Genomic DNA, 56,227 nt, shown 5'->3' on the forward strand with positions numbered 1-56,227 from the left:
AAGGATCGCGGCTGACGTCCTTCCTGGACGTGCCGGCGCCCCCTTGCATCCGTTCGAACTGCTCGGGCTTGGAAAAATCCGACGTCGGCCTGGTGATGGCGGTGACGCGCGCCTGATCCTTCGGATTAAGGTCGGTGCGCGTGGTGGCGAGGCCTACGGGCTGAAGGTCGCCGGCAGTCGCGGAAGACGTGAAGGCCACCACGAGGATGACGCAGCGCCCGCGCGCCGATCCGCTTGGCGTTTTGTGTCGAGGCGGCGAGCCATTGGCCCGCCGCAAGCGGCGCACGAATTCTAGCAGGCGCCGCATTCCCGCATGTCCTTAGTCCGCCTCGTCCGCCGATGCGGCGTTGAGCTGGCCGTATTTTTCCTCGCCGATCGAAGCAAGGAGGTCGAGCTGCGTCTCGAGGAAGTCGATGTGACCTTCCTCGTCGGACAGCAATTCCTCAAACAGCTTCATCGACACGTAATCGCCCGCTTCCTCGCAGATCTCACGCGAGCGCTTGTAGGCGGTACGCGCGTCGTATTCGCCGGCAAGGTCGGATTCGAGCACTTCCTTGACGTTCTGCCCGATGCGCAACGGCGCCACGGACTGCAGGTTCGGATGGCCTTCGAGGAAGATGATGCGGGCCACGAGCCGGTCGGCATGGTGCATCTCCTCGATCGATTCCGCCCGCTCCTTCTTTGCCAGTTTGGCGTATCCCCAGTCCTCCAGCAGACGGAAATGCACCCAATACTGGTTGACGGCCCCCAGCTCCAGAAAAAGAGCCTCGTTAAGCCGCTCGATGATCTGCGGTTCGCCTTTCATGGATCCTGCTCCCATATTGGACGCGCAGGCCTCTGACGCGGTCCAGGTGTGAAACGATGTCTACGCCAGTCGCCTCCGAGCGGGCGTGGTAATTTTCGGTGACCCGAATGATCGTTTCGACCACATTTGGGAAGCAGCCGCAACAGCGGCCGCGCTTCTGCATGGTGTGATAGACCTTCGCCGGCACGATCAGTTGCCAGGGATCCTGATCCAGCAGCCCGATGATCGTCTGCTCGATTTCCCTCTCGGTGATGATGTTGCAATGGCATATCAGCATTTGGCGGCTCGGATGGCTGACGGCGCCTCCCGCGCCGTGTGGCTTGATTTCTTACCATGGCCTATTTCGAAGCCGGTCGTCAGGCTTCGGATCAGGCCATGGCCCGTCGGCGGTTACTTGAACACCTTGTCCGGCGCGTCGAGACTGTCGGAACCCTCGAATGCTATGGCATTGAGCTTCAGGGTGCCGACGGCGCGTTCGATCGACTTGGTCTGGTCGATCAGCGCGTCGATCGCCGCCTGTACGGTGGCGTTGCCTTCCGTGTTGCCCTCGGCGATCTGCTGGTCATAGGCCTCGCCGGCCAGTGCCCGCGCCTTGATCGCCTCCATCTTGGCGACCGTGAAATCGAGCTTGTCCGACAGTTCCTTGTCGATTGCCGGATCGGCCGCCTTCACCATATCGGCCACCGAAGGTCCCGAAACGACGGTACCGTCGAGCCTGGTATAGCTGGCGTGGTAGGCGGCGCGAATGCCTATGGCATCATAAAGATGGGAGTTGTAGGTGTTGTCGGAGAAGCAGTCCTGCTCCTCCTCCGGGTCATGCAAGAGCAGCCCAAGCTTCATGCGTTCGCCGGCGAGTTCACCATAGGACAGCGAGCCCATGCCGGTGAAGATGATCGAGATGGCGGTGTTCGGCTCGCCATCGACGAGATTCTTGCGCGCCGCGCCGTCTTCCTTCCAGTCGTTGACCATCTTCTGCAGGTCGGAAACCAGAAGGTCGCTCGCTGACTTCAGATATTGCGCGCGGCGATCGCAATTGCCGCCAGTGCAGTTCTTGAGGTCATAGTCGGTGTACGGGCGCTCGCCGGCCCCCGGGCCGGTGCCGTGCAGGTCCTGGCCCCAGAGCAGGAACTCGATGGCGTGATAGCCGGTGGCGACATTGGCCTCGATGCCGCCGGCTTGCTGCAGCGTGCCGGAGAGGAATTCCGGCGTCAGGTTCGTGGCATCGACCTTCTTGCCGTTGATCTCGATCTCCTTGTTGGCGATCACATTGGCCGTATAGAGCGAATTCGCGTCCGATTCCGTGCCATAGCTCTTGGCGACGTAGTCGATCAGCCCTTCGTCGAGCGGCCAGGAATTCACCTCGCCTTCCCAATCGTCGACGATCTTGTTGCCGAACCGGTAGACTTCGGTCTGCTGGTAGGGAACGCGCGCTGCCTTCCAGGCGTCACGGGCGGCGTTGAGGGTTTCCACCGATGGTTTGGCAAGCAGGGCGTCGACCGCCTTGTCGAGCGCCTGCGCGGTGGTCAGCGAATCCTCGTATTTGGCGAGCCCGATATCGGCATAGGTCTTGATGATCGCCTTCGCGTCGGTTTCGGCCTTGGCCGGCAGCACGAACACAGCCGCCGTCAGCAGGGCGGTGGCGCCGATCGCGGCGAGCCTGCTGCCATACCGTGCCGATATCATCGCTCTCATGACTGTCATCTCCTCAGGAATTCACTGAAATGTGGGCGCGGCAACAGGCGGCCTGCACAAGTCGGGCAGGGCAACGCCATCCGGCAAAAAAATGGCCACGACAAGACGTGGTCTGCGGAAGAAAGACACCGAAATGCCTCCAATCGAAAGGGTTCAAGGCCCAGACATCAAAGGGATGCGCTATTGCGCGAGCCTCCATAAAGCTTCGACGTTGGTGGAAGTCAATGAAAATCGACAGGAAAAGCCAATTGAAACAATAGTTTAGAATTATTCTAAACTACGACAGTCAACTTTATGCCCGGGTCTTGCCGATGAACGGTGCGATTGACAGCCGCCATTCCGGGTGCGACCCGCAAAAGCTCTCTTGCGGCGGTGCCAGACAATTGCCACTTGGCGGGACATCCTAGAATTGAACCGGGATTGGAATGCGATGAAGAACGGTGTGGTCATTGTCGGCGCGGGTCATGCGGGCGTGCAAGCGGCCGCGAGTCTGCGCGAGGAGGGCTATGACGGACCGGTTATCCTCGTCAGTGACGAGAACGAATTGCCATATCACAAGCCGCCGCTGTCGAAGACCTTCATCAAGGACGCCGAGGCCAAGCCGCAGCCGCTGCGCGGCGAGGCGTTCTACACCGGCAGCGCCATTGACTACCGGCCCGGCGTCAGGATCGAGCGTATCGACGCTCCCCGTCGTAGCCTGGACGTTGCCGGTGGTGGCGCGCTTGCCTTCGATCACCTGATCCTGGCGACCGGCTCGCGCCCGCGCACCCTGCCGCTGGCGGGTTCAGAGCTTTCCGGCGTGCTGTCGCTACGCTCGCTGGCTGATGCGCGGCTGATCCGCGAGTTGAGTGCGCAGAGCGACGATGTCGTTATCCTCGGCGGCGGTTTCATCGGTCTGGAGATCGCCGCCACGCTGCGTGCGGCCGGCCGCACGGTGACGGTGGTCGAAGCGGTCGACCGGCTGCTCGGCCGCGCCGTGGCGCCGGTCGTGGCGAGCCATGTCCGCCAAAGGCTGGAAGCGATCGGTGTGCGCATCCTTACCGGCACCTCGATTGCAAGGCTCGAAGGCGAAAACGGCCATGTCTCGGCAGCGATCACCTCAACCGGTGAAAGGCTGCCAGCACGCATGGTCATCATCGGCATCGGCGCCGTGCCGAATGTCGAGCTGGCACAGGAAGCCGGCCTCGCTGTCGCCAACGGCGTCCGCGTCGATCACCAGATGCGCAGTTCGGCGCCAGAAATCCTCGCCATTGGCGACGCCACCTCTTACCGGCACTGGTTCACAGGCGGCGACGTGCGGCTGGAATCGGTGCAGAACGCCACCGACCAGGCGCGGCTCGCCGCCCGCACCATTACCGGCCATGCGGACGTCTATTCGGCTGTGCCGTGGTTCTGGTCCGACATCGGCGACATGAAGCTGCAGATGGTCGGCCTGACCGCCGGCGGCGACAGCCATGTCGTGCTGGGCGACCTGCCTGACAACAAGTTCTCGATCTACCACTACGCCGGAAACCGGCTGCTCGGCATCGAATCAGTCAACCGGCCCGGCGACCACATGCTTGGCCGAAAAATGCTCGGCGCCGGCTTCTCACCGACGCCGCAGACAATTGCGGCGGGCCCCGAAGGCCTGAAGGCGGCGCTGGCCGCTTTCCTCGAGGGTGAACCAGCCAGAGCGGCTGGATAATTCCGGCCCTTTAGGCCGACGCGCCGTCGATCAGGCAGCGCAGACTTCGCGGATCGAGCTTTCCAGAATGTCGAGCGCCTCGTTCATGACGCCGTCCTGGATGGTGATCGGCGCCAGGAAGCGGATGACGTTGCCATAGACGCCGCACGTCAGCAGGATCAGCCCCTTATCGAGCGCCTTCAGCCTGATCGCATTGGCGATCTCGGCCGACGGCAGGCCTTTCTTGACGTCGTTGAACTCGACGGCGTTCATGAAACCGAGGCCTCTGATATCGACGATCTCGGGCACGTCGTCACGGATCGACTGCAGCCGCTGCTTCAACCGTGCACCCAGCGTGTTGGCGCGGTCGCAAAGCTTCTCGTCTTCGATCACGTCGAGCACGGCATGCGCGGCGGCGACACCGATCGGGCTGCCGCCATAGGTGCCGCCGAGCCCGCCGGGGCCGGGCGCATCCATGATCTCGGCACGGCCGGTGACCGCGGCCAGCGGGAAGCCGCCGGCCAGGCTTTTCGCCATGGTGGTGATGTCGGCCGCCACCTCATGGTGATCCATGGCAAACATCTTGCCGGTCCGGGCAAAGCCGGTCTGCACTTCGTCGGCAATCAAAAGCATGCCGTTCTGGTCGCAGAGCTTGCGCAGCGCGGTCAGGAACTCACGCGGCGCGTCGTAGAAGCCACCCTCGCCCTGCACCGGCTCGATGATGATGGCGGCGACGCGGGCCGGATCGACATCGGCCTTGAACAACCGGTCGAGTGCGGCCAGCGAATCGGCGATCGACACGCCATGCAGCGGCACCGGGAACGGCGCGTGGTAGACATCGCCAGGCATGGCGCCGAAGCCGACCTTGTAGGGCACGACCTTGCCAGTCAGCGCCATGCCCATGAAGGTGCGGCCGTGGAACCCGCCGGCGAAGGCGATGACCGCCTGGCGGCCGGTGGCGTTGCGGGCGATCTTGATGGCGTTCTCGACCGCCTCGGCGCCGGTGGTGACGAAGATCGTCTTCTTCTCGAACTTGCCGGGCAGCATGCCGTTCAGCCGTTCGGCCAAGCGCACATAGCTCTCGTAGGGTACCACCTGGTGGCAGGTGTGGGTGAAGCGGTCGAGCTGCGCCTTGACCGCCTCGATCACCTTGGGATGGCGATGACCGGTGTTGACGACGGCGATGCCCGACGAGAAGTCGATGTAGCGGCGGCCCTCGACATCCCAGATCTCCGAGTTTTCAGCCCGGTCCGCGTAGATTTGCGTGGTCATGCCGACGCCGCGCGAGATCGACTGGTTCTTGCGTTCGGAAATGGCTGAATTCTTCATGGGATCCCTCATCGGGCCGGCGCCCGTTCTTGTTTGATGTCGCTGACACGTCTTCTGACCTTATTTCACGTTTTCCTCAAGTCGGCACCGTCAACAGGCGATTGGGCCTGCCGCCGGGCGCCGCCTTGACCAGTCGACCTATCCGCGTACGAGAGAGGTTCCCTTTTCATCGGGATCGACTATCTTTGGACGGCCCACGAGGCTCCGCAGGGGGAGCGTCCTACGCAGGCAGGGGAAGCCATGAGCAGGAACGCGAAATCGTCCGCCTTGCAACCATTGCTCCCAAGCCCTTTGCTGTACCGAAACACCTCAATCCTTGCCTGCGCGATGGCGAGCCTGCTGCTTGCCGGCTGCCAGAAGCAGGAGGCAGCCGAACACAGGCTGCCGGTGATGGTGCGCACCGAGACAGTGGCGATCGCAGACTTTTCGCCGAGGACTTCGCTGACCGGCGTGATCGCGGCGCGCACGCTGAACAATCTGTCGTTCCGGGTCGGTGGCCGCGTCGCCGAGCGGTTGGTCGATGTCGGCCAGCATGTCGATCAAGGTGCTGTGCTCGCCCGCATCGATCCGCAGGAGCAGGAATCCGATTTGCGATCGGCACAGGCCGACCTTGACGCCGCGCAGGCACAGCTGACCCAGTCCGCCGCCGCCTTCGAGCGGCAGAAGACGCTGCTTGCCCAGGGTTTTACCACCAGGCGCGACTATGACGCCGCCGATCAGGCGCTGAAGGTGGCGCAAGGTAGTGTCGATGCCGCACGGAGCGCACTCACCAACGCCCAGCAGAACCTCTCCTACACCGAGCTCAAAGCGGGTGCCGCCGGCGTCATCACCGCCCGCCAGGTCGAAACCGGACAGGTGGTGCAGGCGGCGCAGACCGTCTTCACCGTCGCCGAGGACGGCGATCGCGACGCGGTGTTCAATGTCCAGGAAACATTGGTTGCCAAAACACCGCCATCGCCGACGGTGACGATCACGCTGTTGTCCGACCCGCAGGTGAAGGCCGTGGGCAAGGTGCGCGAAGTCTCGCCAGCGGTGGATCCGGCTTCGGGCTCGATCCGGGTCAAGGTCGCCATTCCCGACACGCCCGCCGGCATGCCACTGGGCGCGGCTGTCATCGGCTCGGTCAGCGCCAGTCCGACGAAGGCTATCCTGTTGCCCTGGCAGGCGCTGACCTCCACCGCCGGCAAACCGGCTGTCTGGATCGTCGACCCCTCGACCAAGGCGGTTGTGACGGCGCCCGTCGAGGTGCTGGCATTCGAATCGGGCACGGTCGTCATCGCCAGCGGGCTGAACGCAGGCCAAAGCGTCGTTACGGCAGGCGGGCAGTTGCTCAGTCCCGGGCAAACGGTCGAGATATCGGGAGCGGGCCAATGAGAAGGCTGCCGCACCTCATGCTTGGCCTGTTTGCACTTGGCACGCTCGTGTCCTGCTCGAAGTCCGAGGAAAAGCCGCCCGAGATCATCCGGCCGGTGCTGTCGGTGGTCATCGAGCCGCGCACCACCCAGACCTTCGGCTTTGCCGGCTCGGTCGAGCCGCAGGTCAGTGCCGACCTCGCCTTCCGCCTGCTTGGCCGGGTTGTGTCGCGCGACGTCAATGTCGGCGACATCGTCAGCAAGGGCACGACGATCGCCGCGCTCGACCCGACCGCACTGGAGCTGGCCGTCCAGGCCGCCAAGGCGGAACTCTCCAATACCGAGGCGCAGTTCGCCAACGCCGCAGGCAGCGAGGAACGCCAGCGCCAGCTGCTTGCCGCCGCAAACACGACGCAGGCGGCCTTCGATGCGGCGGAGCAGGCGAGGAAAGCGGCGGAGGCCGGCGTCGAACGGGCCAAGGCCTCACTTGCCAAATCGCAGGAGCAGCTTGGCTACGCGCGGCTGTTCTCGGATTTCGACGGCGTTGTCACCGCCACCGGCGCCGAGGTCGGCCAGACGGTCTCGCCTGGCCAGACGGTCGTCACGGTGGCGCGCTCGGACCTGCGCGAGGCGGTGGTCGACATTCCCGACCAGTTGATCGGTGACCTCACGGACGGCACGCCATTCCAGGTCATCCTGCAATCGCAGCCGACGATCCAGACCGAGGCCAAGCTGCGCGAGATCGCGCCGCAGGCCGAAGGCTCGACCCGCACGCGGCGCGTGCGGCTGACGCTCACCGATCCGCCGCGAGCCTTCCGACTCGGCTCGACAGTGACGGCGACCCGCGTAACCAAGGTTACGCCGACGATAGAATTGCCCATGTCAGCACTGTTTGAAGGGGACGGCGTCGACAAGGTCTGGATCGTCGATGCGCAGACATCGAGCGTTAACGCCAAAGAAATCAAGGTCGCCGCAAAGGGCGCCGCTACCTTCACCGTCGCCGAAGGGCTGGAAGCCGGTAAGCGCGTCGTCACAGCCGGCGTCCACAGCCTGAGCGAAGGCCAGAAGGTCAGAGTGCCGGAGGGCGGCGTCTGATGAAGGGCTTCAATCTCTCCGACTGGGCGCTCAGCCACCGCTCCATGGTCTGGTACTTCATGCTGGTCTTCGTGGTGGCCGGCATCTTCTCCTACCTCAATCTCGGTCGTGAGGAAGATCCCAACTTCACCATCAAGACGATGATCATCCAGGCCAACTGGCCGGGCGCGTCGGTCAAGGAGACCGGGCAGCAGGTGACCGACCGCATAGAGAAGAAGCTCGAGGAGCTCGACAGCCTCGATTTCACCAGATCCGTCACCACCGCCGGCCAGACCGTCATCTTCGTCAACCTGAAGGACACCACCAAGGCGCGCGATGTCGTGCCGAACTGGATTCAGGTCCGCAACATGGTCAACGACATCCGGACGCAGTTTCCGCAAGGCGTGCAGGGACCGTTCTTCAACGACCGCTTCGGCGATGTCTTCGGCAACATCTACGCCTTCACGTCGGACGGGCTGACGCCGCGCCAACTGCGCGACTATGTCGAGGACGTCCGCACCAAAATCCTAACCGTGCCGAATGCCGGCAAGGTCGATCTCGTTGGCGCGCAGGACGAGGCGATCTATCTCGAATTCTCGACCCGCCAGATCGCCGCCCTCGGCCTCAACCAGCAAGCGATCATTGCCAGCCTGCAAGCGCAGAACGCGATCACGCCGTCCGGTGTCATCGAGTCCGGGCCGGAGCGCATCAGTGTGCGGGTCGGTGGCCAGTTCACTTCCGAAGAGAGTCTGCGTGCGATCAATCTGCGCGTCAACGACCGCTTCTTCCGGCTGAGCGACGTGGCGACGATCACGCGCGGCTATGTCGATCCGCCGACGGCGCTGTTCCGCTTCAATGGCCAGGACGCCATTGCGCTCGCCATCGGCATGAAGCCCAACGCCAATCTGCTGCAGTTCGGCGAGGCGCTGCACACGGAGATGAACAAGGTGCTGGCCGACCTGCCGGTCGGCGTCGGTGTGCATCTGGTCGCCGACCAGCCCGTCATCGTCGAGGAGGCCGTCTCGGGCTTCACGCGCGCGCTGTTCGAGGCGGTCGCCATCGTGCTCGCGGTGTCCTTCATCAGCCTCGGCATGCGCGCCGGCTTCGTCGTGGCGCTGTCGATCCCGCTGGTGCTGGCCATCACCTTCACGGTCATGGCCTATCTCGGCATCTCGCTGCAGCGCATCTCGCTGGGGGCGCTGATCATCGCGCTCGGTCTCCTGGTCGACGACGCGATGATCGCGGTCGAAATGATGGTGGCGCGGCTTGAGGTCGGCGACAATCTGCGCAAAGCGGCGACTTACGTCTACACATCGACTGCCTTCCCAATGCTGACCGGTACGCTGGTGACGGTCGCCGGCTTTATCCCGATCGGCCTCAACAACAGCGCCGCCGGCGAATACACCTTCACCCTGTTCGTCGTCATCGCGGTGTCGCTTCTGGTATCATGGATCGTAGCCGTGCTGTTTGCACCTCTACTCGGCGTCACAATTCTTCCGGCGACGATGAAGACGAAGCACCACGACCAGCCGGGCCGCTTCACGTCACTGTTCCGGCGCGTGCTTATCGGCTCTGTGCGGTATCACTGGCTGACCATCATCGCCACGGTGCTGTTGTTTGCCGGCTCGATAGCCGGCTTTGGCCTCGTCCAGCAGCAGTTCTTTCCGCCTTCCGACCGGCCGGAGCTGATCGTCGACTGGAACCTGCCGCAGAACTCGTCGATCACCGAGACCCGGGACCAGATCGAGCGTTTCGAAGGGCGCGCGCTGGCCGGCAACCCCGACATCGACCATTTCAGCTCCTATATCGGCCAAGGCGCGGTGCGCTTCCTGCTCGCCTTCGACGTGCAACCGGCCAATCCGTACTTCGGCCAGACCGTCATCGTCACCAAGAGCATCGAGGCGCGCAACCGGCTGAAGCCGCAACTGGAGAAGCTGCTGCGCGAAGAGTTCGTCGGCACCGATGCCTTCGTCAAGCCGCTCGAACTGGGGCCGCCGGTCGGCCGCCCGGTGCAGTACCGCGTCGGCGGTCCCGACATCCAGACGGTGCGCGGCTTGGCGCAGCAATTCGCCGGCCTCATCTCGACCAATCCGAAGCTTGCCGCGCCAACCTTCGACTGGAACGAGCCCCAGCGTGTGCTGAGGGTCGACGTGCTGCAGGACAAGGCGCGCCAGCTCGGCATCACCTCCTCCGATATCGCCAGCGTACTGAACAGCACGGTCGGCGGCGACACCATCACGCAGGTGCGCGACGCCACCTATCTGATCAACGTCGTGGCGCGCTCACGCGATGCCGAACGCGGCTCGATCGGGACGCTGCAGAACTTGCAGTTGCCTACCGGCACCGGCGAGGCGATCCCGCTCGCGGCGGTGGCCAACTTCCGCTACGAGCTGGAGCAGCCGACGGTGTGGCGGCGTAACCGCATTCCGACGATCACCGTACGCGCCGGATTGGTCGGCGACACGCTGCCGGCGACCGTGGTCAACGAACTGAGGCCAGCCGTCGATACCTTTATCGCCAAGCTGCCGCCGGGCTATTCGGTCGAGACCGCAGGCTCGGTCGAGGAAAGCGCTAAAAGTCAGGGACCGATCGCCGCGGTCGTGCCGCTGATGCTGTTCGTCATGGCGACCATCCTGATGGTGCAGCTGCAGAGCTTCCAGCGCCTGTTCCTGGTCGTTGCCGTCGCGCCGCTCGGCCTGATCGGCGTGGTGGCCGCACTGGTGCCTAGCGGCGCGCCGCTCGGCTTCGTCGCCATCCTCGGCGTGCTGGCGCTGATCGGCATCCTGATCCGCAACTCGGTCATCCTGATCGTGCAGATCGAGGACCTCGTCAACGAAGGCAAGGACCGCTGGGCGGCGGTGATCGAGGCGACCGAGCACCGCATGCGGCCGATTGCGCTGACGGCAGCGGCCGCGAGTCTCGCGCTGATCCCGATCGCACGTGAGGTGTTCTGGGGACCGATGGCCTATGCCATGATGGGCGGCATCATCGCCGGCACCGCAATCACGCTGTTGTTCCTGCCGGCGCTCTACGTGGCATGGTTCCGGATCAAGGAGCCGAAGCGGGGATTGGGGAGCGAGGGCGCGCACGGGGACGCGGTGCCGGAAGGCGGGGCAGCCTGAGGGCAAATTGCGAGTAGTGTCGCGTTCCTTCAAGCCCCCCTCTGTCCTGCCGGACATCTCCCCCTCAAGCGGGGAGATTACTCGCGCAACCGCTTTCGCCAATTACAAACGGCGGAAGGTTGGCGAGGCAACTGAAACCGCCAATCTCCCCCCTTGAGGGGGAGATGGCTGGCAGGCCAAAGGGGGGCGCGACGGAACTCGACGTGGAAAGATTAGCTACGCCCGCACAAACCCGTCGCTCGCCCTGAGCAGATTGCGCGTATAATCCTTCGTCACACGCCGCTCGACAAGGTCGTCCGCGCTCAGATTCTCCACCGCCTCGCCACTTTGCATCACCATCAGCCGCCCGCACATATGGGTGATGATGGCGAGGTCGTGGCTGACCATCAGGAAGGTCAGCTTGCGCCGCCGGCGGACCTCTTCCAAAAGGTTGAGCACTTCCGCCTGTACCGAGGCATCGAGTGCCGAGGTCGGCTCGTCGAGCAGCAGGATCGACGGTTCGAGGATGAGCGCGCGCGCGATCGCCACGCGCTGGCGCTGGCCGCCCGACAATTGATGCGAGTAGCGGAAGCGAAAACCGTTACCGAGGCCAACCTCGTCGAGTGCCCGCTGGATGCGCTTTTCGCCGTCGGCAAAACCATGGATGGCAAGCGGTTCCTGCAGCAGGCGATCGACGGTCTGGCGCGGGTGCAGCGAGCCGTACGGATCCTGGAAGACCATCTGCACTTCGCGGTAAAAGGCCTTTTCGCGGCGAGTACCAAGTTTTTTGCCGTTGACGGTGATGCTCCCCGACGCAACCGGCGCAAGGCCAGCGATGGCTCGCAGCAGCGTCGATTTGCCGGAGCCGGATTCGCCGACCAGGCCGAAGGATTCGCCCGGCTGCACGTCGAGGCTGACGCCTTTCAGCGCGTGAAAGCGGTCGAAGATCACTCCCAGCCGGTCGACGGCAATCGCTGCTGTCATGCCGCCCACTCCGGCTTGCGGTCGAGCACCGGCAGCGGGTGACGGTCAGCGCCGATCTTGGGCATGCAGTTGAGCAGGCCGCGCGTATAGGGATGCTGGGCGCGGCCGAGTTCGGACGCCTTGAGCTGTTCGACCACCTTGCCGGCATACATGACGATGACGCGGTCGCAGAAGGACGAAACCAGGCGCAAATCGTGCGAGATGAAGATCAGCCCCATGCCGCGCTCGCTGACCAGCCGGTCGAGGATGCCGAGCACATCGAGCTGCACAGTGACGTCGAGCGCCGAGGTCGGCTCGTCGGCGATCATCATTTCCGGTCCGGCGATCAGCATCATGGCGATCATGGCGCGCTGGCCCATGCCGCCTGACACTTCATGCGGATGCAGGTCGAAGACGCGGGCCGGGTCGCGGATCTGCACCGCTTCCAGCATCGCCAGCGCGCGGTCACGCGCCTCGGCCTTGCCGACCTTTTCGTGGGTGCGCAGCGTCTCGACGATCTGGCGGCCGATGCTCATCACCGGATCGAGCGAATATTTCGGATCCTGCAGGATCATGGCGATGCGTTTTCCGCGCAACGCGCGGCGTTCGCGTGGCGAGACGCTGAGCAGGTCGATGCCGTCGAAGGCAAGCTTGTTCGCCGATATCCGGGCCTGCGGCGGCGTCAGCCCCATGATGGCGCGGCCGGTCTGCGATTTGCCCGAGCCGGACTCGCCGACAATGCCGAGCCGTTCGCGGCCGAGCGAGAAGGTGACGCCACGCACCGCCTCGACCAGCCCGGTGCGGGTCGGGAAGGTGACGCGCAAATCCTCGACATCGAGAAGTGTGCTCATTGGTCACCACTGCGCGGATCGAGTGCGTCTCGCAGGCCATCGCCAAGCAGGTTGAAGCCAAGGCTGACGATCAGGATGGCGAAGCCCGGCGCACCGGCCACCCACCACTGGTCGAGCACGAAGCGGCGGCCAGACGCGATCATGGTGCCCCATTCGGGCAGCGGCGGCTGCGCGCCGAGGCCAAGGAAGCCGAGACCGGCGGCGGTCAGGATGATGCCGGCCATATCGAGCGTCACCCGGATGATCAGCGAGGAGATGCAGAGCGGCATGATGTGGCGCAGCACGATGCGGAAGGGCGAGGCGCCCATCAATTGCACCGCCTTGATGTAATCGGAATTGCGCACGGTCAGCGTTTCCGCGCGGGCAATTCGAGCGTAGGGCGGCCAGGAGGTGATGGCGATGGCGAGCACCGCATTCTCGATGCCGGGGCCCAGGGCCGCGACGAAGGCCAACGCCAGGATCAGCTTGGGGAAAGCGAGGAAGATGTCGGTGATGCGCATCAGGATCGCATCGGTCCAGCCGCCGGCATAGCCGGCGACGGTGCCGACCAAGAGGCCGATCGGTGCGGCGATGATGGCGACCAGGATGACCACGTAGAGTGTCCAGCGCGAGCCGTAGAGAATGCGCGAGAGGATATCGCGGCCGAGATCGTCGGTACCGAACCAGTGCTCGGCGCTCGGCGCCAGCAGGCGCGAGCCCTTGAGGTCGCCGAATGTCGGCGAATAGGGCGCCAGCACGCCGGCAGTGGCGGCAACGACCAGCAAGGCAATGATAATGAGCAGGCCGAGAAACGCCAGCCGGTTGGCGGAAAAGCGCCGCCAAGCCACATAGGCGCGGCCGAGCCGTGCCTGCATGCGCGACGCCGGCCTCTCGCTGAGCAGCCAGTCGCGACGGGTCTGGATGGCGTCGGCGCTCATGCGGACTTCGTCCTCGGATCGAGCACGCGGTAGAGCAGGTCGGAGAGAAGGTTGATGCCGATGAACACCGAGCCGATGACGATGGTGCCGCCGAGCACTGCGTTCATGTCGGCGTTCTGCAGCGAATTGGTGATGTAGAGGCCGATACCTGGCCACGAGAACACGGTCTCGGTCAACACCGAGCCTTCGAGCAGCCCGGCGTAGGAGAGCGCAATCACCGTCACCATCGGCACGGCTGCGTTGCGCAGCGCATGGCCCCAGATGATGCGGGTTTCCGACAGGCCCTTGGCGCGGGCCGCGACGATGTATTCCTGGGCGAGCTCATTGAGCATGAACGAGCGCGTCATGCGGCTGATATAGGCAAGCGAGAAATAGCCAAGCAGCGAGGCCGGCAGGATGATGTGGCGGAAGGCATCGTAGAAAACATCCCACTGGCCCTGCCACAGCGAATCCAGGAGATAGAAGCCGGTGATCGGCGTGAAAGTGTATTCGTAGACGACGTCGAGCCGGGCCGGAAACGCCACCCACTGCAGCTTGGCGTAGAATAGCACCAGCGCCAGCAGCCCAAGCCAGAAGATCGGCACGGAATAACCGATGAGGCCAATGATGCGCACGATCTGGTCGATGAGGCTGCCGCGCCTGACCGCGGCCAGCACGCCAAGTGGCACGCCGAACAGTGCACCGATCAGCGTTCCCAGTGTCGCCAGTTCCGTCGTTGCCGGAAGGGCGCGGCGAATGTCGGTCATGACCGGATTGGTGGTCAGCACCGAGGTGCCGAAATCACCGTGCAGCGCGCTTCTCACATAGATGTAGAACTGCTCGACCAGCGGCAGGTCGAGACCCATCTCGCGGCGCGTGCGCTCGACGACATTGGCCGGCGCCCGATCGCCGAGCACCGCGAGCACCGGGTCGATCGGGATGACGCGGCCGATGAAGAAGGTGACCGCGAGCAGACCAAGATAGGTCGTGATCGCGATGACCAGGAAACGGCCGAGCGATGATGCAAGGGCGACGGCGCGGGCGCTGCGGCGCCCGCCCTCGTTTTCAATCGCGCTCATGCGGCGCGTCCGTCGGCGTTATTCCTTGGAAACCGGCCCGACGAAGTTGCTGTCGAAGCTCGGACCGAGCGCGAAGCCCTTGAGGTTCTTGCGCAGGCCCGCCACTTCCAGCTGCTGGTGGATGACGACGAAGGGGCTGGTGTCGAGGATCTTCTTCTCAAGATCCTTGTACATATCGGCGCGCTTGCCCGCATCCTTCTCGAGCAGCGCTGCTTCCGTCTGCTTGGTCAGGTCCGGAATGTCCCAGGCGTTGCGCCAGGCAAGCGTATGGGACTTGCCGGTATCCGAATTGTCCGGGTTCGAGGCAAAGGTCTGGGCGTTGGAGTTCGGATCGAAATAATCCTGGCCCCACTGGCCGATATAGATGTCGTGGTTACGGGCGCGGTACTTGGTCAGCGTCTGCTTGCCGTCGCCCGGAATGATCTCCAGCTTGATGCCGGCCTGGCCGAGCGTCTGCTGGATCGATTCCGCCATGCCGGTGGTCGGCTGGCCGGTGCGTACGTCCATGGTTACGCTGAAGCCGTCGGGCAGACCGGCCTTGGCGAGCAACTCCTTGGCCTTGGCAACGTCGAGCTTGAACGGATTCTCGTCGAGTTCACCCAGCACGCCTTTCGGCAGGAAGGTCTGATGGATCTCACCGATACCCTTGAGGATGGTCGAGCCCAAGGCATCATAGTCGACCAGATACTTGAACGCCTGGCGCACCTCGGGTTTGGCGAGGTTCGGGTTCTTCTGGTTGAGGCTGATGTAGTAGACCGTACCTTTTGGCGCGCTGGTCGATGTGAGATCGGCGTTCTTGGCAATGGCGTCGAGGTCGTTGGGCTCAAGGTTGCGGGCAACGTCGATGTCGCCGGCTTCGAGCGCCAGCCGCTGGGCCGAGCTTTCCTTCATGTTTCGATAGATAACGCGGGCAAGCTTGGCCTTTTCACCGAAGTAGTTGTCGTTGCGCTCCATGACGACGGCTTCGTTGGCGCGCCATTCGCGCAGCTTGAAGACGCCGGAGCCGGCGTAGCCGGTCTTCAGCCAGGCATTGCCGAAATCATTGTCCCATTTGTAGTCGGCGCTCGGCGTGACCGCGGCGACATGTTCCTTGACCAGCTTGGCATCGACCACCGAAGCAACGGTTGCCGACAGGCAGTTCAAGACGAAGCTCGGCGCATAGGCCTTGTCGACTGTGAACTGGAAGGTGGTCTCGTCGACGGCCTTGGCCTTTTCTGTAACGTTGTCACCGCTGATGCCGAACTGGCCGATGATGAAGGCCGGGCTCTTGTCCAGCTTGACGGCGCGCTCGAAGGAGTAGGCGACATCGGCCGCGGTGATCGGATTGCCCGAGGCGAATTTCAGGCCCGGCTTGAGCTTGAACGTGTAGGTCAGGCCGTCGTCGGAAACGGTCCAGCTTTCGGCGAGGTCGCCCTTGACCTTCGAGGTGTCGCTGAGGTCGAGACGGACGAGCAGATCATAAGTGTTGCCGGTGACCTCGGCGGTCGACAACTCGAACGCCTCGCCCGGATCCATGGAAATGATGTCGTCGATCGCGAAACCTTCGACCAGGGTGTCGGCGGGGGTGACCGCGCCCGCTGGCGCGCCGGCCAGAAGCAGCGCGGACATGGCGGCACCCGCGAGCAGGATGCGCGAGCGTAGAGCAAACTTTTCCATCATCATTGTGATTGTTCCCTGTTTTGTTGACCTGAGTTCCCGGCTCAGGATTGCAGTATTCTTTTCGGGGCCGACAATGGCCCTCTGCCCACTTACCGTCGTGGTTTTTGTCCAATTGGTCAACACCATATCCGGCGGCATTCTGGCCCGCAACGAGCATTTGCAAGACAGCGTATTGGACCAGAATGGGCTGGGGCGAGTCGATGCACGCGCCGGCTAATTGATGCCGCCAATCGGGAAAAATCTGCTAAATATCGGAACTACTTCAGCGCCGCGACCAGATCGGCATCGGGAAAACAGGTGGCGGCGCGGCCGTTCTTGGCTTGCCACTTGCCGATCGACCGGCGGGTCTTGAAGCCGGGCAGGCCGTCGGCGCTGCCGACATCGTAGCCCTTGGCCTCCAGCGCCCGCTGCAAGGCGGCGATGTCCGACCGATAGAGCCCGCCGACCGCGCCCCAGTTGCCGGCAAAATTGCTGTCGCCATGGGCGATGCGATCGGCGCCGTGCCCGATGAACAGCGCGTAGAGGTCGCTGGTGTTGTATTCCTTCAGCACGTAGAAATTGGGGGTGGCGATGAAGGCCGGCCCGCTGCGCCCGGCCGGCATCAGCAGGAAGCCTTCGGCTTTCAGCTCGCTCGCCGGAAACGGCTTGCCGCCAACGCGCTTGATGCCCATGTCAGCCCATTGCGAAATTGTCTTGCCCTGGTCCGGACCTTCCAGCGAACAGGAGACCGTCTCCGGGACGGTCACCTCAAAACCCCAGCCTCGCCCCCTCACCCAGCCATAGTGGACGAGGTAGTTGGCGATCGAGGCCAGCACGTCCGGCGTCGAATTCCAGATGTCGACACGGCCGTCGCCGTCGAAATCGACGGCATGCTTTAGGAACGAAGTCGGCATGAATTGCGGCTGGCCGAGCGCGCCGGCCCAGGATGACTTCATTGCGCCGACCGGGGCCAGGCCGCGCTCGACGATTTCCAGCGCGGCCAAAAGCTCTGTGCGAAAGAATTCCTTCTTGGTCGACATGAACGCCTTGGTGCCCAGCACCTCGAAGGCATCGTAGGGCATTTTCGCTGCGCCGAAGCCGGTTTCACGGCCCCAGATCGCCAGCAGCACTTCGCCCGGCACGCCATAGCGCTTTTCGATGGCGGCCAGCGTGCGGGCATTGGTCGCCTCGCGCGCCCGACCGCCGGCCGTCACCGCTCCGATGGTCTTCTCGGCGAAATAGGCGCCGGGTGAGCCGAATTCGGCCTGATGCTGTTTCTGCGGCGTGGTCGCCTTTTCGCCCGGCTTGACCAGGTCGGGCAGCTTCAGATTGGGCTTGATGCCATCGAAAGCGGCCTCGAAGGTTTTTTTGGAAATGCCTTTCGCCTTCGCTTCCGGCCACAGGTCGTTCTGCAGCCAGGCGCGGAATTGGTCGTCGATTTTTGCAGCGGAGGCGGGGGTAGAAGCGCCCAACGCCATAAGGATTGCGAGGAGAATCGTAATGAGTCGTTCATAGAGGCTGCGTTCCTTCCCACCCCCCTCTGTCCTGCCGGACATCTCCCCCGCAAGGGGGGAGATTGGTAGTTGCGACCGCATCGCCAACCTTGCAACGTCGCAGATTGGCGAAAGCAAACGTGACATCCGATCTCCCCCCTTGCGGGGGAGATGTCCGGCAGGACAGAGGGGGGTGGGACGGAGTGCAATCGCTTGGAGAAAACCGCCCATCACAGATCCTTCTCCGCCAATTGCGTCAAAACGCCGTCCGCGAGCGAAGTGCGGCGGCCAGCGTGCCCTCGTCGAGATAGTCGAGTTCGCCGCCGACCGGTACGCCATGCGCAAGGCGTGTCACCTTGATGTCGAAGCCGGACAGCTGATCTGTGAGGTAGTGCGCGGTGGTCTGGCCCTCGACCGTCGCGTTGACGGCGAGGATGATCTCCTTGACCTCGCCGCCGGCGACGCGGTCGATCAGCGAGCGGATGTTGAGCTGGTCGGGGCCGATACCGTCGAGCGGCGACAGCGTGCCGCCGAGCACGTGGTAGCGCACATTCATCGCTGCCGCCCGCTCCAGCGCCCATAGGTCGGAAACGTCCTCGACGACGATGATGGTGCCGGCGTCACGGCGCGGGTCGGTGCACATCATGCATGGGTCCGACGTATCGACATTGCCGCAGGTCGAGCAGATGCGCACCTTGTCGGCAGCCTCGGCCATGGCGGCGGCGAGCGGCGACAACAGCTGCTCCTTCTTCTTGATCAGATGCAGTGCCGCACGCCTGGCCGAACGGGGCCCCAGCCCCGGCACCTTGGCCAGGAGCTGGATCAGGCGTTCGATCTCCGGACCGGCGATTCGCTTGGACATCGCTCTGATCTAGGATTTTTCAGTGCGTTTTGGAACATCCCGCGTCCGCATGACCCGCCATATTGTCCCTGGCGGGCCATGGAGTACGGATCAGTTGACCTCGAGCGGACGGCTCTGGCTGGCGATCATCGCGCCGATGGCGTCAGTGTTCTCCGGTGTCGACTGGAATCCCATCGACGCCTCTTGCGGCGCGTTCGCAACCGAGGAGATAACCCGGGTGTTCAAGGTTCCGCCAAAACGGGCGGCATCCGGCTCTTCCATGGGCTCCTGCATCGCCACAACCGTCGGCTCGGCCGAGGTGCGCAGGGGTTTCGCGGTCGGCACCACGGCGGCGGTCACAAGGGTCTGTTGGGCAGGCGCGGATCGGATGGTTGCCGGCTTGGCCGGACGCACCGGCTCGGCGGAAGCAACAAGGATCACCGGTGCTGCCGGCTTCACGGGCGCCGCCGAGGCAATGGCGACCTGCGGCTCATCCGGCAGCGGCTGCCAGTTGCGGCCACGTTTCTCGTAGAAGGCATTGCCGCCGGCAACCATGGTGTAATGCATGTTCTTGTAAGGGAAACGCAGCCCGGCGGTGTGGAAATACATCGTGTTCTTCAGTTTGCCCTTGCGCTCGCCCTTGAGCACGGCGTCGGCGGCTTCCTCGACATCGGGCATGGCCCGCGAATTCATCGGCCGGGTCATGACGCCAGGCGCGAACTGCCCGGGCTCGCCCACCACCTCGCAGATAGTGCTGCCGTGGTTGCCGGAGCGCAGCCGGTTCATCACCACCGTGCCGACGGCGATCATGCCGTCGCGGCTCGACCGGTTGGACTCGAAGAACATCGCCCGTTCCAGGCATTCCCTGTCCTTTGGCGTGTGACTGTAAGATCGGGAGCTCAGGAAACTCGGCGTGATGGCGTCGGTCAGGCTGGCGACGGACATGCCGTGCGAGGTGGTCTGGCTGCAGGCAGCCAAAAACAAGGGTGAAATGACGGCGCCGAGCAACAGCGGCGTCTTCCATCGCATGGAAATCAACAGGTAACCCTCACTTCGATGCCCGCCCCCAGGCTGCGGCAAGAATGAGACACTTTCGGGCAAAATGATGGCTAAAACGTTATTAGCGAGGCACTGTTGCCAAACTGGCACAGTTGCATGGCTTTATTCTGTCAACGCGCCGCAGCCATCGAGACCGGCAGACCAGGTTCGACCTCTTCGACTTTCTCCGAAAATAGGCCGCGCCTGAGGAACAGCGCCAGCGCCTCCCTGGCCGTCGGCGCGATCTTTCCCGGCCAGTCGCTTTCGATGAATTCGGCCTTGGTGAAGTCCGGATTTGTCTCGCAGGCCGCCTCCAGGAATTCGGCGATCTCGAGCACGATCACACGTTCGTCCTTCGACAGCGCCGACGTGCCCGCCTCGATAGACGGGCGATGCACGTAATCCTCGAACAGGTCGAAGTAGCCCCTGATGCCGACAAGATCGACACCGGCGTCGCAATCGGCCAGTATTTCCAGGATCTCGTAGATCCTGCTGCGAACACGTTGCTCGATCAGTCTTTCGGAGGGCTCTTCGATCATGGGCGTAGCGCCACCGAACGTTAGAAGGGCAGTTTCATTCCTGGCGGGATCGGCAGGCCGGCGGTCAGCGCCTTGGTCTTTTCCTGCATGATCTGCTCGACCTTGGTCTTGGCGTCGTTGTGGGCGGCGAGCACCAGGTCCTCCAGGATCTCGACATCATCCTCCTTGAACAGGGAGCGATCGATCTTCAGAGACTTCATCTCGAATTTTCCGGTCAGCGTCACGTTGACCAGGCCGCCGCCGGCCTGGCCGGACGCTTCCAGCGTGGCGATCTCGTCCTGCATGGCCTGGAACTTGGCCTGCATTTCCTTCGCCTTGCCCATCAGGCCGAGAATATCTTTCATGGTCGCGTCCTTTGCGGATTCGTGGCTCTGGTCAGGTTTCGTCGTCGTCCGCCGGCGGCTCGACCGGCACTTCGGCCTCGATCGTATCGGCTTCCGGCGAGTCGGGAATGCGCACGTCGATGATCTTGGCGCCGGGGAACCGGGCCAGAATGGCGGCGACGGTAGGATCGCTCTTGGCATCGAGGAAGGCGGTCTCGCGCTTGGTCGATTCCATTTCGGCGAGCGTCTGGCCACCCTCTTCCTTCGACAGCGAGACCAGCCAACTGCGGCCGGTCCAGGCGCGCAGTTTCGTCGTCAGGTCGTTGAGCAGCATCTTTGGCGCATCAGCGGTCAGACCGACGTCGATGCGGCCGGGCTCGATGCGCACAAGACGGATACAGCTCTTGACCAGCACCTTGAAGGCGATATCACGCTGCGCGTCGGCAAGGGCAATGATGTCGGCCAGCGATTTCAGCGGAACCTGGGACGTCTCCAGCACCGGTTGCGGGGGCGCGACGAAAGCGGCAGGCGCGGGCGTGGCCTCGACCAACCGCATGGTCTGCGCGCCGCCTGGCCCGGATGGCATGCGGGTCTGTGCAACCGCGCTGGCGCCGCCACCATTGCCGGAACCCGCGGGTGCGCCGTTGGGGCGCGACGCGCCATTTTGAACAGGCGCCGCGCCCTCAAGCGATCTCAACGCCTCGTCCAGCGTCGGCAGGTCGGCGGCGTGGGCCAGCCGGATCAGCACCATCTCGGCGGCGCTCACCGGCCGGTTGGAGGACTGCACCTCGGGGATGCCCTTGAGCAGCATCTGCCATGTCCGCGACAGCACCCTGACCGACAGTGTCCTGGCGAAATCCGCGCCGCGTTGCCGCTCGTCCTGCGACAGCGCAGCGTCGTCGACGGCCGACGGCACGAAACGCAGCCGGGTGACGAGGTGGTTGAACTCGGCAAAATCGGTGAGCACTGCAGCCGGATCGGCGCCGGTGTCGTACTGTGCGCGGAATTCCCCAAGAGCGGCGGCCACATCGCCCTTCATCACATGTTCGAACAGGTCGACGATGCGGGCACGGTCGGCCAGCCCCAGCATCGCCCGCACCGCGTCGGCGCTGACCGAGCCCGCGCCATGGGCGATCGCCTGGTCGAGGATGGAGAGCGAATCACGGGCGGAGCCTTCGGCGGCGCGGGCGATCATTGCCAGCGCTTCGTCGTCGACCGAAATGCCTTCCTTGACTGAGATCGAGGAGAGGTGCGCGACCAGCGCGCCGGCATCGATGCGCCTAAGGTCGAAGCGCTGGCAGCGCGACAGGACGGTGATAGGAACCTTGCGGATTTCGGTGGTGGCGAAGATGAATTTGACGTGCGGCGGCGGCTCTTCCAGCGTCTTCAGCAGGCCGTTGAAGGCCTGCGTGGAAAGCATGTGCACTTCGTCGATGATGTAGACCTTGTAGCGGGCCGAGACCGGCGCATAGCGCACGCGCTCGATGATGTCCCTGATGTCGTCGATGCCGGTGTGCGAGGCGGCATCCATCTCGATGACGTCGACATGGCGGCCTTCCATGATCGCCTGGCAGTGCTCACCGAGCACGGCAAGGTCGACCGAAGGTTGGTCCGTTGTCGGGGTTTCATAATTCAGGGCCCGCGCCAGTATGCGCGCCGTCGTGGTCTTGCCGACACCGCGCACGCCGGTCAGCATCCAGGCCTGGGCAATGCGGCCGGTGGCAAAGGCGTTGGTGAGGGTACGCACCATCGGCTCCTGGCCGACCAGCTCGGCGAAGTTCGAAGGACGGTACTTGCGCGCCAGCACCCGATAGGCAGCGGCCTTGTCCGTTCCCGAATTTCCGGCTTCGCTCATTCGCCCGTAAAGCTCCAAAGGGCTACGCCCGAAGGCGGCCTATTTCTGCGCATAGTCTCACCCGCGCAGCAATGCGTCGTCAATGTCGCGAGAGGAGCCAATGAGGTGGGAGGCTGGAACAATGACCCGTTCCGGGCTCGTTAGGGCTGCTTCCTTCCGGACCTGACCCGGTTGGCGAGTGGATCGTCCACCACCAACCTCCCGCTGTCCATATCGGCAATTCGGCGATGAAATGCAAGTGCGCAGGCGAATCGGCATCACGAACCGCTGGGGGCCAATGATTCGCTTGCAGCCCTGTTGCAGCCGCTCTAGCGTTTATGAGTTTGAGGAAACCAAGAAAAGCAAGGGAAACGCCGATGCTGCCGGGCCTTAAGGCCGGATTCACGCTGGATGCCCGGCTGGAGGCGGACAGCGAACAGTTGATGTGGCTTGGGCTGTGCGAATTGCGGGTGATGAACGACCGGCGCTGGCCATGGTTGCTGCTGGTGCCGCAGCGGCCGGGCGCGGTAGAAATCCACGACATGACGCCGCTCGACCAGGCAATGCTGACCTTCGAGACCAATATGGTGGCGCAGGCGCTGAAGAAGGCGACCGGCTGCACCAAGATCAACACCGGCGCGCTCGGCAACATCGTGCGCCAATTGCACATCCATGTCGTCGCGCGTTCGGAGGGCGATCCCGGCTGGCCAGGCCCGGTGTGGGGACACGGCCTGCGCGAGCCCTATCAGCGTTCCGACCTGCGCCGGTTTGCCCAAACGATAAGGGCGGCGCTATAAGCCTTCCCCGTGTCCATCCCAAAGCATCAGAGTCCGCATGAGCTTCCGCCTGTTTGACGCGCCGCTGCGCGAGCCGAGCCAGTTCGTCGGCTTTGCCGGCAACATCATCGACCGGCAATCCGAAAACCGCGCCGACGATTCCGTCGACAAGGCGCTGGCCGATCCGACGACGCGGCTGCTTCTGATGAATGGCGGCCGGCTCTATCTGAAGCTCGGGGGCAACGGTGGCCTCGATCCCTGGTTCGGCGCCGCCGAGAGCGAGCCGTTCAAGGTTTCCTTCGCCCACGGCGTCCTGCTCGGCTTTTCCGACCTGGGACCCGTGCTGGCGATACCAGCCGGCGTCGAGGCCGAACATTTGTCCGAGACCGTCAAGGCGATCGACTATCGTTCGGTCTACATGCAAGGGCTGATCGATGAGGCGGCCGCCGGCGCGATGGCGCAAGGCGCTGCCCTGCTCGCCTGGCATGCAAGCCATCGCTTCTGCAGCAAATGCGGCACCGAATCACAGATGCGGGCCGGCGGCTACAAACGGCATTGCCCAAATTGCGGCACCGAGCATTTTCCCCGCACCGACCCGGTGGCGATCATGCTGACGGCGACGCGGGACAAATGCCTGCTCGGGCGCGGCCGGCATTTCGGACCGGGCATGTATTCGGCCCTTGCCGGCTTCATCGAGCCGGGCGAGACGATCGAAGCCGCGGTGCGCCGCGAGACGCTGGAGGAGGCCGGCATCAGGCTCGGCCGCGTCGTCTATCACGCCAGCCAGCCCTGGCCGTTTCCCTATTCGCTGATGATCGGCTGCTTCGGCGAGCCGCTCAACGACGACATCCAGGCCGACCTTAACGAGCTTGAAGACTGCCGCTGGTTTGCCCGCGACGAAGTGCGCTTGATGCTGACCAGGGAACATCCCGGCGATCTGGTCACACCACCGAAAGGCGCCATTGCGCACCACCTCATCCGCGCCTGGGTGGACAGCGAATGACGGCCGCCAATACCGAAAGACATTGCAGGAGCAGAAAATGATCCGTCACACCGTCGTGTTCACGCTGAAGCATCCGCCGCATTCGCTGGAGGAAAAGAGGTTCCTGGTCGACGCCAAGAAAGCCCTGTCGGCGATCAGGGGCGTCACGCATTTCGAGCAATTGCGGCAGGTCAGCCCCAAGAACGACTATCGCTTCGGCTTCTCGATGGAGTTCGCCGACCAGGCCGCCTACACCAGATACAACGACCATCCCGACCACGTCGCCTTCGTGCGCGACCGCTGGATCCCGGAAGTCGAGACCTTCATGGAGATCGACTACGTGCCGCTGGGTGCGGTGATTTAGTCAGCCACCTTCCACTGCTCGCGTGACTCGCTGGCCGGATAGACGCCCAGGATCCGCACCTCGCGGGAGAAGAAACGAAGCTCGTCCAGCGCCAGCTTGACCAGCGGATCGTCGGGATGGCCCTCGATGTCGGCGTAAAACAGCGTCGCGGTGAACGCCCCCAACTGGTAGCTCTCCAGCTTGGTCATGTTGATGCCGTTGGTGGCGAAACCGCCCATTGCCTTGTAGAGCGCGGCCGGCACGTTGCGGACGCGGAAGATGAACGTCGTCATCATCTTGGTGTCGGCCGACGGGCGTTCGGCCCATTGCTTGTTCTTGGTCAGAACGACAAAGCGGGTGACGTTGGAATCGGTGTCCTCGACATTCTCCTCGATGATGTCGAGCCCGTAGAGTTCTGCCGCGAGCGCCGGGGCGAGCGACGCCATGGTGCGGTCCTTGACCTCCGAAACCAGCTTCGCCGAACCCGCCGTGTCGCCGGCGACCACCGGCTTCCAGCCATTCTTGCGGATGTATTTGCGGCACTGGCCAAGCGCGTGGATGTGGCTGTGCACGGTCTTGATCTCGTTGCGTTTGACGCCGGGCAGCACCATCAGCTGGAAATGGATTGGCAGGAAATATTCCCCGACGATGTGCAGCCTTGATTCCGGCAACAGATGGTGGATGTCGGCGACGCGCCCGGCGATGGTGTTCTCGATCGGGATCATGGCGAGGTCGGCCTTGCCCGTCTCGACCGCGTTGAACGCATCCTCGAAGGTCGGGCACGGCAACGGCTCCATCGAGGGATAGACGTTGCGGCTGGCGGTGTCGGAATTGGCGCCCGGCTCGCCCTGGAAGGATATTCTGTTGGTCTTTTCAGGCATGCCCAAGTCTCGGTTCAAGGTGTCTCTGTTCGAAGGGATTCTTCAGTGTGAAAGGATGGTTCTGGCGCGTTCGAGGTCTTGCGGCGTGTCGACGCCAAGCGGCAATGAACGCACGATCTCGGCATCGATGCGCATGCCGGCTTCCAGCGCCCGCAGCTGTTCCAGCCGTTCGCGTCGTTCGAGCGGCGACGGCTTCAGCGCGACGAAGCGCTCGAGTGCTGCTCGGCGATAGGCGTAGAGGCCGACATGGTGGTAAAGCGCGCCCTCGCCCCATGGCGCGGTGGCGCGGGTGAAATAGAGCGCCCTCAGCCTGGTGCCGGAAAGCGGCGAGCCGACGATCTTGACGACGTTGGGATTGGTCTTTTCCTCGTCGCGGACGATCTCGACGCCGAGCGTGGCGATATCCACCGCCCTGTCCTCGAACGGCCTGAGTGACGCGGCGATGATTTCCGGGTCGATTGTCGGCAAATCGCCTTGCACATTGACGATCGTTTCGACCTTGCGTTCGGGATCAAGCGCGACCAGAGCCTCGTGGATGCGATCGGAGCCGGATTCGTGATCCATGCGCGTCATCACGGCCTCGAAACCATGCGCGCGCACCGCTTCCGCCACGCTTTGCGTGTCGGTCGCGACCACCACCCGGCCGAGGCCGGCCTCGGCGGCGCGGCGGGCGACATGGACGATCATCGGCGCGCCGGCGATGTCGGCCAGCGGCTTGCCCGGCAGGCGGGTCGAGGCCATGCGGGCCGGGATCAGGATCAGCGTGGACATGCGCGTTGCAAGGCGTCTCAAAAGGGGAAGGGAAAAGTGGCAAAAGGTCTCACTGGAAGCGCCCTTATAGGTGTTGCAACGCCGGAGCAAAAGACCTAGTTTCCGCCCGATTTGACCGCCTTAGCAGGGTGGGTCACGATACCGACGGACGGAGTGGACGGATCGGTCCGCCGGAAAAGGGAGCAAGGGGCGTATGGATTCCAACGAAGTCAACAAGCTGCTCGCCGGATTGCTCGGAACTGTTTTCGTGGTCTTCTCGGTTGGCCTTGTGTCGGATGCGCTGTTTGCCTCGCCGGCGCCGGAAAAGCCTGGCTTCGCCATCGAAGCCACCGAACCCGCCGAAGGCGGCCCGGCCGCTCCGGCTGCCGAAGCCAAGCCGATTGCCGACCTTCTGGCGACCGCCAATGTCGAAGCGGGCGCTGCCGTGTTCAAGAAATGCCAGGCCTGCCATTCCGGTGAAAAGGGCGGCCCCAACAAGGTCGGCCCCGATCTGTGGGATCTCATCGACCGTCCGGTTGGCGAACATGAAGGCTTTGCCTACTCGGCCGGCATGAAGGAATTCTCCAAGGGCGGCACCGAGAAGTGGACCTATGACAACATCAACCACTTCATCACCTCGCCGAAGAAATTCGTGAAGGGCACGGCCATGGGCTTTGCCGGCCTGCCCAAGGACGAGGACCGCGCCAACGTCATCGCCTATCTGCGCACGCTGTCCGACAATCCTAAGCCGCTGCCGGCGCCAGGGGCTGCAGCCGACGCAACGGCACCCGCCAAGCCTGCCGAAGCAGCCGCCCCGGCCAAGCCGGCCGAGGGTGCTGCTCCCGCCAAGCCGGCGGCTCCGGCCGCGCCAGCCCCCGCCGCCCCGGCTCCAGCCGCTCCGGCACCGGCGCCTGCCCAATAAACAAATTGTAACCTCAACGATCTTGAAAAAGCCGGGTTCAGCCCGGCTTTTTTGTTAGCAAGATCGCATGTGCAGCGACAAAGCCGCGCATTGCGGTTTTCACGAGGAGCAAATCATCTAGATTGCCTTTGTGGAATGGACACGCAACGCGAAGAGGACAGTGCATGACGGTTGGCCGAACGCTTCTCAAATCGTTGCTGGCGGCAGCCCTACTGGCGGCGGGATTGCAAGCGACACAAGCCGACGAATGGCGCACCACCTCCTCGCTGATCGGCGAGTCCAAATACGGCGACAATTTCCAGCACTACGACTACGTCAACCCGAGCGCGCCCAAGGGAGGCACGCTGAATTCGGTGGTGCCCGGCACCTATGACAGCTTCAACCCCTATATCGTCCAGGGATCGCCGGCCGCCGGACTGGTCGGATTCGGCGGCGGCCTGCTCTACGACACGCTGATGGAGCAGGCGACCGACGAAGGCAGCACCAGCCATCCGCTGATCGCCGATGCCTACAAATATCCGGCCGATTATTCCTCCGCGACCTACCGGCTCGACCCGCGCGCCAAATGGCATGACGGCCAGCCGATCACTGTCGATGATGTGATCTGGTCGTTCCAGGTGCTGAAGGCGAACAGCCCGCAATACAGCCGCTATTTCGAGAACGTCACCGATGCGGTCGCCGTCTCCGACTGCGAGGTCGAGTTCCATTTCAACCAGAAGGGCAACCGGGAATTGCCGAAGATCATCGGCGACCTTGCCGTACTGCCGAAACACTGGTGGGAAGGCACCGACGCCAACGGCAAGAAGCGCGACGTGACCAAGCCGACGCTGGAAATTCCGCTCGGTTCGGCCGCCTACAAGATCGCCAGTTTCAAGCCCGGCTCGGAAATCATCTGGCAGCGCGTGCCCGACTACTGGGCAGCCAAACTGCCGGTGAAGATCGGCCGCGAGAATTTCGACACGCGACGCTACACCTATATACTCGACGACAACGCCGCCTGGCTGGCTTTCACCAAGGGCGGGCTGGAAGACATCAACCGCGAATACAGCTCGCGCAAATGGGCAACGGCTTACAATTTTCCTGCATTCAAAGCCGGTGATGTCGTCAAGAAGGACTTCCAGACCCAGGCGCCACAGGCGATGCAGGGTTTCGTCCTCAACCAGCGGCGGCCGCTGTTCCAGGACCGGCTGGTGCGTGAAGCGCTGACAATCCCGTTCGATTTCGAGAGCATGAACCGCACGCTGTTCTTCGGCTTCAACACCCGCACATCGAGCTATTTCCAGGGTACCGAACTGGCATCGAGCGGATTGCCGCAAGGCAAGGAGCTGAAAATCCTGGAAAAATATCGCGACAAGCTGCCGCCCGAACTCTTCACCCAGGAATTCAAGCTGCCGGTCTACGATTCCCCGCAATCGGAACGAAAGTACCTGAAACAGGCGGTTGATCTGTTCGCGAAGGCCGGCTGGGTGATCAAGGGCGGCAAGATGGTCAATGCCAAGACCGGAGCGCCGTTCAAGTTCGAAATTCTCGGCTGGAACGACACCGACCAGGTGATCGCCAGCCCCTATATCGACAATCTGCGCAAGATCGGTGTCGACGCCACGCTGCGCATCATCGATCAGACGCAGTACATCAACCGCGTCAACAATTTCGATTTCGATGTCGTCACGGGGCTTCTCCAGCAGTCGGATTCGCCGGGCAACGAACAACGCGACTTCTGGACTTCGAAAGCCGCCGATGCGCCGGGGTCGCGCAATCTGATGGGCATCAAGGATCCGATCATCGACGCGCTGGTCGACCGCATCATCTTCGCCACCGATCGCGACGACCTTGTCGCCGCCACCCACGCGCTCGACCGTATCCTGTTGTGGAACTTCTACGTCGTACCGCAATATCACCGGTCCGCCGTCTGGCTGGCCTATTGGGACAAGTTCGGCTTTCCAGACAAGCAGCCCGCCTACGTGGGCGCCGATATCGATTCCTGGTGGATCGACCTCGATAAGGAAAAGGCGCTGGCGGCCAAGTACAAAGGCGGCAATTGATGGCGGTCCTTGCCCGCCGCAATTTCCTGGCATTGGGCGGTGCTGCCGCCGCCGCCGCCCTGTTGCCCGGCCGAGCCTTCGCCACCCTCCCGACTGGCGTAAAACTGCACGGCCTGTCGGCTTTCGGCGATCTCAAATACAAGCCGGACTTCCCGCATTTCGACTATGTCAATCCGGACGCGCCCAAGGGCGGCCAGATGAATTTCGCGCCGCCCAACGCCACCTTGAATCAGAGCTTCCTGACTTTCAACACATTGAATTCCCTGGTGTTGAAAGGAGATTCACCGCCGCGAACGGAGCTTTGTTTCGATTCTCTGATGGCAAGCGCGCTCGATGAGCCTGATGCGGTCTATGGCCTGCTTGCCGAGTCCGTCACCTTGTCGCAGGACCGCAATGGCTTCCGTTTCAGCCTACGACCGCAAGCCCGCTTCAACAACGGTTCGCCGCTGACCGCCGAAGACGTTGCCTTCGCGTTGAAGCTCTACAAAGACCAAGGCCATCCAAACCTTTCCAAGGCGCTGCGGTATTTGACGGAAGCGGTCGCGGTCGATCCCACCACTCTCGACCTGACCTTCAACGGCGAGCAGTCGCCGCAGAACATCCTTGCGATCGTGGCAATACCGATCGTGTCCAAGGCCTTTTATACGACCAATCATTTCGATGCCTCGACGATGACACCGCCGCTCGGCTCGGGGCCTTACAAGATCGGGCGCGTGGTAGCCGGACAGACTGTCGAATATGACCGCGTCGCCGACTATTGGGGTCGCGATCTAGCCGTGAACCGTGGCCTGTACAATTTCGACCGCATCCGCATCGACTTCTATCTTGATCGGCAGGCGGCTTTTGAAGCCTTCAAGAAAGGCGACACGCATTTTCGCGAGGAATTCACCGCGCGGGTATGGGCGACCGGATACGACTTTCCTGCGCTGAAGGATGGCAAGATCGTCAAACGGGAATTTCCCGGTGAGAAGACGCCAGACATGCAGGGCGTGGCGTTGAATCAACGTCGTCCGCAATTTCGCGACGAGCGGGTACGGCGGGCGATCGCCAGATGCTTCGATTTCGAATGGATGAAGCGGGCCCTGTTTTACGGCTCTTACGAGCGCTCTCAATCGAACTTCGAACGGTCGGATTATAAGGCCGAAGGCCTGCCATCGCCTGGCGAATTGGCCCTGCTCGAGCCGTTCCGGGCTGAGTTGCCACCAGAGGTCTTTGGCGAAGCCGTGACGCAGCCTCTGTCCGACGGCTCGGGCCATGACCGCAAGCTGCTGGGCGAGGCTTCGAGATTGCTTGCGCAAGCCGGCTGGAAACGTGCGGGCAGTTTCGTCGTCAACGACAAGGGTGAGCGTCTGCAGGTTGAAATGCTCGCAGAGGATGACGGCATCGTTCGCATCTTCACACCATGGTCCGAGAATATGAAGGCGATCGGGATCGACGCCTCGATCCGGCAAATCGATTCGGCACAATATGAACAGCGGCACAGTGATTTCGACTTCGATCTTACCGTGCTGCATTGGTCGATCGGAGCGACGCCGACTGAAGACGGCCTGGAGATGCTCTATGATTCCCGAATGGCGAAAACGCCGGGGCAACGCAACTATCCGGGCACGGAAAGCAAGGTCATCGACGCGCTGATCGTGGCAGCTGGCAAGGCACAAAGCCGAAACGAACTCGTCACCGCGCTCAGGGCGCTCGACCGGGTCTTGCGCGCACGGCTAGACTGGATTCCAACATACTATCTGGCGAATCACCGCGTCGCCTATTGGGACATGTTCGACTTCGTCGAGCAAAAGCCCGATTTCGGCTTTCCGGTCGAGACGCTGTGGTGGTTCGATAAGGGCAAGGCGGCAAAAATTGGCAAAGGCTGAGATGTTCGCTCAAGCAGGGCAAAAGACCTGATGGGCGCTTATATCCTGCGCCGCATCCTGTTGATGATCCCGACCCTGTTCGGCATCATGGCGATATCCTTCGCCGTCATCCAGTTCGCGCCGGGCGGCCCGGTCGAGCAGGTCATCGCCCGGCTGACCAACCAGGGCGGCAGCGATCGCCTCGGTGGCGGCGGTGGTGACGCGGTCGGTGGCGCCAATGTCGATGTCGCCGGTGATGTCAGCTCGAAATATCGCGGCGCCCAAGGCCTCGATCCGGAATTCATCAAGAAGCTGGAGAAGCAGTTCGGCTTCGACAAGCCGCCGCTCGAGCGCTTCGGCATGATGTTGTGGAATTATGCACGCTTCGATTTCGGCGACAGCTATTTTCGCGATATTTCGGTGCTCAACCTGATCCTGGAAAAAATGCCGGTGTCGATCTCGATCGGGCTGTGGATCACGCTTCTGTCCTACCTAATTTCGATCCCGCTCGGCATCCGCAAGGCGGTCAAGGACGGCACGCCCTTCGACGTCTGGACCAGCGGCGTCGTCATTGTCGGCTATGCCATTCCGGGCTTCCTGTTCGGCATCATGCTGATGGTGCTGTTTGCCGGCGGGTCGTTCTGGGACTGGTTTCCGCTGCGCGGCCTCACCTCCGACAATTGGGACCAGCTATCCTGGTCCGGCAAGATCATCGACTATTTCTGGCACATGACCTTGCCGCTGACGGCACTGGTGCTGTCGGCCTTCGCCACCACGACGCTGCTGACCAAGAATTCCTTCCTGGAAGAGATCCGCAAGCAGTATGTGGTGACGGCGCGCGCCAAGGGCCTGTCGGAGCGGCAGGTGCTCTACGGCCACGTCTTCCGCAACGCCATGCTGATCGTGATCGCCGGTTTTCCGGGCGCCTTTATCTCGGCCTTCTTCACCGGCTCGCTGCTGATCGAGAACATCTTTTCCCTCGATGGCCTCGGCCTGCTCGGCTTCCGGTCGGTGGTCGAGCGCGACTATCCGGTGGTGTTCGCCAATCTCTACATCTTCTCGCTGCTCGGGCTGTTCGTCGGATTGCTGTCCGACCTGCTCTACACCTGGGTCGATCCGCGCATCGATTTCGAGCGGAGAGACGTCTGATGTCGGACACCACCGCAACCACGGAGGCCGCACCGGAGCGGATCGTGCGGCCGTGGCTGTCGCCGCTCAACAAGCGCCGCCTGCAGAACTTCAGAGCAAACCGGCGCGGCTACTGGTCGCTGTGGATATTCCTCGTCCTGTTCGTGCTGTCGCTGTTTGCCGAATTCATCGCCAACGACAAGCCGATCATCGCCTCCTACAAGGGCGAAATCCTGTTTCCGGTGCTGGTCGCCTACCCCGAGGAAAAGTTCGGCGGCTTCTACGCCGTCACCGACTATCGCGACCCGGTCATCCAGGACGAGATCAACGCCAATGGCTGGATGATCTGGCCGCCGGTGCGCTACTCCTACCAGACCGTCAACAACGCCATTCCGGAAGCGGCACCGGCCAAGCCGTCCTGGCAGTATGACGCCAAGGCGCGCTGCAGCCAGTATCCGCAAGGGGCGGCCGATCCGGCCTGCATCGTCGGCAACTGGAACTGGCTCGGCACCGACGACCAGGCGCGTGACGTGCTGGCGCGCGTCATCTACGGCTTCCGCATTTCGGTGCTGTTCGGCCTGATCCTGACCGCCGGCTCGGCCCTGATCGGCGTCGCGGCCGGCGCCGTGCAAGGTTATTTCGGCGGCTGGACCGATCTCCTGTTCCAGCGTTTCATCGAAATCTGGTCGGCGATCCCGGTGCTCTATCTCCTGCTCATCGTCGCCGCCATCCTGCCGCCGGGCTTCTTCATCCTGCTCGGCCTGATGCTGTTGTTCTCCTGGGTGGCGCTGGTCGGCGTGGTGCGGGCCGAGTTCCTGCGCGCCCGCAATTTCGAATATGTCAACGCGGCGCGCGCGCTCGGCGTACCCAACCGCACCATCATGTTCCGGCATTTGCTGCCCAACGCCATGGTGGCGACATTGACCTTCATGCCCTTCCTGCTCTCGGGCTCGATCTCGACGCTGACCTCGCTCGACTACCTCGGCTTCGGCCTGCCGCCGGGGTCCGCCTCGCTCGGTGAGTTGCTGAAGCAGGCGCAGCGCAATCTCAATGCGCCGTGGCTCGGCATTTCCGGCTTCGTCGTCATCTCGCTGATGCTGTCGCTGCTGGTGTTCGTCGGCGAGGCGACGCGCGACGCCTTCGATCCGCGCAAGACGTTCAAATGAGCGAAGCACCCCTGCTCAGCGTACAAGACCTCAGCGTCGCCTTTGCGCAAGGCGGACAGCAGTCGCTGGCAGTCGACCACATCTCGTTCGGCATCGCCAAGGGCGAGACGGTGGCGCTGGTCGGCGAATCCGGCTCCGGCAAATCGGTGTCGGCGCTGTCAGTGCTGAAGCTGTTGCCCTATCCCAGCGCCAGCCATCCCTCGGGAAAGATCCTGTTCCAGGGCGCCGACCTGCTTGCCATGAGCGAGAAGCAGTTGCGGCAGGTGCGCGGCAACAAGATCACCATGATCTTCCAGGAGCCGATGACTTCACTCAATCCGCTGCACACGATCGAGCAGCAGATCGTCGAAATCCTGAAGCTGCATCAGGGCATGGCCGACCGCCCGGCCAAAGCCCGCACGCTGGCCTTGCTCAACGAGGTCGGCATCCGCGATCCGCAAAAGCGCCTCGATGCCTATCCGCACCAGCTGTCCGGCGGCCAGCGTCAGCGCGTGATGATCGCCATGGCGCTGGCCAACGAACCGGAACTGCTGATCGCCGACGAGCCGACGACGGCACTCGACGTCACCGTGCAGGCGCAGATCCTCGAATTGCTGGCCGGCCTGAAGAGCCGCAAAGGCATGTCGATGCTGTTCATCACCCATGACCTCGGCATCGTGCGCAAGATTGCCGACCGGGTCTGCGTGATGACCAAGGGCAAGATCGTCGAGACCGGCCCGACCAAGGACATCTTTGCCAACCCGCAACACCCCTATACGCGGCATCTGCTGGCCGCCGAGCCGAAAGGCAAGCCGCCGGCGGCCAACGCCGCCGCCAAGCCCGTCATGACCGGCAAGGACATCAAGGTCTGGTTTCCGATCAAGCAGGGCTTCTTCCGGCGCACCGTCGACAATGTGAAGGCTGTCGACGGCATCGATATCACCGTGCGTGCCGGGCAGACGCTCGGCGTGGTCGGCGAATCCGGGTCGGGCAAGACGACGCTTGGACTGGCGCTGGCGCGGATGATCTCGTCGACCGGGAGCATCCAGTTCAACGGGCGCGACATCAACCAGCTCTCCTTCAACGCCATGAGGCCGCTGCGGCGCGAATTGCAGATCGTCTTCCAGGACCCGTTCGGCTCGCTCAGCCCGCGCATGTCGATCGCCGAGATCATCGAGGAAGGCCTGAAGATCCACGAACCGAAACTGTCGCCCGACCAGCGCGACGCACGCGTCGCCGACGTGCTGAAGGAAGTGGGGCTCGATCCCGCTACCCGCAACCGCTACCCGCACGAGTTTTCCGGCGGCCAGCGCCAGCGTGTCGCCATCGCGCGCGCCATGGTGCTCAACCCGCGATTCGTCATGCTAGACGAGCCGACATCGGCGCTCGACATGAGCGTGCAGGCGCAGGTCGTCGACCTGTTGCGCAACCTGCAGGCCAAGCACGACCTCGCCTATCTTTTCATCAGTCACGACCTCAAAGTCATCCGGGCGCTGGCCAACGACGTCATCGTCATGCGCAATGGCAGGATCGTCGAAGCCGGCCCTTCCGAACAGATTTTTGGAAATCCACAAACCGACTATACTCGGGCGCTGATCTCGGCCGCCTTCAAGATAGAGACGGCGCCGGTCGGCATCGTCAGCGAATAGCCTGGACAACGGGCACGCATAACAGGGAAACTCCATTGATGGAAAAAGGCCGCATCCTGCTTGCCGTCACCGGTTTTCATCCGCAGCGCTGGCGCGAGCTCTTGTCGGCCGAGCGCGAGGTGGTGCTGGAGCCGGACGGGGCCAGCGACCCGTCGATCACCTATGCGGTGGTGTGGAAGCAGAAGCCGAACATCCTGGCATCGCTGCCCAATCTGCGCGCCATCTTCTCGATCGGTGCCGGCGTCGACCATATCTTCGCCGACCCGGGCCTGCCCGATGTGCCTATCGTCAAGGTCGTCGCCGACAACCTCACCCAGTACATGACCGAATATGTCGTCTGGCGGGTGCTCGATCATCATCGCCACGGCCTGCTCTACCGGTCGCAGCAACCAAAAAAGATCTGGCACGAGCCGCAGCAGCGGCCGGCCACCGACATTTCGGTCGGCATCATGGGCCTCGGCAATCTCGGCCGCGCCGCCGCCTCGGTGCTTTTGTCACTCGGCTTTGCCGTCAATGGCTGGTCACGCAGCGAGCGGCCGACGAAAGGCGTTGCGACCTACGCCGGCGAGGCCGGACTGATCCCCTTCCTCAAGGCGACCGATATCCTGGTGGTGCTTTTGCCGCTGACCCCGGACACGCATGGCATCATCAATTACGGCGTGCTGAAGGAACTGAGGAAGCGCAACGGCCTCGGCGGCTCGGTGCTGATCAATGCCGGTCGCGGCCGCCTGCAGAAGGACGCCGACATCGTGCGGGCACTGGATGACGGCACGCTGAAGGAGGCGAGCCTCGATGTGTTCGAAGTCGAACCGCTGCCGAAGACCAGTCCGCTGTGGGGACATCCAAAAGTGTTCGTGACGCCGCATGCGGCGGCGACCTCCGATCCTGTCCACCTGGCGCCGATCATGCTGCGCCAGATGGACGCTTTCGAGCGCGGCGAAAAGCTCGACAATCTGGTCGACCGCAAAGCGGGGTACTAGAGCAATTCCAGGAAAGGCGTGAAACGGTTTTCCCGGGAAAAGCGCGTAGCGCTTTCCCTCTGGGCAATTGCGTCGAAACAAAGAGATAGCTCGCCCGATCCTAGCCAGGCAGCAGTTTCTTCTGCTGGTCTGGCTTGCCGCAATCGCGACGATCGATCGACCGGTTCATGGCATCCATCTGGCCGGTCGCCTTGTCGGCGTCCTGCTTGGCCTTGGAGCGCACATCCGGCATGAACGGGCCGAAGCCCATCGCCGGATTGGAGAAGGTGGGCTTCGCCTTCGTCGACAAATTGTGCTGCTGTGCCAGCGCGTTGCGCTGCGCCAGCAGCTGGCCGCAGGGCACGCTGTCATACTGCAGGGAGGACTGGATGTCGGCGTCCTGCCTCTCGGCCATAGAACTGCCCGCGCAGCCGGCGGTCACCAGGCAAGATGCCAAGACAATCATGTTCCAGCGCATCGACTCTGCTCCTCCTGATATCCCGCCTTGATGCGACCAGATCGCAAATATCAGACGCGCATGCAAATCAGACTTTTTCGCAGCACGGATTATCTGCGGGCGCGGCCAGAGGGGATCGCAGCCTCGTCCCCCGGTAGCTTGCCTGCCACAACGACCAACCCGTTGACGGGCTCCCGGCGGTCCTGCCGGATCACGGTTGTTTCCAGCGACAGGATCGAAAACCCGTTGGCAGCCAGGATTTCACGCACATAATGTTCCGAATGCGCGTAGCGGCGCGATGGCAGCAACACAAAATCGCCATTGCCGACCAGGCTCTCGACGGAAAAGGCGAACAGGCCATCGCCGGCAAGCAAGCCGGCAACCGTCTTCACCACGCCGTCGAGCGCGCCGACATAGATGAAGACATCGGCCACCGCCACCAGATCGGCTTTCGGGCCGGCACAGGAAAAATCCCGCAGATCGGCCTTGCCGAGGAAATCGTAGACGCCCTTGGCCCGCGCCTGCTTCAGCATCCTGGCCGAAATGTCATATCCCTCCAGCCGATCGGCGATTGGCCGCAGCCTCTGCCCCATTAGCCCGGTGCCGCAGCCGAGATCGAGCGCCAGCGGGAAGCGGCCCGGCCTTGTCGACCGAATGGCCCGATCGAGCAATTCGGGAAGCCGGTACCCCAGCCTGTCGACCAGTGATTCATCGAAGCTGTCGGCATAGTGGTCGAACAGCGTCTCGACGAAGGCGCTGGGCAGCGCGCCGGTCTGCGGCGCCTTGCCGATCAATTGCAGGTTCAGTGCGGCACCTTGACGATCCGTCGGATCGAGTTGCAGCGACATCGCCCAAGCCTGCGCGGCGAGGTCCGGCGCACCCGCGGCCTGCTGCATTTCGCCGAGGCGAAACCAGCCCATCGCCCATTGCGGCTTCAGTTCCAGGGCACCAAGCAGCAATTCTGCCGCCGCGGCATGATCGCCGTCCGCATGCAGCATCTCGGCATAATCGGCACGGCGATCGGCGTTCAAGTCGCCGGACGAGGCCTGAAGCGGTTTCATGGCGATGGGTCCATGGCGATGGGTCCTGGGCGATGGGTGCTGTCGGCGGATGGAGCCGGCGGCGCTGTATGCGGGAGTCAGCAGTCACATACAACAGGCTTCCCGCAGCGGAATTATATCCTATCTTGGGGATCATGCGCGCCTCAGACCTGCTCCATCCCCGGCCCGAGGGCCTGTATTGCCCACCAGGTGATTTCTTCATCGACCCGGTGCGGCCGGTGAACCGGGCGCTGATCACGCATGGCCATTCCGATCATGCGCGTTCCGGCCACCGCTCGGTGCTGGCCACACAACAGACGCTCGATATCATGGGCCTGCGCTATGGCGAGGATTTTGCCGACACAACGCAAGCAGCACAGCTCGGCGAGACGATTGTCCTCGACGGTGTCAGCATCAGCTTCCATCCAGCCGGCCATGTGCTTGGCTCGGCGCAGATCGCCGTCGAGCACCAGGGCACGCGCATCGTCGCCTCCGGCGACTACAAACGGCAGAAAGACGCGACCTGCGCCCCGTTCGAGCCGATCCCATGCGATGTGTTCATCACCGAGGCGACTTTCGGCCTGCCGGTGTTTCGCCATCCACCCGACACGGAAGAGATCGCCCGCCTGCTGAAATCGGCGGCGCAGTTTCCCGAACGCTCGCATTTGGTCGGCGCCTATGCGCTGGGAAAGGCGCAGCGGGTGATGCGGCTGCTGCGCGACGCAGGCTACGACAGGCCGATCTACATCCATGGCGCTCTGGCCAGGCTCAGCGAATATTACCAGAGCCAGGGCATCGACCTTGGAACGCTCGAACCGGCAACGGTGGAGGGCGGCAAGCAGGATTTCGCGGGCGCCATCGTGGTCGGTCCGCCTTCGGCTTTCGCAGACCGCTGGGCGCGGCGCTTTCCCGATCCGATCTCGTGCTTTGCCTCAGGCTGGATGCGCATCCGCCAACGCGCCAAGCAAGGCGGCGTAGAGCTGCCGCTGATCATATCGGACCACGCCGACTGGGACGAACTGACCGCCACCGTCAAGGAGACCGGAGCCGAGGAAATCTGGGTGACGCACGGTCGCGAGGAAGCGCTGGTGCGCTGGTGCGAACTCGAAGGCATCGCCGCACGACCGCTGCATCTGGTCGGCTACGAGGACGAGGGCGATTGAGGCATGAACCGCTTCGCCGAACTTCTCGATCGCCTGGTGCTGACGCCGTCGCGCAACGGCAAGCTGACCTTGCTGACCGACTATTTCCGCAGTGTGGGGGATCCCGACCGTGGCCTGGCGCTGGCGGCTATCACCGGCGATCTCAACATCGCCGCGGTCAAGCCGGCGATGCTGCGCACCCTGGTCACCGAGCGCATGGACCCGGTGCTGTTCGGCTATTCCTACGACTATGTCGGCGATCTTGCCGAAACGGTGTCGCTGGTCTGGCCGCAAACGCCCGGAAACATCCCGAACCGCGAGCCGACGCTCGGCGAGGTCGTCGCCAGACTGCAGGCGGCAAGCCGCTCCGACGGCCCGAAGGTGCTGTCCGGACTGCTCGACAGCGCCGGCATCTCGGCGCGTTTTGCCATCATCAAGCTGGTGACCGGCGGCCTGCGCATCGGCGTGTCGGCGCGGCTGGCCAAACAGGCACTGGCGGATTTCGGCAAGGTCGATGTCACCGAGATCGAGGAACTTTGGCATGGGCTGTCGCCGCCTTACACGGCACTGTTCGCCTGGCTGGAAGGCAAGGCCGAAAAGCCCAGGAATACGGCGATGGCCCTGTTTCGCCCGGTCATGCTGTCGAACCCGGTCGGCGACGGCGATCTCGAAAAGCTCGACCCCGCGGACTATGCAGCCGAATGGAAATGGGACGGCATCCGCGTCCAGGCGGTGGCCGAAGGCGGTATCCGCCGGCTCTATTCGCGCACCGGCGACGATGTCTCCGGCGCCTTTCCGGATCTCGCCGACGCCATGCATTTTTCGGCAACGCTGGACGGTGAACTGCTGGTCGGCGATCCCCGGCTGGCGACTGGCACCTTCTCGGACCTGCAGCAAAGGCTAAACCGCAAGACGGTGACGCCGAAGATGCAGCAGCAATTTCCAGCCTTCATGCGCTGCTACGACGTGCTGCAGATCGGCGACGAGGATTTGCGCGCGCTGCCGTTTCGTGAGCGGCGCTGCCGCCTGGAAACCTTTGTCGGAACGCTCGACCCGAGCCGTTTCGATCTTTCGCCATTTGTCGACTTCGCCGACTGGCAGGCGCTGGAGGAGCTGCGCCGGGCACCGCCGCATCCGATCATCGAGGGCGTCATGCTGAAGCGCTGGGACTCGCCCTATGTCGCCGGGCGGCCGAAAGGCCCGTGGTTCAAATGGAAGCGCGATCCGCACACGGTGGATGCCGTGCTGATGTATGCGCAGCGCGGCCATGGCAAGCGCTCGAGCTTCTATTCGGACTACACGTTCGGCGTCTGGTCCGGCGGCGAAGGCGAGGAGGAACTGGTGCCGGTCGGCAAGGCCTATTTCGGCTTCACCGACGAAGAGCTGAAGCAGATCGACAAATATGTCCGCGACAACACGGTCGAGCGTTTCGGGCCTGTGCGCTCGGTGCGGGCCGACCGCGACAACGGCCTGGTGCTGGAAGTCGCCTTCGAGGGCCTCAACCGCTCGACCCGGCACAAATCCGGCGTCGCCATGCGCTTTCCCCGCATCTCGCGGCTGCGCTGGGACAAGCCGGCCAACGAGGCCGACCGCATCGAGACGCTGCAGGCGCTGCTCGATCGCTAGAGCATGATGCCGAAAAGTGTGAAGCGGTTTTCGGACGACATCATGCTCTATCTCTTTGATTTAGAGGCGGATTCAGATTTCAGGTCGATTCGACCTGAAATCATCCGGCTCTAAGTCGCTTGTCCTGCATGGATGCGCTTACGGCTCGACCGAGACCCGGATTTCGTAGATGTCCGCCGCCTTGCCCTGTTTGTCGAAGTCGGAATTGACGGCGATCGTGCCGGCCGAGCCCGGGTGCTTCTTGGGAAACTGCACGTCGAACAGGTATTCGTTCTGCTGCTGGCCGACCGCGTAGCGCTTGCGGCCGCAGTCGCCCAGTTCGCCGAAGTTGCAGTCGACGGAAATCTGCGTCTCCTTGCCTTCTTCGGAGCGGGCAATGATGTCGAACACGGCATGCTTGCCGGCGAGCTGTTCCAGCACGCCTTGCCCGACATCGAAGCTGATCGCCGAACCGGAGGCGCCGGAACGGATGCGCAGGAACGACCCGGTGTCGTCCTTCATCACTTCGGCCTTGGCATCCGACGGGGCGCTGACATGCGACGCGTCGGTTGGCGAAAACACGTTGATCCAGTCGCGCGACTGGTCCGCGGCACCGGGCTTTGCTGGGCCGGTGTCGCCATCGGCCGGTGTGAAGTCGTCGTCGTTGACGGTCGGCGGCGCTTCGGGCGGAGCGGTGTCGAGCTGCGCCTGCGTCTTGAACACACCGGTCTGCACGGCGAAGAACAGGCCGATACCGACAGCGGCAAGCAGAGTCACGGTCAGGAAGATCGCGGTCAGCGGCAGGCGACGCCCCCTTATGCGCCGTTCATCGCGATCGGGCGCCACTTCCGTCGCGGCCTCGGCCGAGTCGGGAGCAGACATGTCGATGGCTGGCGCGCCGGGAAGGCCGGCGTCCGGCATGATGTCGGGAACAACTGGCAGCACACGCGAGCGAGGCGCATCGGAGGCGGATTGCACGGGCTCGTCAACGACAACGACGGGTGATGCCGGTTGCCCGGTCTCAACCGCAGGAGCGGGGTCCGCAGCCACCTCGACCGCAGGAGCCGGGTCCCCACCAAGCTCGACCGCCGGCGCATCACCCTGTGGGCCGACATCCGGCACCGCCGGCAGATACTCGGATTCGATTTCGGTGATTTTCGCCTGTATCGCCTTGCGGCGCTTGATGGCGACTTCCACAGTCACGTCGGGATTGGCCTGGAGCGCACGGTCGAGCGCGGCAAAAGCCGATCTATAGACCCTTTCGCGGAACGCGCGGTCCTCGGCGTTGCCTTTCTCGAAGGCATTCCGGATCGCCTTTTCGATTGCGTCCAAGCGGATCCCTCTGCACGTTTGCCCAAACCTTGCCATGATCGTTAGCCGCAGGCGACCAATCAATCAACGGGCGAGCGGTGCATTCTGCCTTGTCACGGTGTGCAAAGTCCATTCCGACGCTGTTCCGGCAACGAAATCAGCGTGTTTCATCAATTTTCACCAGCAGGAGGGTGCGAACCGCGCGAGCCTGACTCGGCGACCGATTGGCGAGCAACGCGGCGGACGGCTTTCGACGGCCTCGCATGAATTGCCAAGTCGCATCTTGAATTCGCCGCCGGTTGAGTCTATCACCCCCGCATCTTGGAGGCTCTGGCCTCCTGGGCCGCTTTAGCTCAGTTGGTAGAGCACATCATTCGTAATGATGGGGTCAGGTGTTCGAGTCACCTAAGCGGCACCAACGATTTCAATAACTTAGCGAAAGATGAACTCTAGGATTTCGACCGGGGGTAACGCCAGGGGTAACGCTAGCCCCTCGAAGAGAATGGCGATTGCACGACTTTAGGCGCAATGCTCAAGAGAAGGCGGCGGCTTTGCAGGCGTGGGCACGGTTCGTGACAGACTTGGTTTATAGCAAGCAATCCAACGCTGTGCCGCTTCGCGCTTCACCCTCGCTACCCTAAGAATGCCAGAATGCCAAGAATTCCAAGAGTTCCAAGAATTCCAACCTGCGTTGGCACTGTTAGGACGACCGTCTGACTACCAATCAGGGGTACGCGAGGGGGAACAGGCTAAAGCGCGCTTCACTCGAAGCCGAACTACGATCACAGTCTATACGTGCCCCCGGGGGAGGTTCCCCCAAGCCATCGCGTTGGGTCCTGTGTCAATGTGGGTGGTGGCTGCATCGGCCGTAAAAAAGTCAGACCAAGCATGCTGTTCGCGCGTTCGCGTCCCTAAGAAAATGAACGAACAAACAGATCAGCCACAGAGGGAGGAGAGCTAAGCGCTCTCTCTCCTCTCAGTAGAGTGGTTCGAGAAGTAAGCATAGCCCTATTGCAGCCGCAGAGCCTTTGCGCCTTCCTTGGCCAGGCGCCAATGTCCGTCGTCCCCCCGTCGTGCAAGCTGCCTGGCTTCAAGCCTCTGAAGTAGACGATTCATTTTGCCTCTGCCGGACCCATCTGGCTGCAAACCAACTGCCTTGGCCAAGTCGCTAACCGATCGCCCAGGCTTTTCTTGAAGCGCACGCAATGCCATGAGATCGAGACTGGATGATCTCTCATGAACTTCGTTGCCAGCAACCGCAACGGCCATCACGCTCCTGATTGGCCGTCTTTGTGCGTCTCGCCGCTGTGAAGACATCACGGAAACGAGTTCGAATGTGATGGGTGAGAATTCTGGGCCCCTGAACTTTTGATGTTGTTTCAGCCAGGCGACCTTATCCTTCTTTTCGAGATATACGTTTCCGTCGATCGCATTCAGGAAGGCACTACCGCCTCGTGGCACTTGGATATCGCCTCCCTTCGCGGGATGTGCGCAAATGATAACGCAGGGCTCGCCCGCAAGGTCCGTGAGGCTCCTAAGCGTCTCGGCGTGATGTTGCATCTCAACGTTTGCGTTGTCGTCCTGCCCTGAATAATATGCTGCGCTGGTATCGATAATAACCAAAGCATAAGGGCCCTTATCCTTGGCACCCTTCTTGACCTGATCTATGACTTGCTCCATCGGAAAGGCGGTCGGGATGAAATTCACTTCTATCGCCGTCGGATCAAAATCCATTTTCTCGGCCAACAAAAGCCAACGAGTTCGAATATCGTCTGGATTTTCGCCAGCAAAGTACAGAACTTTCCCTCTCTCGACTGTGCGCTCGCCGAGAGGGCGGCCGAGTGCGACAAGCGCTGCCAGCGTGAGTGCTATTGCGGTTTTGCCGCTGCCTGCCTTGGCTGTGAGGGAATAGATGAAGCCCTTCTGAAAGATTCCGTCGACAAGAAAGTTCGGCGGCTTCCATCCAGCCACGAACTGTTTGCTGGTCAGGATTTTGACGATAGCCGGGGTGCTGTTCAACTCATCTCTCGTTGGCATGAGCTGCCCCCATGCCGCAAGCCCTTGGGAGGGAGGCTTCCCAGGTATCCAGTTCAGCCGAGTTCCAGTATCTATTCCGGCCTATATAGACTGGACGTGGAAAGCCACCACCGGCCTTTAGCCACCGCCATATCGTCATAAGGCTGACGGAATAGCGTTCGGCTACCATTGGAGCTGTTAGGTAGTGGGTGGTGGGTCTATAGCTTGGAATGCGGGCGCTCCCCGCCTGGAGGGCCATTTCAGCCAAGAGCGGTGCGCTGCGAAAGCGCAGGCACCAATGTCACACTCAGAACGATTTTCACAGAAGTTCTCCATATGTCGTCGCGCGATCTTGCCGGCTGACTTCACTGCCAGGACATCCAAATCGAGAGGACGATTTCCAAGAGATAGTAGGCGAAGAACAAGTTTCAAGAATGATGTTAAGGAATTGTTATTTCTGCGTTTAAACGATCGTCGTCTGGTTACAGATTATGTTAAAAGTAAATCTATATATACAGCTATATGCTGGGAAGACGGGATTGGTCTGGCTGAAGAAGAGCGCGCCCTAAAGGTGGCGAGCCGATATGAGCTTCTTTCCGCAGGGGGGACGATTGGACGCGGCTAGGAGGAACTGGTAACCAGGTACCAGATAAATGAGGGTTGGCAATCTTTTGCCAAACTGCGTCAGTTGCCCGCAAATCTGTCTCTGTGGTGGGTAATGTATCGAAGGCTTGGCCAAAGCCGCATTTCGGATGGAAGGTGAATTCGACCAGCCTGCTTTTCGAGCAACGACCTATAATCACTTGGCACCTTATTATGGGAGACTAAGAGGCCATATTCGTCCGTGAGAGAAATCAGATGGCGATCGAAAAGCCAGTGTGCGGTTGCAGAAAGGGCAATTCCGTTCTGTATTGTGTCGGGCCCGCCGTCGGCAACTGACCAGATATGGGCGGCCTGAACTTCAGACCTACCCCCTCCGTTGACTATCCGCAGTCCGGTCACTGCACATCGGTTGTCGTAAGCATCACAAACCGCCAAACGGAAATTCGCATCTCTGATTTTTCGATTGAGAAGGACTGCCTCGACACGCCTCTCAAAATGGTCTTCCGATAGAGCCAGAAGTTCTTCGGTGCTGGCATCAACTTCATGGCTCTCTAAGCCGAGCTTTCGGGCGTTAAAGGGGGCCAGAGTATTCGAAAGCCCTGCATATACGACGGCAGCAAAATCGCTTTGATCTATTGGCCTCACAGAACGGCCCCTCAGATATAGGCCCACCATAGACACATCGGCGAGGTGCCGTAAGGCTCCTTCTCGATACTGATCACCCACCCGCCACGACGTAGGTCGGTCAAATGGCAGAAACTTGGCTATCGCAGCATAATGATAACCTGGGTTCGCCTGATCTGGGATGAGCTTGGTCACCATACCAACAGCGAAATATGCCTTCGATCCTCCCCCTGCTCGCGGTTGACGGAATATAACCCAGTCGCCAATGCACTCCTTAACGATGTCTAGGTATCGGGGGGGGAAATGGTATCTATGCGCTATGTCATCGTCATACGCTGAGGTCGGACTGGTGTCGAAGACGGCCTTCATTGCGACACGTCATAAAAGAATTCTTTGAGCTTCCTCCTCAGCTCGTCCGGGTCGCGGGTCTCGCATTCCCAAATAATTGCTGAACGCCAACCCAAACCACTAAGGGCAGTCACTGCATCGCTATCGCGTCTAACATTCTTATCGAACTTTTCCGCCCAAAAATCCTCCCTGGATTTCGGTGTCGATGCCTTTCGGCAGCCGGGGTGTCGGTGCCAGAAACAGCCATGAACGAAGAGAGCAAGCCCAAATCGTGGGAACACCAGGTCGGGCTTACCCGGCAGATCGTTACGATGCAGTCTATATCGCAGCCCAATCGAGTGGGCGGCTCGCCGCACTCTTATCTCCACTGAAGTGTCTTTCGACCTAACCCTGGACATAAGCCAGGACCGATGCTCCTGAGACAGCCTATCCATGGGCAATTTGTGGCTCGAAACTTAGATGCGTCTTGTACAGCTTCCGAGCGATTGTTCTAAAAATGGCCTCTGCGATTATGGGGGATACGCTGTTTCCGATCATGCGGAATGAGTGCCAGACCGTAGGGTGGAACAGGTGGCTATCTGGAAAGCCTTGAAGCCTTGCAGCTTCGCGAACCGAAATTACCCGTGGCAACTCAGGATGTATCGGGCGTACTGACTGGTAGGAGCCTCGATCAGCTCCTGTGCCTGCTCTCAGCGTCGGGCACTGACCTGTCCACTTCAGACGCGGATGGCGGCCCACCGGGTCGACGCCGCCTTGCGGAACTGACTGGAACCGCTCGATCACCGCCTGCGTGTGGGCTGTGCTACGATGCCCGGTAAAAAGACCGTCGCCAGCCCTAAGCCGGCTGGCGTACTCCGAAGCCCGCCCCGCAGCAGAAATTCGCCATACGTCATACCCATCGTCCTTCGAAACCGGGACCGCATACTTGAGGTCGCTGATCGCGGCTCGCACCGTTGCAGGCGGTCGCATTTCTGCATCGATATCGGCCGATGTCAGCGTATCTCCTCGATCTTTCAAGACGCCTATCACGAACAACCTCGCTCGCTTTGTCGCCGCGCCGAATAAAGAAGCATCCCATATGCACGGCCCGAGCAGGGAGTACTTACCCCGAACCCTATCCATAGCGCTATCAAGCACGAACCGCGTGTCCTCGTAGGCAAGACCACGGACATTTTCCATTACGAAAAAGCTAGGTTCGACTTCCTGAACCAGACGAAAGAAATGGTCAATAAGTTGTCGCCTCGGATCGGCAGGGTCACGAAGACCAATGTCGCTGAAACCTTGGCAGGGTGGCCCCCCAAAAATTCCATCGACACGCCCTCCCGCCGCTGCGCGTATGTCCGCCCCGGAAAGTTGAGTCACGTCCTTCAAAAAAAGCCGCGTGTCCGGGAAGTTGACCGTATAGGAGGATGTTAGGATCGGATCGTTATCGAATGCGGCGGCCACGCGGTAACCTGCGCGATGAGCACCGAGCGAAAACCCGCCGCAGCCAGAAAAAAGGTCCACTAAGATTGGCGCCCCCGGAACCTGCCGTGTCATTGGCAAGTCCTAGCATGGAAAAAGTGAGTCGTGCCTTGGTGCCATTGCCGCATCAGGAAATCACTTGTGCGAAAGCTGGGTACTGCTTGTAATAGGTCTGAAACGCCTCGATCTGATCGTCTTCCAAGTCGAATCCGAGCTGTTTAACCCGCTCGCGCGAAACCGACTCTGCGCAAGGAAGAAGGGCCTGAAGAACGGCAGCCTCTCTCACGGTCAAATGCGGAGCTATGATTCGCTTAGCCGGTTGGCACATCCATTTCTTGTCCGCAATTCTATCGGCTACGATCTTTACCGCCCCCTTCGTCGGCAGCACGCCACCTACGGTCACCATCGGTGTCGAGTCTTTATAGATCAATCGGAAAGCCGGCAGGAACCCTCCAGGCCGAGCAAGATCGGCGGCGACAGATCGCATGAAGGCAAGAGAATAGTCTGCCAGCGTCTCCTGCATCTCGTCGTCCTTGCAAGCCTTTTTTGGCAGATCGTCAGGAACCGCATCGCCGAATAAGGCCCGCAGATGCGCCGGCCGGTCTGGCGCGGTTCCATACTTGGACTCTCTGCCGTTGAAACTGATCAAAAGCACGCTGTTTGCCGGCAGGTTCTCCACTAGTGAGCGGACATCCTCCTTGATGCTCTCGTTGAACTCGTAGTCATAATCGAGCCAAACGAACCAAGGACGGCTCTTGATCGCTTCGTCGTTGTACAAACTGGGCAGTACCTCAGTAGAAAATCCGAATTTAACTTGGACGGTTGCGTATGGGGAATTAAAAGTTGCTCGCCGAAACCCGACATCGTTGCTCTCGATCGAGATCATGTCGTCGATCCTGAGAACCTTGTGAGCCATGATGAAATCGGTGAACCAAACTGAGCCGAAGCCTACATAGACGAGGCGTTCAAGGTCTATATGCGACTGCAAATCCCGTACGCCGTCAAAAACAAGCTGCCGTTGGATGTTTTTGCTGGGCCGAAGGCTGTAATTTACAACATTGAACGAGGGCATCAATCGTCTCCGACCATGTCGTCGTAGGTGTAGTCGAAGGTCCGTATGCCGACTTCTCGATAGGTCAGGTTGATGCTTCCCAGTTCTTTGGCGAGCCGTTTCATTTTGGCGATCGGCACCGAATAGTGAACATTGGCAACTCTTTCTAGGGGTCTCTGCGTCAGCTTGGGAAACTGCAACGGCACCTCCCGACGGAGTTGATAGATTGGAACTGGAGCGGCCTTTGCCTCGATCTCGCGGGCTTCTTCGAGAGCTTGTTTTCTCTGGTTCGTATAGGCGATCCACTTGCGCGTAACATCGCGCATCTGAGGTCTCGCCCGTCTAAAGATTTCGGAGGATTGGTCGACACTTCGCTTTGTCGTCGTTAACGGCAACGCAGTCGCTTTTGCAGCCGTGAAGAGAATGATCCCCATAAATCCGGAATACTGCCTGTGCCACTGCGGCCAATCTTCCGTACCCCAGCCGGAAACCGAAGTCTTGTCTGCCGCAAGAACGATCCGCCCATTGCAGATGATGTACCAGCCGAAGCGCCGGTCGCCATCGTCCGCCTCGTCCGGCTCGTTGCTCTCCGGCGGTAGAGCGGCCATACCGCCGATAACCTCGATAGCAACCTCGTCGCCGTCGACAGCGTCTTGATATTCAACGCGGATCGGTACGAAGTCATCGGATTGTCGAAGCTCTATCTTCCAACCGGGAATAGGCTTCCCGTTGAGAGAAATTGTTAATCCGCGATTGAGGTGAAGGGAGTAGTCGCGAGCGATGGTCCTCCGTAAATTCTGCAGGAAGGCTGGGCTCTCAAAAGAACTCTTCGCACCGGTGGTGAGTACTTTTACGACAATTTCGACCCCATTATTCTCAAGCGGATCGTCTTCTACTATGTCGAAATCCCAAAGCGGGGCATTGTCGGACAGCCAACTTGGCACATCAATTGGCACTGCGAACGCTAGTTCGTTTCCAGAGCCATCATCAAACGTGCTGCGCACTCTAATTTCCGACCCCAGCTTGAAGACAGCCCGCTTCATTCCAATTCCGTAGACGCCAATGCTGTATTCATCCGGCTCGTCAGATGGCTTCCGTCCAAAACTGAAAGCGTAGTTGGCAGCCTCGTCCAATGTCATTCCCCCGCTATCGTCGCGGATGACAAATCGATCGGGATAAGCTTCGATTTCAATCGAGTATTTGGAGAGATCGACGTCTTCAGCAAGTCCCATCGGGCGGCTGCCTTCGCAACGCCAGGCGCCGTCAATGCTATTATCTATAAGGTCAAGAATGCAATCTTCAAGAGTAATGTCACGTGTGATCATCTGAACGAAGAATGTCTTCGTCGGATACGCAGATGCCTTTGTTTTTACTATCAAAACGCCCCCCCATATACAATGTAGCCAACCGTTTTCAAATTAGCTTCCACGCACCGTCATAGCAATTGGTGCGCCTGAAATCTCGCCGGAAATACCAATTGCCCGGAATGACTGGAACAGGTCAAGAGCTCGCATTGGCACAGAAGCGGTTTTGGAGATCAACCTCGGAGCCAGCACCCGACTATCCCGACGCTAGGGCTTCGCCAGTCCCAAGAGCAGCCCACACCAAGCGTTTATCACGGCATCTAAGACCGCCCTGAGTGAATAGAACTGTTCTGGCCTTCCGGCCCGAGACTCAGATCGTATCAAAACCTGTGGACCACCGTTCGTTTTTCCTTCGCCGTTCTCTGCGGCATGTCCCGCAATAGTTAGCGCCACACCATCCTGATCAACGAACGTGGTCGCCCGATCCAACACCCCATGCTTGATGGCGTTTGCCGCCTCTCCCAACATCCTATTGTAAAGCTCTGTGTGAGGTGCAGAAGCCCGCAACGCAACAGTGACCTTAGCGCGCGTTGCGACGAGCACGTGCTGAGGTGTCGGAACGGCGGGAAGGGCGAGGTGCGGGATCAACCTTCGGGCGGCGGCGATATCCGTAAAGTGGTAGAGAAAGAGGGATGCGTTCATCGCGCTTCTTAAAGCTTCAAGGCAGGCAAATTCGTAGTCGCCCTGTCCAGCGAGGGACTTCTCCAGCTGGTCTTCGGCGGCAGCAAAAAGCCTATACGAACGCAATACAAGCGCCTCCCAGTGCTGTACGTGCGGCAGCTGACCCATTGCCTTTCTCCTAAGAAGCAGCCTTCAGCTATTACACGAGCCGCTTGCTCAAACCAACTAGCGCTGAGGTTCCTGGTCACGCCAATAGGCAGGGCCTAGTGGCAGAGACACGGCAATCCTGGAATTGGAATTCAGGCATGTAGGCGGTGTTTTTCCCGCCTGCTTTGAGACAGCCAATTTATGCCTTGATATGCCTTTGATTTTAGAATCAAAAGACCCGTAGTTGGCATTTGCACCAAAAGCGACCTGAAGCGATCCAATTTATGAGATTGGCGCGTCAGCGAAACACACCATTCATATCCATATATAGACCATAGGCGGGCCCAATCGCGAACAGCCAGTCTTGGCGGCCTCTCAGCAGGACCCCCGGCAGGCGTTCAAGCCGCTTCATTTTAACTCTCAGACTTTCTGCGGACGGCAAATGCGCGCGCGCTCGCTGGATTGCCGCTAGATCATCTTGTGCATGCTTGCCAACGTACTGGCCAAGAATGGGATCGCTTAGCGACTGCCGGTCAACATAGGCCGTTCTATCCAAATTTTCATTCCAATTGATCAAAATTACTGCGGTCTGCATTTCGTTTGTCCAAAACGAATCAAGGCCTTCGACCAATGAGGCCTCATAGGGCCCAAGACCCTGAGCGTCCAAGAATACATCTCGAAGGGCAGCCCGGTATTGACGAGCCTTGCTACTGGGAAGTCCCGTGATCCATTCGCCGAGCCATCCGGCCTTATCGCTCATCCATGGGGCCATTCCTCCACCAAGGACGATGTCTGCGGGACTGCCACCCTCGCGTACAATCACGTTGATGGCCTCGCCTGGGACAGCAAAATCCTGAGCACGAGCGTAGGATGAGCCAAATAGCAGCAGAACGGCGATCAGGGGTAGGATGCTTCTCACTGATGCCTCCATAACGTATCCGGCAAGCTGAGATTGTTCAGTATATCGAGGTGTATATTTTGAGCAACTGAGTTCGCTTCCCCGCATGGACCTGCGGGACGTTCTTGCTGCAAATCTGCGCCGACTGAGACACGCAAAAGGGCTGTCTCAGGACGATCTCGCCTATGAGGCGGAAGTCAGCCGGAGCTACCTGAGTCAGGTCGAGAAGGGTAAATATTACGCAAGCCTCAAGATCATTGAAAAGCTTGCAGCGGTACTTCAAATCGAAGCTTGGGAGCTTCTGAAAGCACCCGCCAGAGAGAAATAGTGGGTCGATTGTTCGTCTGTGGCTTCCGTCGGTCAGGGCGATTGACACCTTGCGAAAGGCTGAGCCGCCGAATGGCCCTATATTAGCCCCTTAGCTTCACGACGTTCGACATCTGTTGCTCGTCGACGAGAGCTCGAAGTTTGCTTGACCATGCCGTCAGCGCCGTGCGCTTCTCATCTGCGTATTCATAGCGGTTATAGACAGCAGCCACGCCGCTGATTTTGCCGCTCTTGTGATTGAGTACCGCTTCGACCACATGCACAGGGAAGCCTAGCGCCGCCATGCCCGACGCCGCCGTGCGGCGAAGATCGTGCAATCGCCATTCGGGTATCTCGACCTGAGCAGGATCGGCCCCCGTCGCGTCTGCTTCTTTGCCGGCAATCTCCAGCATGGCCGCGTCAAGCCGCTTCTTGGCCTTCGAATACCCCGACACGCTTGTGGTCCCGGTTGTGGTGAAAAGGAAGCCGCCGCTCATCCTCGGCAACGCCTCCAGGATCGCAACGGCGTCCGCCGACAAGGGAACGAGATGCTCGTTACCGTTCTTGGACCTTTCGCGCGGTATCAGCCACGATGGCTTGTCACCCGCGAGCGTGAACTCCTTTCGCACCGCGCCAGCAACCTCCTCACGCCGCTGGCCGGTGAGCAGGAGCATTTGCCACACCGACCCAAAGGGATAGCCAAAACTTTCCGTTGCCCGCCAGAACCACCGAATTTCGTCATCCGTCAGTACACGGTCGCGCGATACGATCGGAGCCGGCGCCTTGACCCCCATTGACGGTGATGACGACAGGAGGCCGCGCTCGACCGTCCAGTTGAAGAACTTGCTAATGATCGCGAGTACCCGATTTGCCGAAGCCGGCCCGCCGCGCTCCTCGATATCGTGCAGCACATCGTTCACATCGACCTTTGCCATGCGCCTGATCTTCTTGTCGCCCCACGCTGGCCGCAGATACAGATCGATGAAACGGCGCGTCTCACGAGCAGTCGAGGGGCGGTTTTTCTTGTCGACGTGCTTCTCCAGGAAATCATCCAGTGCAGCGCCCACGGTATCCGCACCGGACGCCGACGATGCCAAGGCGCGCTTCTTCTCTGCGGCAGGGTCGCGTCCCTCCTTAAGCACTGCCAGAACCGTGCCTGCGGCAGCGTGAGCCTCGGCAAGCGTATGCCCGTCACCGAGATCAGGTCGGCGCCCTTCCGGTAGCGGCACTGCCCTCTCAGCCAGCGCTGGGCCGATGGTGAGCTTCTTCGGCTTGCCGGCAAGGCGATACCGCAATGCCCACGACTTCACTCCAGACGGCTGAACGACGAGATAGAGGCCGGGAGAGGCGGCGTCTGGGAATTCAATTCGTGCCCCACTCGGCTTCACGGCTGCGATAAATTTCGATGTGAGTGCCTTTGCCATAATCGACCCCTTTCGTTACCCCCGATCCCCAGGGTAACGACAAGGGTAACGGGCTGAGGTGATAGATAGCGTTATTACGGGAGCACATCAATCCCTAACATTTAAGCAAGAGGATGGTCAAATCGAGCATTTCTAATCGTTTTTAGCATGCCGGCAGTTAGGAGACGTTATCCCGGGTTATCTAATAGCACATCATTCGTAATGATGGGGTCAGGTGTTCGAGTCACCTAAGCGGCACCATTCCTTCAAGCAGCAATCAATGGCGCCGTCACTGGGCCGAGCCTCGGCTCCGGCCGTTCGCTGCTTTTGTCGGACAGGTAAGTGAGGATGGAGGCCTCGCCTCGGGATCGAACCGAGGCTTCAGAGATTTGCAGTCTCCAGCGTAGCCGCTCCGCCACGAGGCCATCGCTGTCCAAGTAGCAGCCTAATATTTACGGAAAGGTTAAGGCCGAACCGCCGCTGGAGCAACGGCTTGCAGCGCCGGCGAGGCATATCGGCCATTGTCGAGGCCCTGGTTTGGTGTGAAACTCGGAGCCTCTGAATGGAGGTCGAAAATGCCCAACAATTTCAAGACCGGAGACGTCGTCAGGCTGAAGTCCGGAGGCCCGAAGATGACCATAAGCGACGGCGCGGCCTCGGGCATATTCATGTGCCATTGGTTCAACCGCGAGGGTGACGTGTGGACCCCGCAACATGCCGGCTTCAAGCCAGACCAGCTGGTCGCGGCCGACCAATCAGACTAGGTCCCTGCCGACGCGGTTTTGCTTGAACCGGCGCCAAACCTGGCACGGGTTCACGTCCAGCGCTGAGGCGCCGGGTTTGGCACGTCAATGCGGCCATCGACGGAGCCCTTGCATCCAGGAAATGCGTCCGAAACAACATTGCGCCACCGACGGATTTCCGCCGTCGCGGCGTTTAACGGTTGAAGCGTGACCTCGGCTCAAGCCGTGGCCACGAGCCAACCGGAGACGCCAACGCATGATACGTCGTTCGATACTTGCCGCTGCCATGAGCCTGCTGACCGTAGCGGCTCTCGCCCAGACAGCGACGCAGCCGCCTGCCGCGACGCCGCCGGTTGCCGCACCGGCCACGCCGAAGGCGAGGTCCGACATCACGCTGGCCAAATTCCAGAAGCGGCGCGAAAAGGCGATCATGGCTGCCGACACGGATGGCGACGGCAAGATCAGCCTGCTGGAATGGGAAGCCTTTCAAGCCAAGCGCAACATCAAGGGCGACCCCGTCAAATCCTTCGCGCGCCTCGATTCCAACCATGACGGCTTCATCGACCGCGCCGAACTCGATGCCTTCTTTGCCAAGCGCTTTGCCAGGCTGGACAAGAATTCCGACGGCGTCCTGACGGCCGACGAACTGCCGGGCCACAAAACCGCTCCCAAGCAGGAGCAATGACCAAGAGGCAATGACGTGCGATGAACATCGGGAGTGCGCCGGCTGATGAGCGCCGATCCGGACGAGGAGCTGGTTCGCCGCGTCGGCGCCGGCGATCCGGCAGCCGTGCAGACGCTCGTCGCGCGCAAACTGCCTCGCATCCTGGCGCTTGCGGTGCGCATGCTCGGCGATGCTGCGGAGGCCGAGGATGTCGCGCAGGAGACCTTCGTGCGGATCTGGCGCCATGCCTCGGGCTGGCGACGCGGCAATGCGCGCTTCGACAGCTGGATCCACCGGGTGACGCTGAACCTCTGTTACGACCGGCTGCGCCGCAAGCGCGAATGGGTGACCGACGACCTGCCGGAAATGGTCGATCCCGCGGCCCTTCCCGATGCCCATCCGCAGGAGGACGCGCAGCGGGTAGAGCGGGCGCTGCAACGCATAGCGCCGCGCCAGCGCGAAGCGATCGTCCTGGTCTATTACCAGGAGATGTCCAACCTCGAGGCAGCAGCGACCCTGGAGATCAGCGTCGACGCCCTGGAGAGCCTGCTTTCGCGCGGCCGGCGGTCGCTGCAGACGATCCTGGCCAGGGATGGCGCCGATGAGTGAGAACCGGGCAAGCGGCACCGATGGGCAAGGGGAAGACCATGGCTGAAGGGTCCAGGAACGAACCGGCAATGGATGCCACGCGCTTTGCGGCCCTGGCAGAGGCCTATGGCAGTGACTTGCGGCGATGGCCGGAGGCTGAACGGGTGGCCGCCGCGATCTTTGCGCCGAGCGAGACTGGCCAGGCCATTTTGCAGCATGCCAGGAGACTTGACGCCCTGCTGGACGGCTACCGCGTCGGCGCGCCCGACAAGGCCCTGCACGGCAGCATCGTGCAGGCCGCCGGCCGGTACCTCGCCCAACGCCGGCGCCAGCGGTTCTGGTGGCTCGGACTGGGGCTTGCCGGCATTGGCCTGGCCGGCGCTGTCGCCGGATTGGCCCTGGTGAGCATCGTCACGCCCGAGGTCCAGCCGGACCACTATGTGCTGGACGCCAATGCGACGGCGTTCGGCGACGCCAGCCCGGACCGCGACGCGATCGAGGAAGACCTATGAGCATGAGCCGAAACCTTGTCACCCTGTCGGTGGTGCTCAACGTCTTCCTGGCCGGGGCGCTTGCCGGCGGGGCCGTCTGGATAAGAAGCGGCAAGTCAGGTCAGGGCTACTCATTGGAGACGGCCGGTGGCCGGCTTCCCGAGCAGGATCGCTCGGTGTTCCGCGAGGCGTTGCGCGACGTTCGCCGCGAATCCCGTCAGGTCATCCTCGACGGCCAGCAAGCCAGGCGCGAGGCGGCAGACCTGCTGCGACAGCCGGTTCTGGACGCGACGGCCCTGTCGGCGGCGCTGGAGCGGGCGCGCAATGCCGACGTCACCGTGCGCATGCGGCTTGAGCAGCGCATCGTCGAGTTCGCGGCGGCAAGTTCCGCCGAGGGGCGCCGCGTGCTGGCGGAAGGGCTCACCAGACGCGCTGGGTCGCAACTGTCGGCGGTGCCAAAAAAATCGCCGTGACGACCGACGGAAAGCGCCGACGACGCCGTTTAACAGGAGAAGGGCAGGACCTGCCGGACCATGTGCGTGCAGGTTTTCAACCTCGGACACTTCGGAGTATGGCCATGAATTATTTGACAAAATACGTGCTCACCGCGGCTCTCGCCGTGACCGGAACGGTTGCGACGGCTGCGGCATCCTCGGCGATGCCAATGGCGCCGCTTGCCGCGCCGGCGCTGGTCGAGCATGCCGCCTGGGGCTGCGGCCCGGGCTGGCATCCCAATCCCTGGGGACGCTGCGTGCCCAATCGTGTGGTGGTCTACCCTCGTTACATCTATCGGCATGGTCCGGCCTTCTACGCCTGGCATCGGCACCATGTCTGGCACCGCCGGCATCACTGGTAGGATGCGCGTCGGGGGTCGGCCACTCCGTGCCGGCCTCCTCCCCCTGTTGACTATGCACGAAACGGCTCGAACGAGCCTCATGCGCCAGGCGCTTGAGGCTCAGGCGATGGAGAGCTGACTTGACTGTCCCGGCCTCCAATTCCCTGCCGCCAGATCCGGTGCTCGTGGCGTTCAACCGTTTCGGGCTTGGTGCAAGGCCTGGCGACCGTGAGATGCTGGCCGGCGATCCGCGCGGCTATCTCAGGGCGGAACTGCGGCAAGCCGACATCGCCATGATCTCGCTCGACGATCCGGCCTATGCCGGCTTGCTGGGCAGCACGCCGGCCATCCAGGCCAGCATGGCGGCAAATTTCCAGCTCCAGCGCGAGCGCACGGCGGCAGCGCAGCCAGCGACGGCGAGCGCCCAAGCTGTGCCCGCACAGGCCCTGCCCGCCCAGATCACGCCAGCCCACCCCGCGCTTGCGCCTGCGCCCACCGACAAACCCGTCGTGCCGCAGGTCGAGGCGACGTTGTTCCGAGCGGAAGCACAGGCGCGCTTCGACAAGGCCGT

The 56,227-nt window shown here is 61.8% G+C and carries 53 protein-coding genes, 2 tRNA genes, 1 other RNA gene and 1 pseudogene (2 of these 57 running past the window's edge); 25 read left to right on the plus strand and 32 right to left on the minus strand.

The window, feature by feature from the left end; translation table 11 throughout:
* From CGZ66_RS05805 to CGZ66_RS05820, 4 genes and pseudogenes are all read right to left on the minus strand, one after another.
* A pseudogene (locus tag CGZ66_RS05805) lies at positions 1–307 on the minus strand (di-heme oxidoreductase family protein) (it extends 1,294 nt beyond the left edge of the window).
* A 12-nt stretch (positions 308–319) separates the two neighbouring features.
* Complete coding sequence (gene bfr, locus CGZ66_RS05810) at positions 320–805, minus strand: bacterioferritin (protein ID WP_095082450.1); 486 nt, start codon at positions 803–805, stop codon at positions 320–322.
* Positions 771–1,082: a (2Fe-2S)-binding protein gene (locus CGZ66_RS05815; protein ID WP_095082452.1), complete on the minus strand. Its 312-nt coding sequence runs from the start codon at positions 1,080–1,082 to the stop codon at positions 771–773. Before CGZ66_RS05815 ends, bfr begins: the two co-directional genes overlap by 35 nt.
* A 113-nt stretch (positions 1,083–1,195) precedes the next feature.
* Positions 1,196–2,488: an imelysin family protein gene (locus CGZ66_RS05820; protein WP_245331074.1), complete on the minus strand. Its 1,293-nt coding sequence runs from the start codon at positions 2,486–2,488 to the stop codon at positions 1,196–1,198.
* Between the two features lie 439 nt (positions 2,489–2,927).
* Between CGZ66_RS05820 and CGZ66_RS05825 the strand changes: the two genes are divergently transcribed.
* Positions 2,928–4,181, plus strand: coding sequence for an NAD(P)/FAD-dependent oxidoreductase (locus CGZ66_RS05825; RefSeq protein WP_095082454.1), 1,254 nt, complete (start codon positions 2,928–2,930; stop codon positions 4,179–4,181).
* Between the two features lie 30 nt (positions 4,182–4,211).
* Here CGZ66_RS05825 and CGZ66_RS05830 read toward each other — a convergent pair whose 3' ends face one another.
* On the minus strand, positions 4,212–5,489 hold the full coding sequence (locus CGZ66_RS05830; RefSeq protein ID WP_095082455.1) for a 4-aminobutyrate--2-oxoglutarate transaminase: 1,278 nt from the start codon (positions 5,487–5,489) through the stop codon (positions 4,212–4,214).
* A gap of 240 nt (positions 5,490–5,729) precedes the next feature.
* On the opposite strand from CGZ66_RS05830, the gene CGZ66_RS05835 reads away from it, so the two are divergent.
* Genes CGZ66_RS05835 through CGZ66_RS05845 form a run of 3 tightly spaced genes read left to right on the plus strand, consistent with a single transcriptional unit; the run spans position 5,730 to position 11,037 of the window.
* Positions 5,730–6,863, plus strand: a complete 1,134-nt coding sequence (locus CGZ66_RS05835) for an efflux RND transporter periplasmic adaptor subunit (RefSeq protein ID WP_095082457.1) — start codon at positions 5,730–5,732, stop codon at positions 6,861–6,863.
* Positions 6,860–7,936 carry an efflux RND transporter periplasmic adaptor subunit gene (locus CGZ66_RS05840; protein ID WP_095082459.1) on the plus strand — a complete coding sequence of 359 codons (1,077 nt, stop codon included), beginning with the start codon at positions 6,860–6,862 and terminating at the stop codon, positions 7,934–7,936. Before CGZ66_RS05835 ends, CGZ66_RS05840 begins: the two co-directional genes overlap by 4 nt.
* The gene (locus CGZ66_RS05845; protein ID WP_095082460.1) at positions 7,936–11,037 is read left to right on the plus strand and encodes an efflux RND transporter permease subunit; all 3,102 of its coding nucleotides are present in this window, start codon (positions 7,936–7,938) and stop codon (positions 11,035–11,037) included. Before CGZ66_RS05840 ends, CGZ66_RS05845 begins: the two co-directional genes overlap by 1 nt.
* Before the next feature lie 216 nt (positions 11,038–11,253).
* Here the strand turns inward: CGZ66_RS05845 and CGZ66_RS05855 are convergent, their stop codons facing one another.
* The 12 genes from CGZ66_RS05855 to ffs all read right to left on the minus strand — a co-directional run bounded on the left by CGZ66_RS05855 (position 11,254) and on the right by ffs (position 22,734).
* Positions 11,254–12,000, minus strand: a complete 747-nt coding sequence (locus CGZ66_RS05855) for an ABC transporter ATP-binding protein (RefSeq protein WP_095084278.1) — start codon at positions 11,998–12,000, stop codon at positions 11,254–11,256.
* On the minus strand, positions 11,997–12,830 hold the full coding sequence (locus tag CGZ66_RS05860; RefSeq protein WP_095082464.1) for an ABC transporter ATP-binding protein: 834 nt from the start codon (positions 12,828–12,830) through the stop codon (positions 11,997–11,999). Before CGZ66_RS05860 ends, CGZ66_RS05855 begins: the two co-directional genes overlap by 4 nt.
* A complete protein-coding gene (gene nikC / locus CGZ66_RS05865; RefSeq protein WP_095082466.1) occupies positions 12,827–13,747 on the minus strand; it encodes a nickel transporter permease in 921 nt (306 codons plus the stop codon). Before nikC ends, CGZ66_RS05860 begins: the two co-directional genes overlap by 4 nt.
* Complete coding sequence (locus tag CGZ66_RS05870) at positions 13,744–14,805, minus strand: ABC transporter permease (protein ID WP_095082468.1); 1,062 nt, start codon at positions 14,803–14,805, stop codon at positions 13,744–13,746. Before CGZ66_RS05870 ends, nikC begins: the two co-directional genes overlap by 4 nt.
* An 18-nt stretch (positions 14,806–14,823) precedes the next feature.
* Positions 14,824–16,467, minus strand: coding sequence for an ABC transporter substrate-binding protein (locus tag CGZ66_RS05875; protein WP_095082470.1), 1,644 nt, complete (start codon positions 16,465–16,467; stop codon positions 14,824–14,826).
* Positions 16,468–16,721: 254 nt separating this feature from the next.
* The gene (locus CGZ66_RS05880) at positions 16,722–17,921 is read right to left on the minus strand and encodes a lytic murein transglycosylase (protein ID WP_167391995.1); all 1,200 of its coding nucleotides are present in this window, start codon (positions 17,919–17,921) and stop codon (positions 16,722–16,724) included.
* Between the two features lie 271 nt (positions 17,922–18,192).
* Positions 18,193–18,798: a recombination mediator RecR gene (gene recR, locus CGZ66_RS05885; RefSeq protein WP_095082472.1), complete on the minus strand. Its 606-nt coding sequence runs from the start codon at positions 18,796–18,798 to the stop codon at positions 18,193–18,195.
* A gap of 90 nt (positions 18,799–18,888) precedes the next feature.
* Positions 18,889–19,815 carry a cell wall hydrolase gene (locus CGZ66_RS05890; protein WP_095082475.1) on the minus strand — a complete coding sequence of 309 codons (927 nt, stop codon included), beginning with the start codon at positions 19,813–19,815 and terminating at the stop codon, positions 18,889–18,891.
* Between the two features lie 131 nt (positions 19,816–19,946).
* A complete protein-coding gene (locus tag CGZ66_RS05895; RefSeq protein WP_095082479.1) occupies positions 19,947–20,354 on the minus strand; it encodes a hypothetical protein in 408 nt (135 codons plus the stop codon).
* A gap of 20 nt (positions 20,355–20,374) precedes the next feature.
* The gene (locus CGZ66_RS05900) at positions 20,375–20,698 is read right to left on the minus strand and encodes a YbaB/EbfC family nucleoid-associated protein (RefSeq protein WP_095082481.1); all 324 of its coding nucleotides are present in this window, start codon (positions 20,696–20,698) and stop codon (positions 20,375–20,377) included.
* Between the two features lie 31 nt (positions 20,699–20,729).
* Entirely contained in the window at positions 20,730–22,532 is a 1,803-nt protein-coding gene (locus tag CGZ66_RS05905; protein WP_095082483.1) for a DNA polymerase III subunit gamma/tau, read from the minus strand.
* Between the two features lie 105 nt (positions 22,533–22,637).
* Positions 22,638–22,734, minus strand: an RNA gene (gene ffs / locus CGZ66_RS05910) — signal recognition particle sRNA small type.
* Between the two features lie 154 nt (positions 22,735–22,888).
* Between ffs and CGZ66_RS05915 the strand changes: the two genes are divergently transcribed.
* The 3 genes from CGZ66_RS05915 to CGZ66_RS05925 are packed head-to-tail and all read left to right on the plus strand — an operon-like array spanning position 22,889 to position 24,633.
* The gene (locus CGZ66_RS05915; RefSeq protein ID WP_095082485.1) at positions 22,889–23,308 is read left to right on the plus strand and encodes an HIT domain-containing protein; all 420 of its coding nucleotides are present in this window, start codon (positions 22,889–22,891) and stop codon (positions 23,306–23,308) included.
* 37 nt (positions 23,309–23,345) lie between these two features.
* Positions 23,346–24,290 (plus strand): NAD(+) diphosphatase, encoded by a 945-nt coding sequence (gene nudC, locus CGZ66_RS05920; protein ID WP_095082487.1) that lies wholly within the window; start codon positions 23,346–23,348, stop codon positions 24,288–24,290.
* A gap of 37 nt (positions 24,291–24,327) precedes the next feature.
* The gene (locus tag CGZ66_RS05925; RefSeq protein WP_095082490.1) at positions 24,328–24,633 is read left to right on the plus strand and encodes a Dabb family protein; all 306 of its coding nucleotides are present in this window, start codon (positions 24,328–24,330) and stop codon (positions 24,631–24,633) included.
* On the opposite strand, the gene CGZ66_RS05930 is transcribed toward CGZ66_RS05925, so the two are convergent.
* On the minus strand, positions 24,630–25,493 hold the full coding sequence (locus CGZ66_RS05930) for a prephenate dehydratase (protein WP_095084280.1): 864 nt from the start codon (positions 25,491–25,493) through the stop codon (positions 24,630–24,632). The genes CGZ66_RS05925 and CGZ66_RS05930 overlap by 4 nt on opposite strands.
* A gap of 42 nt (positions 25,494–25,535) precedes the next feature.
* Positions 25,536–26,264, minus strand: a complete 729-nt coding sequence (locus tag CGZ66_RS05935; RefSeq protein ID WP_095082492.1) for a 3-deoxy-manno-octulosonate cytidylyltransferase — start codon at positions 26,262–26,264, stop codon at positions 25,536–25,538.
* A 193-nt stretch (positions 26,265–26,457) separates the two neighbouring features.
* Here CGZ66_RS05935 and CGZ66_RS05940 point away from each other — a divergent pair, with 193 nt between their 5' ends.
* The 7 genes from CGZ66_RS05940 to CGZ66_RS05970 all read left to right on the plus strand — a co-directional run bounded on the left by CGZ66_RS05940 (position 26,458) and on the right by CGZ66_RS05970 (position 35,956).
* Entirely contained in the window at positions 26,458–27,165 is a 708-nt protein-coding gene (locus tag CGZ66_RS05940) for a c-type cytochrome (protein WP_095082494.1), read from the plus strand.
* Positions 27,166–27,329: 164 nt separating this feature from the next.
* On the plus strand, positions 27,330–29,207 hold the full coding sequence (locus CGZ66_RS05945) for an extracellular solute-binding protein (RefSeq protein WP_095082496.1): 1,878 nt from the start codon (positions 27,330–27,332) through the stop codon (positions 29,205–29,207).
* Positions 29,207–31,075 carry an extracellular solute-binding protein gene (locus CGZ66_RS05950; RefSeq protein ID WP_095082498.1) on the plus strand — a complete coding sequence of 623 codons (1,869 nt, stop codon included), beginning with the start codon at positions 29,207–29,209 and terminating at the stop codon, positions 31,073–31,075. Before CGZ66_RS05945 ends, CGZ66_RS05950 begins: the two co-directional genes overlap by 1 nt.
* A 30-nt stretch (positions 31,076–31,105) precedes the next feature.
* Complete coding sequence (locus CGZ66_RS05955) at positions 31,106–32,203, plus strand: microcin C ABC transporter permease YejB (protein WP_095082500.1); 1,098 nt, start codon at positions 31,106–31,108, stop codon at positions 32,201–32,203.
* Positions 32,203–33,348, plus strand: coding sequence for an ABC transporter permease (locus tag CGZ66_RS05960; RefSeq protein ID WP_095082502.1), 1,146 nt, complete (start codon positions 32,203–32,205; stop codon positions 33,346–33,348). Before CGZ66_RS05955 ends, CGZ66_RS05960 begins: the two co-directional genes overlap by 1 nt.
* Positions 33,345–34,976, plus strand: a complete 1,632-nt coding sequence (locus tag CGZ66_RS05965) for an ABC transporter ATP-binding protein (RefSeq protein ID WP_095082504.1) — start codon at positions 33,345–33,347, stop codon at positions 34,974–34,976. The genes CGZ66_RS05960 and CGZ66_RS05965 overlap by 4 nt, the downstream gene beginning before the upstream one ends.
* 38 nt (positions 34,977–35,014) lie before the next feature.
* Positions 35,015–35,956 carry a 2-hydroxyacid dehydrogenase gene (locus tag CGZ66_RS05970; RefSeq protein WP_095082506.1) on the plus strand — a complete coding sequence of 314 codons (942 nt, stop codon included), beginning with the start codon at positions 35,015–35,017 and terminating at the stop codon, positions 35,954–35,956.
* Positions 35,957–36,056: 100 nt separating this feature from the next.
* On the opposite strand, the gene CGZ66_RS05975 is transcribed toward CGZ66_RS05970, so the two are convergent.
* Together CGZ66_RS05975 and CGZ66_RS05980 are read right to left on the minus strand one after the other, a co-directional pair.
* Positions 36,057–36,413: a hypothetical protein gene (locus CGZ66_RS05975; protein WP_095082508.1), complete on the minus strand. Its 357-nt coding sequence runs from the start codon at positions 36,411–36,413 to the stop codon at positions 36,057–36,059.
* Between the two features lie 89 nt (positions 36,414–36,502).
* Positions 36,503–37,453 (minus strand): class I SAM-dependent DNA methyltransferase, encoded by a 951-nt coding sequence (locus CGZ66_RS05980; protein ID WP_095082510.1) that lies wholly within the window; start codon positions 37,451–37,453, stop codon positions 36,503–36,505.
* Between the two features lie 134 nt (positions 37,454–37,587).
* Here CGZ66_RS05980 and CGZ66_RS05985 point away from each other — a divergent pair, with 134 nt between their 5' ends.
* Positions 37,588–38,595: a ligase-associated DNA damage response exonuclease gene (locus tag CGZ66_RS05985; protein ID WP_095082512.1), complete on the plus strand. Its 1,008-nt coding sequence runs from the start codon at positions 37,588–37,590 to the stop codon at positions 38,593–38,595.
* Between the two features lie 3 nt (positions 38,596–38,598).
* On the plus strand, positions 38,599–40,200 hold the full coding sequence (locus tag CGZ66_RS05990) for a cisplatin damage response ATP-dependent DNA ligase (protein WP_095082514.1): 1,602 nt from the start codon (positions 38,599–38,601) through the stop codon (positions 40,198–40,200).
* Between the two features lie 138 nt (positions 40,201–40,338).
* On the opposite strand, the gene CGZ66_RS05995 is transcribed toward CGZ66_RS05990, so the two are convergent.
* Positions 40,339–41,511, minus strand: coding sequence for a hypothetical protein (locus CGZ66_RS05995; RefSeq protein ID WP_095082516.1), 1,173 nt, complete (start codon positions 41,509–41,511; stop codon positions 40,339–40,341).
* Positions 41,512–41,832: 321 nt separating this feature from the next.
* On the opposite strand from CGZ66_RS05995, the gene CGZ66_RS06000 reads away from it, so the two are divergent.
* Positions 41,833–41,908 (plus strand) — tRNA-Thr (locus CGZ66_RS06000).
* Positions 41,909–42,498: 590 nt separating this feature from the next.
* Here the strand turns inward: CGZ66_RS06000 and CGZ66_RS06005 are convergent.
* The 8 genes from CGZ66_RS06005 to CGZ66_RS06040 form a co-directional block, all read right to left on the minus strand.
* Positions 42,499–43,509: an AAA family ATPase gene (locus CGZ66_RS06005; protein WP_167392016.1), complete on the minus strand. Its 1,011-nt coding sequence runs from the start codon at positions 43,507–43,509 to the stop codon at positions 42,499–42,501.
* Between the two features lie 681 nt (positions 43,510–44,190).
* Positions 44,191–45,102 (minus strand): HNH endonuclease, encoded by a 912-nt coding sequence (locus tag CGZ66_RS06010; RefSeq protein ID WP_095082520.1) that lies wholly within the window; start codon positions 45,100–45,102, stop codon positions 44,191–44,193.
* On the minus strand, positions 45,099–45,515 hold the full coding sequence (locus CGZ66_RS06015; protein WP_095082522.1) for a DNA mismatch endonuclease Vsr: 417 nt from the start codon (positions 45,513–45,515) through the stop codon (positions 45,099–45,101). Before CGZ66_RS06015 ends, CGZ66_RS06010 begins: the two co-directional genes overlap by 4 nt.
* On the minus strand, positions 45,508–46,620 hold the full coding sequence (locus CGZ66_RS06020) for a DNA cytosine methyltransferase (protein WP_095082524.1): 1,113 nt from the start codon (positions 46,618–46,620) through the stop codon (positions 45,508–45,510). Before CGZ66_RS06020 ends, CGZ66_RS06015 begins: the two co-directional genes overlap by 8 nt.
* Positions 46,621–46,672: 52 nt before the next feature.
* Positions 46,673–47,617, minus strand: a complete 945-nt coding sequence (locus CGZ66_RS06025) for an O-methyltransferase (protein WP_167392017.1) — start codon at positions 47,615–47,617, stop codon at positions 46,673–46,675.
* A complete protein-coding gene (locus CGZ66_RS06030) occupies positions 47,617–48,921 on the minus strand; it encodes an ATP-binding protein (RefSeq protein WP_095084281.1) in 1,305 nt (434 codons plus the stop codon). The genes CGZ66_RS06025 and CGZ66_RS06030 overlap by 1 nt, the downstream gene beginning before the upstream one ends.
* 246 nt (positions 48,922–49,167) lie before the next feature.
* Positions 49,168–49,749, minus strand: a complete 582-nt coding sequence (locus CGZ66_RS06035) for a hypothetical protein (protein WP_095082528.1) — start codon at positions 49,747–49,749, stop codon at positions 49,168–49,170.
* A 277-nt stretch (positions 49,750–50,026) separates the two neighbouring features.
* The gene (locus CGZ66_RS06040; RefSeq protein ID WP_143748684.1) at positions 50,027–50,647 is read right to left on the minus strand and encodes a hypothetical protein; all 621 of its coding nucleotides are present in this window, start codon (positions 50,645–50,647) and stop codon (positions 50,027–50,029) included.
* Positions 50,648–50,732: 85 nt separating this feature from the next.
* Between CGZ66_RS06040 and CGZ66_RS06045 the strand changes: the two genes are divergently transcribed.
* Positions 50,733–50,954, plus strand: a complete 222-nt coding sequence (locus CGZ66_RS06045) for a helix-turn-helix domain-containing protein (RefSeq protein ID WP_095082534.1) — start codon at positions 50,733–50,735, stop codon at positions 50,952–50,954.
* Between the two features lie 82 nt (positions 50,955–51,036).
* Here the strand turns inward: CGZ66_RS06045 and CGZ66_RS06050 are convergent, their stop codons facing one another.
* Entirely contained in the window at positions 51,037–52,356 is a 1,320-nt protein-coding gene (locus tag CGZ66_RS06050; protein ID WP_095082536.1) for a tyrosine-type recombinase/integrase, read from the minus strand.
* A gap of 328 nt (positions 52,357–52,684) precedes the next feature.
* A tRNA-Cys gene (locus tag CGZ66_RS06060) sits at positions 52,685–52,760 on the minus strand.
* A 150-nt stretch (positions 52,761–52,910) separates the two neighbouring features.
* On the opposite strand from CGZ66_RS06060, the gene CGZ66_RS06065 reads away from it, so the two are divergent.
* From CGZ66_RS06065 to CGZ66_RS06095, 7 genes are all read left to right on the plus strand, one after another.
* On the plus strand, positions 52,911–53,099 hold the full coding sequence (locus CGZ66_RS06065) for a YodC family protein (protein ID WP_095082538.1): 189 nt from the start codon (positions 52,911–52,913) through the stop codon (positions 53,097–53,099).
* A 235-nt stretch (positions 53,100–53,334) separates the two neighbouring features.
* Complete coding sequence (locus tag CGZ66_RS06070) at positions 53,335–53,763, plus strand: EF-hand domain-containing protein (protein ID WP_095082540.1); 429 nt, start codon at positions 53,335–53,337, stop codon at positions 53,761–53,763.
* A gap of 45 nt (positions 53,764–53,808) precedes the next feature.
* Positions 53,809–54,351 (plus strand): RNA polymerase sigma factor, encoded by a 543-nt coding sequence (locus tag CGZ66_RS06075; RefSeq protein ID WP_095082542.1) that lies wholly within the window; start codon positions 53,809–53,811, stop codon positions 54,349–54,351.
* 38 nt (positions 54,352–54,389) lie between these two features.
* Entirely contained in the window at positions 54,390–54,842 is a 453-nt protein-coding gene (locus CGZ66_RS06080; RefSeq protein WP_095084282.1) for a hypothetical protein, read from the plus strand.
* A complete protein-coding gene (locus CGZ66_RS06085) occupies positions 54,839–55,294 on the plus strand; it encodes a periplasmic heavy metal sensor (protein WP_095082544.1) in 456 nt (151 codons plus the stop codon). Before CGZ66_RS06080 ends, CGZ66_RS06085 begins: the two co-directional genes overlap by 4 nt.
* A 104-nt stretch (positions 55,295–55,398) precedes the next feature.
* Positions 55,399–55,677 (plus strand): GCG_CRPN prefix-to-repeats domain-containing protein, encoded by a 279-nt coding sequence (locus tag CGZ66_RS06090; RefSeq protein ID WP_095084283.1) that lies wholly within the window; start codon positions 55,399–55,401, stop codon positions 55,675–55,677.
* 119 nt (positions 55,678–55,796) lie between these two features.
* Positions 55,797–56,227: the start of a DUF1800 domain-containing protein gene (locus tag CGZ66_RS06095; protein WP_280952790.1), read on the plus strand. Its footprint extends 1,060 nt past the window's final position; the window shows 431 of its 1,491 coding nt (coding positions 1–431); it begins with the start codon at positions 55,797–55,799; its stop codon lies off the right edge, out of view.

It is taken from the genome of Mesorhizobium sophorae, assembly GCF_002270415.1.
Lineage (GTDB): Bacteria > Pseudomonadota > Alphaproteobacteria > Rhizobiales > Rhizobiaceae > Mesorhizobium > Mesorhizobium sophorae.

Coding starts and splice junctions, on each gene's coding strand:
- bfr (WP_095082450.1), bottom strand. CDS start 805: ATGAAAGGCGAACCGCAGATCATCGAGCGGCTTAACGAGGCTCTTTTT.
- CGZ66_RS05815 (WP_095082452.1), bottom strand. CDS start 1,082: ATGCTGATATGCCATTGCAACATCATCACCGAGAGGGAAATCGAGCAG.
- CGZ66_RS05820 (WP_245331074.1), bottom strand. CDS start 2,488: ATGATATCGGCACGGTATGGCAGCAGGCTCGCCGCGATCGGCGCCACC.
- CGZ66_RS05825 (WP_095082454.1), top strand. CDS start 2,928: ATGAAGAACGGTGTGGTCATTGTCGGCGCGGGTCATGCGGGCGTGCAA.
- CGZ66_RS05830 (WP_095082455.1), bottom strand. CDS start 5,489: ATGAAGAATTCAGCCATTTCCGAACGCAAGAACCAGTCGATCTCGCGC.
- CGZ66_RS05835 (WP_095082457.1), top strand. CDS start 5,730: ATGAGCAGGAACGCGAAATCGTCCGCCTTGCAACCATTGCTCCCAAGC.
- CGZ66_RS05840 (WP_095082459.1), top strand. CDS start 6,860: ATGAGAAGGCTGCCGCACCTCATGCTTGGCCTGTTTGCACTTGGCACG.
- CGZ66_RS05845 (WP_095082460.1), top strand. CDS start 7,936: ATGAAGGGCTTCAATCTCTCCGACTGGGCGCTCAGCCACCGCTCCATG.
- CGZ66_RS05855 (WP_095084278.1), bottom strand. CDS start 12,000: ATGACAGCAGCGATTGCCGTCGACCGGCTGGGAGTGATCTTCGACCGC.
- CGZ66_RS05860 (WP_095082464.1), bottom strand. CDS start 12,830: ATGAGCACACTTCTCGATGTCGAGGATTTGCGCGTCACCTTCCCGACC.
- nikC (WP_095082466.1), bottom strand. CDS start 13,747: ATGAGCGCCGACGCCATCCAGACCCGTCGCGACTGGCTGCTCAGCGAG.
- CGZ66_RS05870 (WP_095082468.1), bottom strand. CDS start 14,805: ATGAGCGCGATTGAAAACGAGGGCGGGCGCCGCAGCGCCCGCGCCGTC.
- CGZ66_RS05875 (WP_095082470.1), bottom strand. CDS start 16,467: ATGATGATGGAAAAGTTTGCTCTACGCTCGCGCATCCTGCTCGCGGGT.
- CGZ66_RS05880 (WP_167391995.1), bottom strand. CDS start 17,921: ATGGCGTTGGGCGCTTCTACCCCCGCCTCCGCTGCAAAAATCGACGAC.
- recR (WP_095082472.1), bottom strand. CDS start 18,798: ATGTCCAAGCGAATCGCCGGTCCGGAGATCGAACGCCTGATCCAGCTC.
- CGZ66_RS05895 (WP_095082479.1), bottom strand. CDS start 20,354: ATGATCGAAGAGCCCTCCGAAAGACTGATCGAGCAACGTGTTCGCAGC.
- CGZ66_RS05900 (WP_095082481.1), bottom strand. CDS start 20,698: ATGAAAGATATTCTCGGCCTGATGGGCAAGGCGAAGGAAATGCAGGCC.
- CGZ66_RS05905 (WP_095082483.1), bottom strand. CDS start 22,532: ATGAGCGAAGCCGGAAATTCGGGAACGGACAAGGCCGCTGCCTATCGG.
- CGZ66_RS05915 (WP_095082485.1), top strand. CDS start 22,889: ATGCTGCCGGGCCTTAAGGCCGGATTCACGCTGGATGCCCGGCTGGAG.
- nudC (WP_095082487.1), top strand. CDS start 23,346: ATGAGCTTCCGCCTGTTTGACGCGCCGCTGCGCGAGCCGAGCCAGTTC.
- CGZ66_RS05925 (WP_095082490.1), top strand. CDS start 24,328: ATGATCCGTCACACCGTCGTGTTCACGCTGAAGCATCCGCCGCATTCG.
- CGZ66_RS05930 (WP_095084280.1), bottom strand. CDS start 25,493: ATGCCTGAAAAGACCAACAGAATATCCTTCCAGGGCGAGCCGGGCGCC.
- CGZ66_RS05935 (WP_095082492.1), bottom strand. CDS start 26,264: ATGTCCACGCTGATCCTGATCCCGGCCCGCATGGCCTCGACCCGCCTG.
- CGZ66_RS05940 (WP_095082494.1), top strand. CDS start 26,458: ATGGATTCCAACGAAGTCAACAAGCTGCTCGCCGGATTGCTCGGAACT.
- CGZ66_RS05945 (WP_095082496.1), top strand. CDS start 27,330: ATGACGGTTGGCCGAACGCTTCTCAAATCGTTGCTGGCGGCAGCCCTA.
- CGZ66_RS05950 (WP_095082498.1), top strand. CDS start 29,207: ATGGCGGTCCTTGCCCGCCGCAATTTCCTGGCATTGGGCGGTGCTGCC.
- CGZ66_RS05955 (WP_095082500.1), top strand. CDS start 31,106: ATGGGCGCTTATATCCTGCGCCGCATCCTGTTGATGATCCCGACCCTG.
- CGZ66_RS05960 (WP_095082502.1), top strand. CDS start 32,203: ATGTCGGACACCACCGCAACCACGGAGGCCGCACCGGAGCGGATCGTG.
- CGZ66_RS05965 (WP_095082504.1), top strand. CDS start 33,345: ATGAGCGAAGCACCCCTGCTCAGCGTACAAGACCTCAGCGTCGCCTTT.
- CGZ66_RS05970 (WP_095082506.1), top strand. CDS start 35,015: ATGGAAAAAGGCCGCATCCTGCTTGCCGTCACCGGTTTTCATCCGCAG.
- CGZ66_RS05975 (WP_095082508.1), bottom strand. CDS start 36,413: ATGCGCTGGAACATGATTGTCTTGGCATCTTGCCTGGTGACCGCCGGC.
- CGZ66_RS05980 (WP_095082510.1), bottom strand. CDS start 37,453: ATGAAACCGCTTCAGGCCTCGTCCGGCGACTTGAACGCCGATCGCCGT.
- CGZ66_RS05985 (WP_095082512.1), top strand. CDS start 37,588: ATGCGCGCCTCAGACCTGCTCCATCCCCGGCCCGAGGGCCTGTATTGC.
- CGZ66_RS05990 (WP_095082514.1), top strand. CDS start 38,599: ATGAACCGCTTCGCCGAACTTCTCGATCGCCTGGTGCTGACGCCGTCG.
- CGZ66_RS06010 (WP_095082520.1), bottom strand. CDS start 45,102: ATGAAGGCCGTCTTCGACACCAGTCCGACCTCAGCGTATGACGATGAC.
- CGZ66_RS06015 (WP_095082522.1), bottom strand. CDS start 45,515: ATGGATAGGCTGTCTCAGGAGCATCGGTCCTGGCTTATGTCCAGGGTT.
- CGZ66_RS06020 (WP_095082524.1), bottom strand. CDS start 46,620: ATGACACGGCAGGTTCCGGGGGCGCCAATCTTAGTGGACCTTTTTTCT.
- CGZ66_RS06025 (WP_167392017.1), bottom strand. CDS start 47,617: ATGCCCTCGTTCAATGTTGTAAATTACAGCCTTCGGCCCAGCAAAAAC.
- CGZ66_RS06030 (WP_095084281.1), bottom strand. CDS start 48,921: ATGATCACACGTGACATTACTCTTGAAGATTGCATTCTTGACCTTATA.
- CGZ66_RS06035 (WP_095082528.1), bottom strand. CDS start 49,749: ATGGGTCAGCTGCCGCACGTACAGCACTGGGAGGCGCTTGTATTGCGT.
- CGZ66_RS06045 (WP_095082534.1), top strand. CDS start 50,733: ATGGACCTGCGGGACGTTCTTGCTGCAAATCTGCGCCGACTGAGACAC.
- CGZ66_RS06050 (WP_095082536.1), bottom strand. CDS start 52,356: ATGGCAAAGGCACTCACATCGAAATTTATCGCAGCCGTGAAGCCGAGT.
- CGZ66_RS06065 (WP_095082538.1), top strand. CDS start 52,911: ATGCCCAACAATTTCAAGACCGGAGACGTCGTCAGGCTGAAGTCCGGA.
- CGZ66_RS06070 (WP_095082540.1), top strand. CDS start 53,335: ATGATACGTCGTTCGATACTTGCCGCTGCCATGAGCCTGCTGACCGTA.
- CGZ66_RS06075 (WP_095082542.1), top strand. CDS start 53,809: ATGAGCGCCGATCCGGACGAGGAGCTGGTTCGCCGCGTCGGCGCCGGC.
- CGZ66_RS06080 (WP_095084282.1), top strand. CDS start 54,390: ATGGCTGAAGGGTCCAGGAACGAACCGGCAATGGATGCCACGCGCTTT.
- CGZ66_RS06085 (WP_095082544.1), top strand. CDS start 54,839: ATGAGCATGAGCCGAAACCTTGTCACCCTGTCGGTGGTGCTCAACGTC.
- CGZ66_RS06090 (WP_095084283.1), top strand. CDS start 55,399: ATGAATTATTTGACAAAATACGTGCTCACCGCGGCTCTCGCCGTGACC.